The 57,429-nt window shown below is 62.9% G+C and carries 49 protein-coding genes and 1 tRNA gene (2 of these 50 cut by a window edge); 28 read left to right on the plus strand and 22 right to left on the minus strand.

What is annotated here, in order from left to right; all coding sequences use genetic code 11:
- Nucleotides 1-30, plus strand: partial view of a dihydrofolate reductase family protein gene (locus M1D89_RS07835; RefSeq protein ID WP_498649561.1) — the 3' end only. Its footprint begins 528 nt before the window's first position; only the last 30 of its 558 coding nucleotides appear in the window; the start codon falls outside the window, past its left edge; it ends in the stop codon at nt 28-30.
- 35 nt (nt 31-65) lie between these two features.
- On the plus strand, nt 66-1,103 hold the full coding sequence (locus M1D89_RS07840) for an LLM class flavin-dependent oxidoreductase (protein ID WP_498649564.1): 1,038 nt from the start codon (nt 66-68) through the stop codon (nt 1,101-1,103).
- 43 nt (nt 1,104-1,146) lie between these two features.
- Here the strand turns inward: M1D89_RS07840 and M1D89_RS07845 are convergent, their stop codons facing one another.
- Both M1D89_RS07845 and M1D89_RS07850 read right to left on the minus strand, forming a co-directional pair.
- A complete protein-coding gene (locus tag M1D89_RS07845; RefSeq protein WP_498649566.1) occupies nt 1,147-3,864 on the minus strand; it encodes an aminotransferase class I/II-fold pyridoxal phosphate-dependent enzyme in 2,718 nt (905 codons plus the stop codon).
- Between the two features lie 28 nt (nt 3,865-3,892).
- Nucleotides 3,893-5,323, minus strand: coding sequence for an amino acid permease (locus tag M1D89_RS07850; RefSeq protein WP_498650919.1), 1,431 nt, complete (start codon nt 5,321-5,323; stop codon nt 3,893-3,895).
- Between the two features lie 386 nt (nt 5,324-5,709).
- Between M1D89_RS07850 and M1D89_RS07855 the strand changes: the two genes are divergently transcribed.
- From M1D89_RS07855 to M1D89_RS07880, 6 genes are all read left to right on the plus strand, one after another.
- Nucleotides 5,710-7,356 carry a PucR family transcriptional regulator gene (locus M1D89_RS07855; RefSeq protein WP_498649568.1) on the plus strand — a complete coding sequence of 549 codons (1,647 nt, stop codon included), beginning with the start codon at nt 5,710-5,712 and terminating at the stop codon, nt 7,354-7,356.
- 4 nt (nt 7,357-7,360) lie between these two features.
- Nucleotides 7,361-8,272: a glutaminase gene (locus tag M1D89_RS07860; RefSeq protein WP_498649570.1), complete on the plus strand. Its 912-nt coding sequence runs from the start codon at nt 7,361-7,363 to the stop codon at nt 8,270-8,272.
- Between the two features lie 15 nt (nt 8,273-8,287).
- Nucleotides 8,288-9,028: a DNA alkylation repair protein gene (locus tag M1D89_RS07865; RefSeq protein ID WP_498649571.1), complete on the plus strand. Its 741-nt coding sequence runs from the start codon at nt 8,288-8,290 to the stop codon at nt 9,026-9,028.
- 90 nt (nt 9,029-9,118) lie between these two features.
- Nucleotides 9,119-10,390, plus strand: coding sequence for a uroporphyrinogen-III C-methyltransferase (gene cobA / locus M1D89_RS07870; protein WP_498649573.1), 1,272 nt, complete (start codon nt 9,119-9,121; stop codon nt 10,388-10,390).
- A 101-nt stretch (nt 10,391-10,491) separates the two neighbouring features.
- Nucleotides 10,492-11,958, plus strand: a complete 1,467-nt coding sequence (locus tag M1D89_RS07875) for an FAD-dependent oxidoreductase (protein WP_498649575.1) — start codon at nt 10,492-10,494, stop codon at nt 11,956-11,958.
- A gap of 93 nt (nt 11,959-12,051) precedes the next feature.
- Nucleotides 12,052-13,428, plus strand: coding sequence for a rhodanese-like domain-containing protein (locus M1D89_RS07880; RefSeq protein ID WP_498649577.1), 1,377 nt, complete (start codon nt 12,052-12,054; stop codon nt 13,426-13,428).
- Between the two features lie 113 nt (nt 13,429-13,541).
- On the opposite strand, the gene M1D89_RS07885 is transcribed toward M1D89_RS07880, so the two are convergent.
- The 3 genes from M1D89_RS07885 to M1D89_RS07895 all read right to left on the minus strand — a co-directional run bounded on the left by M1D89_RS07885 (nt 13,542) and on the right by M1D89_RS07895 (nt 17,023).
- On the minus strand, nt 13,542-14,222 hold the full coding sequence (locus M1D89_RS07885) for a FadR/GntR family transcriptional regulator (protein WP_498649579.1): 681 nt from the start codon (nt 14,220-14,222) through the stop codon (nt 13,542-13,544).
- Nucleotides 14,219-15,505 (minus strand): MFS transporter, encoded by a 1,287-nt coding sequence (locus tag M1D89_RS07890; RefSeq protein ID WP_498649580.1) that lies wholly within the window; start codon nt 15,503-15,505, stop codon nt 14,219-14,221. Before M1D89_RS07890 ends, M1D89_RS07885 begins: the two co-directional genes overlap by 4 nt.
- Before the next feature lie 75 nt (nt 15,506-15,580).
- Nucleotides 15,581-17,023 carry a PucR family transcriptional regulator gene (locus M1D89_RS07895; protein ID WP_498649581.1) on the minus strand — a complete coding sequence of 481 codons (1,443 nt, stop codon included), beginning with the start codon at nt 17,021-17,023 and terminating at the stop codon, nt 15,581-15,583.
- Between the two features lie 144 nt (nt 17,024-17,167).
- On the opposite strand from M1D89_RS07895, the gene M1D89_RS07900 reads away from it, so the two are divergent.
- Together M1D89_RS07900 and gabT are read left to right on the plus strand one after the other, a co-directional pair.
- Nucleotides 17,168-18,598 carry a gamma-aminobutyraldehyde dehydrogenase gene (locus M1D89_RS07900; RefSeq protein ID WP_498649583.1) on the plus strand — a complete coding sequence of 477 codons (1,431 nt, stop codon included), beginning with the start codon at nt 17,168-17,170 and terminating at the stop codon, nt 18,596-18,598.
- Between the two features lie 46 nt (nt 18,599-18,644).
- On the plus strand, nt 18,645-20,015 hold the full coding sequence (gene gabT / locus M1D89_RS07905; protein ID WP_498649585.1) for a 4-aminobutyrate--2-oxoglutarate transaminase: 1,371 nt from the start codon (nt 18,645-18,647) through the stop codon (nt 20,013-20,015).
- A 206-nt stretch (nt 20,016-20,221) separates the two neighbouring features.
- Here gabT and rarD read toward each other — a convergent pair whose 3' ends face one another.
- On the minus strand, nt 20,222-21,307 hold the full coding sequence (rarD, locus tag M1D89_RS07910) for an EamA family transporter RarD (protein ID WP_498649586.1): 1,086 nt from the start codon (nt 21,305-21,307) through the stop codon (nt 20,222-20,224).
- A gap of 116 nt (nt 21,308-21,423) precedes the next feature.
- Between rarD and M1D89_RS07915 the strand changes: the two genes are divergently transcribed.
- The 6 genes from M1D89_RS07915 to M1D89_RS07940 all read left to right on the plus strand — a co-directional run bounded on the left by M1D89_RS07915 (nt 21,424) and on the right by M1D89_RS07940 (nt 29,104).
- Complete coding sequence (locus M1D89_RS07915; protein WP_498649589.1) at nt 21,424-22,857, plus strand: FAD-dependent oxidoreductase; 1,434 nt, start codon at nt 21,424-21,426, stop codon at nt 22,855-22,857.
- 89 nt (nt 22,858-22,946) lie between these two features.
- Complete coding sequence (locus M1D89_RS07920; RefSeq protein WP_498649591.1) at nt 22,947-24,290, plus strand: GAF domain-containing protein; 1,344 nt, start codon at nt 22,947-22,949, stop codon at nt 24,288-24,290.
- A gap of 96 nt (nt 24,291-24,386) precedes the next feature.
- Entirely contained in the window at nt 24,387-25,910 is a 1,524-nt protein-coding gene (exaC, locus tag M1D89_RS07925; RefSeq protein WP_498649593.1) for an acetaldehyde dehydrogenase ExaC, read from the plus strand.
- A gap of 34 nt (nt 25,911-25,944) precedes the next feature.
- Nucleotides 25,945-26,967, plus strand: a complete 1,023-nt coding sequence (gene adhP / locus M1D89_RS07930) for an alcohol dehydrogenase AdhP (protein WP_498649595.1) — start codon at nt 25,945-25,947, stop codon at nt 26,965-26,967.
- Nucleotides 26,967-27,383: a DUF779 domain-containing protein gene (locus M1D89_RS07935; RefSeq protein WP_498649597.1), complete on the plus strand. Its 417-nt coding sequence runs from the start codon at nt 26,967-26,969 to the stop codon at nt 27,381-27,383. The genes adhP and M1D89_RS07935 overlap by 1 nt, the downstream gene beginning before the upstream one ends.
- Before the next feature lie 167 nt (nt 27,384-27,550).
- Nucleotides 27,551-29,104: an amino acid permease gene (locus M1D89_RS07940; RefSeq protein ID WP_498649599.1), complete on the plus strand. Its 1,554-nt coding sequence runs from the start codon at nt 27,551-27,553 to the stop codon at nt 29,102-29,104.
- Nucleotides 29,105-29,188: 84 nt separating this feature from the next.
- On the opposite strand, the gene M1D89_RS07945 is transcribed toward M1D89_RS07940, so the two are convergent.
- From M1D89_RS07945 to M1D89_RS07960, 4 genes are all read right to left on the minus strand, one after another.
- Entirely contained in the window at nt 29,189-29,824 is a 636-nt protein-coding gene (locus M1D89_RS07945) for a DUF2461 domain-containing protein (protein WP_498649600.1), read from the minus strand.
- 131 nt (nt 29,825-29,955) lie between these two features.
- A complete protein-coding gene (locus M1D89_RS07950; protein ID WP_309074041.1) occupies nt 29,956-31,437 on the minus strand; it encodes a catalase in 1,482 nt (493 codons plus the stop codon).
- Nucleotides 31,438-31,451: 14 nt separating this feature from the next.
- On the minus strand, nt 31,452-31,928 hold the full coding sequence (locus M1D89_RS07955) for a Fur family transcriptional regulator (RefSeq protein WP_017199873.1): 477 nt from the start codon (nt 31,926-31,928) through the stop codon (nt 31,452-31,454).
- Nucleotides 31,929-31,958: 30 nt separating this feature from the next.
- Nucleotides 31,959-32,750 carry a hypothetical protein gene (locus tag M1D89_RS07960; RefSeq protein WP_498649603.1) on the minus strand — a complete coding sequence of 264 codons (792 nt, stop codon included), beginning with the start codon at nt 32,748-32,750 and terminating at the stop codon, nt 31,959-31,961.
- A 92-nt stretch (nt 32,751-32,842) separates the two neighbouring features.
- Between M1D89_RS07960 and M1D89_RS07965 the strand changes: the two genes are divergently transcribed.
- Together M1D89_RS07965 and htpX are read left to right on the plus strand one after the other, a co-directional pair.
- A complete protein-coding gene (locus M1D89_RS07965; protein WP_498649605.1) occupies nt 32,843-34,114 on the plus strand; it encodes an MFS transporter in 1,272 nt (423 codons plus the stop codon).
- Between the two features lie 145 nt (nt 34,115-34,259).
- The gene (gene htpX / locus M1D89_RS07970) at nt 34,260-35,129 is read left to right on the plus strand and encodes a zinc metalloprotease HtpX (RefSeq protein WP_498649607.1); all 870 of its coding nucleotides are present in this window, start codon (nt 34,260-34,262) and stop codon (nt 35,127-35,129) included.
- A 94-nt stretch (nt 35,130-35,223) separates the two neighbouring features.
- Here htpX and M1D89_RS07975 read toward each other — a convergent pair whose 3' ends face one another.
- Complete coding sequence (locus tag M1D89_RS07975) at nt 35,224-35,715, minus strand: YajQ family cyclic di-GMP-binding protein (protein WP_017200185.1); 492 nt, start codon at nt 35,713-35,715, stop codon at nt 35,224-35,226.
- Nucleotides 35,716-35,897: 182 nt separating this feature from the next.
- Here M1D89_RS07975 and M1D89_RS07980 point away from each other — a divergent pair, with 182 nt between their 5' ends.
- On the plus strand, nt 35,898-36,164 hold the full coding sequence (locus M1D89_RS07980) for a hypothetical protein (RefSeq protein WP_017200186.1): 267 nt from the start codon (nt 35,898-35,900) through the stop codon (nt 36,162-36,164).
- Nucleotides 36,165-36,292: 128 nt separating this feature from the next.
- Nucleotides 36,293-36,374: transfer RNA gene (locus M1D89_RS07985), tRNA-Tyr, on the plus strand.
- A 282-nt stretch (nt 36,375-36,656) separates the two neighbouring features.
- On the opposite strand, the gene M1D89_RS07990 is transcribed toward M1D89_RS07985, so the two are convergent.
- A complete protein-coding gene (locus M1D89_RS07990) occupies nt 36,657-37,415 on the minus strand; it encodes a potassium channel family protein (protein WP_498649609.1) in 759 nt (252 codons plus the stop codon).
- Between the two features lie 37 nt (nt 37,416-37,452).
- Nucleotides 37,453-37,674, minus strand: a complete 222-nt coding sequence (locus M1D89_RS07995) for a hypothetical protein (protein ID WP_498649611.1) — start codon at nt 37,672-37,674, stop codon at nt 37,453-37,455.
- 174 nt (nt 37,675-37,848) lie between these two features.
- Between M1D89_RS07995 and M1D89_RS08000 the strand changes: the two genes are divergently transcribed.
- Nucleotides 37,849-38,394 carry an acyl-CoA thioesterase gene (locus M1D89_RS08000; RefSeq protein ID WP_498649613.1) on the plus strand — a complete coding sequence of 182 codons (546 nt, stop codon included), beginning with the start codon at nt 37,849-37,851 and terminating at the stop codon, nt 38,392-38,394.
- On the opposite strand, the gene M1D89_RS08005 is transcribed toward M1D89_RS08000, so the two are convergent.
- Together M1D89_RS08005 and M1D89_RS08010 are read right to left on the minus strand one after the other, a co-directional pair.
- Nucleotides 38,391-39,191, minus strand: coding sequence for an ABC transporter permease subunit (locus tag M1D89_RS08005; protein ID WP_498649615.1), 801 nt, complete (start codon nt 39,189-39,191; stop codon nt 38,391-38,393). The two genes, M1D89_RS08000 and M1D89_RS08005, sit on opposite strands and share 4 nt — an antisense overlap.
- Nucleotides 39,184-40,236, minus strand: coding sequence for an ABC transporter ATP-binding protein (locus M1D89_RS08010; protein WP_498649617.1), 1,053 nt, complete (start codon nt 40,234-40,236; stop codon nt 39,184-39,186). The genes M1D89_RS08005 and M1D89_RS08010 overlap by 8 nt, the downstream gene beginning before the upstream one ends.
- A 229-nt stretch (nt 40,237-40,465) precedes the next feature.
- Here M1D89_RS08010 and M1D89_RS08015 point away from each other — a divergent pair, with 229 nt between their 5' ends.
- On the plus strand, nt 40,466-40,843 hold the full coding sequence (locus M1D89_RS08015; RefSeq protein ID WP_091469153.1) for a thioredoxin family protein: 378 nt from the start codon (nt 40,466-40,468) through the stop codon (nt 40,841-40,843).
- A gap of 132 nt (nt 40,844-40,975) precedes the next feature.
- Here M1D89_RS08015 and M1D89_RS08020 read toward each other — a convergent pair whose 3' ends face one another.
- Nucleotides 40,976-41,254 (minus strand): putative quinol monooxygenase, encoded by a 279-nt coding sequence (locus tag M1D89_RS08020; protein WP_214818818.1) that lies wholly within the window; start codon nt 41,252-41,254, stop codon nt 40,976-40,978.
- 83 nt (nt 41,255-41,337) lie between these two features.
- On the opposite strand from M1D89_RS08020, the gene M1D89_RS08025 reads away from it, so the two are divergent.
- Nucleotides 41,338-43,014, plus strand: coding sequence for an AMP-binding protein (locus tag M1D89_RS08025; RefSeq protein WP_498649619.1), 1,677 nt, complete (start codon nt 41,338-41,340; stop codon nt 43,012-43,014).
- Nucleotides 43,015-43,030: 16 nt separating this feature from the next.
- On the opposite strand, the gene M1D89_RS08030 is transcribed toward M1D89_RS08025, so the two are convergent.
- The 3 genes from M1D89_RS08030 to M1D89_RS08040 all read right to left on the minus strand — a co-directional run bounded on the left by M1D89_RS08030 (nt 43,031) and on the right by M1D89_RS08040 (nt 45,886).
- Nucleotides 43,031-43,843, minus strand: coding sequence for an ABC transporter permease (locus M1D89_RS08030; RefSeq protein WP_498649620.1), 813 nt, complete (start codon nt 43,841-43,843; stop codon nt 43,031-43,033).
- Nucleotides 43,843-44,811 carry an ATP-binding cassette domain-containing protein gene (locus M1D89_RS08035; protein WP_498649622.1) on the minus strand — a complete coding sequence of 323 codons (969 nt, stop codon included), beginning with the start codon at nt 44,809-44,811 and terminating at the stop codon, nt 43,843-43,845. Before M1D89_RS08035 ends, M1D89_RS08030 begins: the two co-directional genes overlap by 1 nt.
- A 103-nt stretch (nt 44,812-44,914) precedes the next feature.
- Entirely contained in the window at nt 44,915-45,886 is a 972-nt protein-coding gene (locus tag M1D89_RS08040) for a DNA-3-methyladenine glycosylase family protein (RefSeq protein ID WP_498649624.1), read from the minus strand.
- Between the two features lie 144 nt (nt 45,887-46,030).
- Here M1D89_RS08040 and M1D89_RS08045 point away from each other — a divergent pair, with 144 nt between their 5' ends.
- Genes M1D89_RS08045 through M1D89_RS08055 form a run of 3 tightly spaced genes read left to right on the plus strand, consistent with a single transcriptional unit; the run spans nt 46,031 to nt 49,063 of the window.
- Nucleotides 46,031-46,423 carry a VOC family protein gene (locus M1D89_RS08045; RefSeq protein ID WP_498649626.1) on the plus strand — a complete coding sequence of 131 codons (393 nt, stop codon included), beginning with the start codon at nt 46,031-46,033 and terminating at the stop codon, nt 46,421-46,423.
- A gap of 49 nt (nt 46,424-46,472) precedes the next feature.
- Nucleotides 46,473-47,858, plus strand: coding sequence for a cystathionine beta-synthase (locus M1D89_RS08050; RefSeq protein WP_498649627.1), 1,386 nt, complete (start codon nt 46,473-46,475; stop codon nt 47,856-47,858).
- Between the two features lie 41 nt (nt 47,859-47,899).
- Nucleotides 47,900-49,063: a cystathionine gamma-synthase gene (locus M1D89_RS08055; RefSeq protein WP_498649629.1), complete on the plus strand. Its 1,164-nt coding sequence runs from the start codon at nt 47,900-47,902 to the stop codon at nt 49,061-49,063.
- Nucleotides 49,064-49,156: 93 nt separating this feature from the next.
- Here M1D89_RS08055 and M1D89_RS08060 read toward each other — a convergent pair whose 3' ends face one another.
- Nucleotides 49,157-51,313 carry a phosphocholine-specific phospholipase C gene (locus M1D89_RS08060; RefSeq protein ID WP_498649630.1) on the minus strand — a complete coding sequence of 719 codons (2,157 nt, stop codon included), beginning with the start codon at nt 51,311-51,313 and terminating at the stop codon, nt 49,157-49,159.
- Nucleotides 51,314-51,473: 160 nt separating this feature from the next.
- Here M1D89_RS08060 and M1D89_RS08065 point away from each other — a divergent pair, with 160 nt between their 5' ends.
- Complete coding sequence (locus tag M1D89_RS08065) at nt 51,474-51,995, plus strand: winged helix-turn-helix transcriptional regulator (RefSeq protein WP_498649632.1); 522 nt, start codon at nt 51,474-51,476, stop codon at nt 51,993-51,995.
- Entirely contained in the window at nt 51,992-53,434 is a 1,443-nt protein-coding gene (locus M1D89_RS08070) for an MFS transporter (RefSeq protein WP_498649634.1), read from the plus strand. The genes M1D89_RS08065 and M1D89_RS08070 overlap by 4 nt, the downstream gene beginning before the upstream one ends.
- 163 nt (nt 53,435-53,597) lie before the next feature.
- Here M1D89_RS08070 and M1D89_RS08075 read toward each other — a convergent pair whose 3' ends face one another.
- A complete protein-coding gene (locus M1D89_RS08075; protein WP_498649636.1) occupies nt 53,598-56,681 on the minus strand; it encodes a glycoside hydrolase family 2 TIM barrel-domain containing protein in 3,084 nt (1,027 codons plus the stop codon).
- Nucleotides 56,681-57,429, minus strand: partial view of a carbohydrate ABC transporter permease gene (locus M1D89_RS08080; protein ID WP_498649638.1) — the 3' portion only. Its footprint extends 166 nt past the window's final position; 749 of the gene's 915 nt are visible here — the last part of the coding sequence; its start codon lies beyond the right edge, outside the window — the gene reads right to left on this strand; the stop codon is at nt 56,681-56,683. The genes M1D89_RS08075 and M1D89_RS08080 overlap by 1 nt, the downstream gene beginning before the upstream one ends.

A 57,429-nucleotide genomic window follows, 5' to 3' on the forward strand; every position in this document is an offset into this window, starting at 1 on the left:
GTAACTATGCACTATCGACGGGCTGATTGAGGAATTCCCGCACCCCTCGAAGTGTTGTCCCGAACATGCACAACAAACGGATCGGCTTCCTTTCCTTCGGACATTGGGCACGTGTCCCGGGCTCCCTCGTACCAACAGCTGGCGAAGCCCTGAAACAGGCAATCGAACTGGCTGTTGCATCCGAGGAACTGGGCATCGACGGCGCGTTCTTCCGCGTCCACCACTTCGCCCGGCAGCAGGCCTCGCCCTTCCCCTTGCTCGCAGCCATCGCAGCGAGGACCACCCGTATTGAAATGGGCACCGGCGTGATCGACATGCGGTACGAGAACCCGCTTTACATGGCCGAGGAAGCAGCCGCTACGGACCTCATCAGTGACGGCCGTCTGCAGCTGGGTGTGAGCCGGGGTTCACCCGAACCAGCACGGAACGGGGCAGCGAACTTCGGGTATGTCCCTGAAGACGGCGAAGACAGTGGCGACATGGCCCGTCGGCACACAGCCCAGTTCCGCAAAGCCATTGCCGGGCACGGCGTTGCCGAAGCGGATCCCCACTACGCTGGCGGAGCCACAGGCCTGCTGCCTATCCAACCTCAATCACCGGGACTTCCAGAGCGGACCTGGTGGGGCGCCGGCACACGGAAAACAGCCGTCTGGGCAGCCGAGCAAGGCATGAACCTCATGAGCTCCACGCTCCTGACCGAGGACACTGGTGTGCCCTTCGACGAACTGCAGGCAGAGCAGATCCAGATGTTCCGCGAGGCTTGGGCAGCAGCCGGACACGACTTTGAACCCAGGATTTCCGTGAGCCGCAGCGTGATCCCCATTGTGGACGACGTCGACAACCACTACTTCGGGCTCCGCGCCCAAGCTGACAGCCAGGACCAGGTGGGAATTCTCGACGGCGCGTTGTCCCGTTTTGGGAAAAGCTACATTGGCGAGCCGGACGCCTTGGCGGAGGAGCTGGCCAAGGACGCCGCAGTCCAGGCGGCGGACACGGTCCTGCTCACAGTGCCCAACCAGCTGGGCGTGGATTACAACGTCAAGCTGTTGGGCAACGTCGCCAAGCACATCGCCCCGGCCTTCGGCTGGGGACCCAAGCACTGACCAAAGCCCCAGCACTGACCAAACCCCCAGCCGGGACCAAACCCTAGGAAGCCACCGCCGCCAGCCCGGCAGCCGAAAACGATGCAGGCTCAACGAAAACCCGATACCCGCGGTCGTGATCGAACCCGTGGATTTCGCGGGTGTCCAGGGCATCCATGAATTCGAGGGTCTGCCGGGTGATCACTTGGCCCGGGACAAGGATAGGGAAACCCGGGGGATAGGGCGTGACGAAACCTGCCGAGACCACTTCCTGTCCCGTGGAAACCGCCGCAGCTACCTCAGCCGCGGAAAGGTACACAGTGGAATCGGACTTGTAGCTCTCAAAGTAGGCTGCCCGGATATCCCCGTCCTCGCAGGAATCGTCAACGCGGAAACGCGCGGCAAAGGTGCTGAAGTCGGGGAGCGGGGGAGTCCGACGGGAAGCTCCGGACTCCGAAGGAAGCGTCCGCTGACGCGCCGCAGGATGAGGGTTCTCAAAACTCTCGGCAAGCTTCACCAGAACCTCGATCAGGTAGGCCACGGAGCTGCGGGAGGTGCCGATGTTTGTCATGAACAGCACAGTGTTCCGGGACGTTTTGTTCACCTGAATGCCGTGATCGTCCATGAGGTAGCTGTGGCGGAAAGTATCGCCGTCGATCCCTGTCTTGCTGATGTCCAGTGTGAGGCGGCTGGGGTCGATAACGAATTCGTCCCGCTGCCAGGCATCTTCCAACTCAGCCAGCCCATCCCGCAGCGGCATGCTGGAGCCGGTTTCCCGATAAATCGAACCGATGAGGTCCCGCGAGGTCAGCACCCGGAAGTACTTCTTCAGCAGGGGATGCCTGGCAACGGCTTGGGCCACGGATACGGCAAGGTCGGATTGCCGTTGAACCAGGCCGAAACCCTCCAGTTCAACCTGTCGCCTTCCGATATCCAGGGACGCCAGAATCTGGTAGTTGGGTGAGGTGGACGTGTGCGTCATGTACGCCTCGCGGAACGACTCCTGGTTGGAGCCGGCGAAATCCTGGTCAAACACGTGGATCATGGAACCCTGCCGCAAGGAGGTCAGTGTCTTGTGGGTGGACTGCGTGGCGTAGACCCGGACCCGTGCCTTCGCCGGATCCGGAATAAGCCTGGTGTTGAGCCAAGCGTCGTCATCCACAGGTTCACCGGTGACCGGGTCATGCAGGGCGGCCGTCTGTTCGGCGTACCGGGCAGCGTAGGCAGGGCTGTTGAACGAGGCCTCCAAAGCGGCAGCAGCTGCCATCCCGGTTCGACGGCGGTACACGGGATGGGAACGGGCGAAGGCAAACCACGCCTCGTCCCAGAGGAAGACCAAGTCGGGTTTGATGGCCAGGCATTCCTCCATGACCCTTTCGACGTCGTAGACGACGCCGTCAAAGGTGCAGTTGGTGAGGGTCACCATTTTTACTTCATGGAGCCTGCCTGCCCGCCGGTACTCCAAGAGCCTGCCTTTCAGGCTCGCCAGGGGCACAGCGCCATAGAAGGCGTACTTGTCCAAGGGGTAGGCGTCCAGGTACGAAACGCGGGCACCGGCGAGCACGAAGGCGTAGTGGTGCGATTTGTGGCAGTTGCGGTCCACCAAGACAACATCACCGGGAGCAAGCAGCGATTGATGCACGATCTTGTTGGCGGTGGACGTGCCGTTGGTGACGAAGTAGGTTCGCTGCGCCCCGAACGCGCGGGCGGCCAGCTCTTGTGCCCGTTTGATGGATCCGTGGGGATCGAGCAGCGAGTCCAGCCCACCTGAGGTGGCGGAGGTTTCGGCCAACAGCAGGTTTGTCCCATAAAAATCGGCCATGTCCCGGATCCACGGCGAACTCCCGACGGAAGCGCCCCTGGAAATCGGCAGGGCGTGGAAGACGCTGGCCGGGCGACGGCTGTAATCCTGCAGCGCGGTGAAGAACGGTGTTTCGTACCGTTCCGCGACCCCGGATAAAAGAGACAGATGCAGGTCCAAATGATCCTGCCGGCGGAAGATCCGCCGGAACTTCCTGGTGAGTGAGCCCGCCAGTGACTCGATGGAGACTCCTGCCACCAGGTAGACGTCCAGCTCGGGCCGAAGCGCTGAGACAGCGTCGGCCAACCCAAGGATCCGCCTGATGGGCCGCGAGTCCTGCAGGTCCGCTGAGATATGCCGGACCAGGAAGCGTCGGAGGTCGCTGCCCAGCAGATGGGAACTGCGGAGCGCGAAGCCCGGGCGAAGGACAACAGCCTGGATAGCAGGGTTCAGCATGATGGCAACCAAGGCATCTTCGTAACTGGGAACCACGTTGACGGTGTAAGTGAAAGCATCAGAAGGACGCCGCTGCGCAGCCATGGTGTTCTTTAGTGCTTCGGCTTCGTCGGGGTCAACGGTGTCAACCACCACTACCTCAAAGCGCGGCCGCTCAGCCGGTTCAGGCTGGTCAACAACCTCCTCGTCCACCACCTCCCCGCGCGGCGCCGCAGCCGTTTCCCCCACGGAGGCGAGCGGAAGGTGGGACAAGCCGCCCAGAAGCTGGAGCGCGGCCTGGGGTTCGCCGTCGTCGATCAACTGGCGCAACTGGGCCACGGCACCGACTCCCGGTTCCGCCCAATACGGTTCCACCGACATCAGGAGGGCAAGGGTCCGGTCGATCTGGGACAGCAGACCGGACTCCTGGTGCCGGGCCGAGGCAAGCTGCCTGAGGGCGTATCCCAGGAACTCCCACGCATCGGCACGGGACCGCCAGGCCCGGCTGGGAGTGCCGATCTTGAGGGACGGGGAAGAGTTGCTCATGTGTTTCACTTTCAAACTAAAAATGGGTCTAGGACTTCAAAGCAGCGCGGATACGGCCGCGATACGCGTACCAACCGGCAACCAGCAGTGGGGCCAGGACCAGCAACGACGCCAGCACCCAGCGACCAGTCTCCGAGAACCCCATGGTGACCAGCACGAAGGCCAGGAACCCGAGCGTCAGGTAGGAGGTGAACGGCGCTCCGAACAGCCTGAACGCCGGCCGGACAACTTTGCCGCGGCGCACCCATGATTGGAGCTTGATGTGGCAGAGCATGATGGTGGCCCAACCGCCGATGATGCCCACCGCCGAGATTTCCAGCACGATCTCAAAGACCTGGGACGGGACGATGGCATTCAGTCCAACGCCCACCAAGGTGATGACGGCCGTGAGCAGGATGCCGCCGTAGGGCACGCCGGACGCGCTGATTCGCCCCGTGAACTGCGGAGCCGAGCCATTTACCGCCATGGAGCGAAGGATGCGGCCGGTGGAGTAGAGGCCTGCATTGAGGCTGGAGAGCGCTGCGGTGAGGACCACGAAGTTCATCACGGATGCGGAGATAGCTCCGGCCTGCGGATCCCCAAGATGGGAGAAGAAGGTGACAAACGGTGATTCGCCCGATTTGTAGGACGTGAAGGGAAGCAGGAGCGAAAGCAGCAGGACCGAGCCCACGTAGAAGATTCCAATGCGGATCACCACGGTGTTCACGGCTTTGGGCATCACCTTGTGCGGGTTGGCAGTTTCGCCGGCCGCGGTTCCCACAAGTTCCACGGCAGCGTAGGCAAACACCACACCGCTGATTGCCAGAAGGGGCGCAACAGCCCCGGTGGGGAACATGCCGCCGTTCTCTGCAATGACGTTGAAACCGGGGACGCCAACATCCGTCCGGCCGCCAAAGACGATGAAGCAGATGCCGACGACGAGGAATGCCACCAGTGCGCCCACTTTGATCAAGGCGAACCAGAACTCCATCTCGCCGAAGATCTTCACGGACACCAGGTTCAAGGAGAGCACCACCACTAAAGCGATGAGGGCGATCAGCCACTGCGGGATGTCATTGATGGGTGCCCAATACTGGCCCCAGAACTTCACGTAAAGGGCCACAGCGGTGACGTCCACAATGGAGGTCATGGCCCAGTTCAGGAAGTAGAGCCAGCCGGCGGTGTATGCCATTTTCTCGCCGTAGAACTCCCGGGCGTAGGAAACGAACGAGCCCGACGTAGGACGGTACAGCACCAACTCGCCCAGTGCCCGGAGGATCAGGAAGGCAAAGAATCCGCAGACGGCGTAGACCAGGATCAGGGCGGGCCCGGACCCGTTGAGGCGACCGCCGGCGCCCATGAAGAGCCCGGTACCGATCGCGCCGCCAATGGCGATCATCTGGATTTGCCGGGGCTTGAGGGTTTTCCGGTAACCGGCTTCCTCTTGGGCGAAAGCGCTGGACGTCGTTTCGGCGGCCAGGTCTGCTGGGGACGGAAGGGTTTTTGTAGACGCAGGGGTGGGTATCACTTCGGGGGTCTCCTTTGACTCCGGTGCCACCTCAGGTGGCTCAATACTCCAAAACGGCTGACTGTTCGGGCAGTTGGGCCTGAAATTGGCCGCGCTGCAGGCAGTCTTTGTGGTGTTTGGGACAGTCACCAACTCTAGGTGGACACCGTCGCCAACAAATTGGCTGGCGAACCAAATTCAGGGCCCGGCTCTTGTGCCGCGGGGACAACACTGGTGTTCTGAAGGGCCGGTAAAGTTTCTCGCTGTGCGTGCCCGCGTACATCTACCGGCGGAGCCCCTCAATGGCGAGGGAGCGTACTGCTGAAGTGAACTGATGAGGAGAGGAAGCGATAGCTTCGTTGAAAGCCCTGGAAATTGACGACGACGGCGTCGTCACCTTATTGAGCGATGTCCTTGAAGACCTGGGCGTCCACAACGCACGGTTGCTGCTGGCCCCGGCAGAGGACAACAGAAATGTTCGTGAAACCGTCATTGTTGACGCTGAAGACGACGATGCGATCCGCCCAGGGGCATTGGTCATGCTCATCGGAGCCCGGGGACGCGCAGCGCTCCCGGCCCTTCGCAGGATTGTTGCCGACCGTCCTACGGCAGTCGCGGTGAAGGGCAACGAACGCGAGTTGGAAGCCGCAGCAGAGTTACTTCGACCCACGGGCATCGGACTGGTGGCGGTCGCTCCGGGCTTGCGGTGGGACAAATTCGAAAGCATTGCCGTGGACAGAGTCCGCGAAAACGATGTCCTTGAAAACGACGGCCGCTTCAGCGATGTGCCCGGCGAAAGCGCCACGTCAGTGCATCGGGACCTGTTCGCGATAGCCCAAACAACCGCCACGCTGACCAACGGCCATGTGGTCATCGAAGATCCAGGCAATAAGGTGCTCGCCTACTCGCCGGCGTCCAATGATGTTGATGAACTCCGCAGGCTGTCCATCCTGGCGCGGCGGGGACCTGAGAAATACCAAAAGCTGCTCAAGGAATCAGGGGTTTACAAGCATCTGCAGGCTACTGAAGCGCCTGTTCATGTGGAAGCCAACGTGGACGCGGGTCTTCGGGAACGCGTAGCAATCGGTATTCATGCCGGCAGCCGTGTGATGGGGTACATCTGGTTGCAGGAAGGTGCTGAACCTTTGGCGGCCAACACGGACCGCATCATGGTGGGAGCAGCCCGCCACGCAGCGATCGAACTGGTCCGGCATCGTAACGAACAGTCCCAATCCATGCGCGAGGACCGGGTCTCAAGCCTCTTGAGCGGCACGGCACAAGTGCATTCCCAGGCCCAGTCCGCAGGGATTGATCCGTCAAAACCAGCAGCCCTGATCCTGATCTCCGCGGGCGGGTTGAGTCAGAGCGCCGCAGGCCTCCAGCTCCGGAGGGGAGAGCTCTCCAAAGTGGCATCAATTCACGCAGCCGCGTACAGGCCTGGTGCAGTGGTGGGGGCACTCGGGATGGAAACGGCCATCATCCTTCCCGACCTGGACCCGCTGAAATCCCTTCCTGCCATCAACAGGCTGGTCAACACGATCGTTCGTGACGCCACCACCCACCTTCACTTTCAAGTGCAGGCAGCCGTGGGTCCCATCGTTCCGCGTCTGGACGCCTTGCACGCCACTCTTGATCACGTGCGCAGCGTCCTCAAGGTCATGGAAGCGACGCCGACAGTACGTGTGGCCTCGTACAGCGACGTGGAAACAACGGTCCTCACCAGGGAGCTGCTGGAGCTGCTGGAATCACGGACCACCCTGCGTCATGCAGGAATCACCCGGCTGTGCAGCCGCTACCCGGAATTCGCGCTGACCCTCCTGACCTACCTGGAGTTCTTTGGCGACGTGAACCGTTGCGCCGAGGAACTGGCCGTCCACCGCAACACGATCCACTACAGGCTCCGCCGCGCCTGCGAAGTGGCGGGACTGGACTTGCAATCCGCCGATGAACGCCTGCTTGCCCACCTTCAGATCAGGCTCTGGACCTACGCCGGGACCAAGGGCTAGAAGCGTGGACATCCAAAATCTCCTCGACGACATCGTCGGGGCAGTGCAGCCGCATGTCGGCCAGGGCAACGTGGCTGACTACATCCCGCAGCTCGGAGCCGTGGATCCCCAACAATTCGGGATTTCCGTGGCAACCCGGGACGGCGAGGTCTATTCAGCCGGCGACGCCCACGTGGACTTCTCCATCCAAAGCATCTCCAAGGTTTTTGCGCTCGCCTTGGTGTTGGCTTTCGACGGCGACGGGATCTGGAAGCGCGTCTTCCGGGAGCCCTCGGGCAACCCGTTCAACTCATTGATCCAGCTGGAAAGCGAGGAAGGGATCCCCAGGAACCCCTTCATCAACGCCGGCGCGATCGTGGTGACAGACAGGCTGCTCAGCATCACGGGCAATGCCGCGCATGCCGTGAGGGATCTGATGCGGCAAGAGACCACCAAGGAAAGCATCGATACCGATCACCATGTTGCCGGTTCTGAACTGGCCAACAGTCACCGCAATGCCTCGTTGGCCCATTTCCTGGCGAGCTGCGGAAACCTGGAGAACCCGGTGGACGAAGTGCTGGACTCCTACGCGAAGCAATGTGCGCTGGCCATGACGTGTGAAGACCTGGCGCTCGCGACCCGTTTCCTTGCCGCCAACGGATTGGGAACGGACGGGACTCTTTTGCTGTCGCCGGCACAGACCAAGAGGATCAACGCAGTCATGCTTACCTGCGGAACGTACGACGCCGCGGGCGAATTCGCGTATCGCGTGGGCCTTCCCGGCAAGAGCGGCGTGGGCGGAGGGATCGTGGCAGTGGTTCCGAACAAGTGCTCCATCAGTGTGTGGAGCCCCGGCCTGGGACGGTCCGGGAATTCCGTGGCCGGCGTGGCCGCGCTGGACGAATTCACCACGCGTACTGGCTGGTCGGTCTTTTAGGCGCATTATTGAGGGATGACAGGTACCCAGCCCACCGCCGTCGAGTTCCTGGCACGGCTCCAAGCGAGGCAATCCGACGTGGAGCAGGTCAAATACCAGCGGTACTTCAAGACCGGCAAGGGCGACTACGCCGAGGGTGATTTCTTCATGGGCGTCCGCATGGGCGAGGTCTTCACGCTTGGCAAGGAATTCGCGGACATGCCCCCGGCTGAGATCGAGAAGCTCCTGGAAGAGGACATCCACGAGGCCCGCGCCGGAGCTGTGAAGATCATGGCGCTGCAAACGCAGAAAAAGAAGACCACGGAAGAGCGGCGCAAGGAACTCTACGAGCTGTACCTGCGCAGGCATGACCGCATCAACAACTGGGACCTGGTGGACTTGGGAGCCGGGCGGGTGGTGGGCGGTTGGCTCATGGATAAGCCGAGGGATCCGCTGTATGAATTGGCTCGTTCGGAGAACATGTGGGAGCGCCGGACGGCCATCGTCGCCACGTCGGCGTTCATCCGGGAAGGCCAATTGGATGACACGTTCGCCATCGCCGAGATCCTCCTTCATGACAAGGAAGACCTCATCCACAAGGCCGTAGGCGGTTGGGTCCGCGATGCCGGGCGCAGCAGTCGCGAGCGTCTGTTGGCATTCCTCGACGAACACGCAGCCACCATGCCGCGGACGGCGCTTCGTTACGCGATCGAGCACCTGGGCAAGGAACAGCGCGCCTATTACCTGACGCTTAAAGACCGTGTTTCCCCGAACTAAGCGGGGAATTATGTGACGTTGGATTACTCAGCGTTACCGGGTGTTTCCGAGCCTTTGAAGCATGTTACGGCGCCGCCCTACAGTTTTTTCATGGCAATACAGGACATTTACCCCACCGCGCTGCGGCTGCTCGGCCGCCCGGTGCTGGTGGTTGGCGGCGGCCCCGTTGCGGAGCGCCGCGCCAAGGGACTGCTCGACGCCGGTGCGAAAGTCACCGTGGTCGCTCCCGTTGCCACCGACACACTTCGGGGTCTCGCCACTTCCGGTCTCCTCACCTGGGAGCAGCGCGAGTACCGCACATCCGACCTTGACGGCGTCTGGTTCGCTCAGACCGCCACTGGCACAGCCGTTGTGGACACCCAAGTAGCTGCCGACGCCGAGGCGCAGCGCATCTGGTGCGTCAACGCCTCGGACCACGAAGCATCAGCCGCGTGGACACCCGCCGTTGCCGTGGTGGACGACGTCAAGATTGCCATCAACGCCGGGGGAGATCCGCGCCGTGCCATGGCACTTCGCAACGCTGTGGCCACTGCCCTCGAAACCGGGGACCTGCCGCTCCGCCGTCATCGCAAGCCGGGAACCGATGGCTCGCTTGGCTCTGTTGCTTTGGTAGGCGGCGGTCCTGGCGACTCGGGACTCATCACAGTCCGTGGTCGTCGCCTGCTGGGACAGGCCGACGTCGTAGTTGCTGACCGTCTTGGCCCGCGCGAGCTGCTCAAGGAGCTTGCCCCGGATGTCCGGGTGATCGAGGTCGGCAAGACGCCCGGCCACCATCCCGTGCCGCAGCTCCAGATCAACAGGATCCTTGTGGAGGAGGCCCTCAAGGGCAACCGGGTGGTCCGCCTCAAAGGCGGCGACCCGTACGTTCTTGGCCGCGGCGGCGAAGAAGCAGAGTTCTGCCGCCAGAACGGCGTCGAGGTTGAAGTGGTGTCCGGTGTGACGTCTGCGATTTCCGTTCCGGCGGCCGCGGGTATCCCCGTGACGCACCGTGGCCTGGCCAAGGGCTTCAGCGTAGTTACCGGCCACGAAGAGCTGTCCGAAGTCCCGGCACGGCCCGATCACACTGTGGTGTTGCTCATGGGGGTGGCGCAATTGCGCGATTCCGCGGCTGAGCTGGCGGGCTCGGGTCTGCCTTTGGACACACCAGTAGGTATCGTAGAGAACGGGTATTTGCCGGACCAGCGCGTCACCATCGGCACTCTGGGAACCATCGCGGACCAGGCGGAAGCCGTCGGCGTGGCCAACCCGGCGGTCATTGTGATCGGCGATGTAGTCCGTGTCAGCCCCTTTGCACCGCAGCACTTCAAGACCGCTGACTACAGCACTATTACCCCAAATCGTCCCCGCGTCCGCAGTAACTAGCCCCCGGCCCAACTAGGTAGCAGATAAGGTCGTTTTGAGCCCTCAAAACGACGTGAACTGCGACCTAGTTGGGATGACTGAACAGAAGAAGGAACACAGCCGTGTCAATTAGCACTCCCGTAGGTTCTGCGGACCGTCCGCTTCGCGTCGCCGTCATCGGCTCCGGCCCGGCCGGCGTTTACGCAGCGGACATCCTGACCAAGAGCGAGGCCGTCAAGAGCGGCGAACTCAACGTCAGCATCGACCTCTTCGACCGCTACCCGGCACCGTACGGCCTGATCCGCTACGGCGTCGCGCCGGACCACCCCCGCATCAAGGGCATCGTCAACGCCCTGCACAAGGTCCTGGACCGCGGCGACATCCGCTTCTTCGGCAACGTGGATTACGGTACGGACATCTCAATCGAAGACCTCCGTAAGCACTACGACGCTGTCATCTTCGCTACCGGCGCCATCAAGGACGCAGACCTGAACATCCCGGGCATCGAGCTCGAAGGTTCCTTCGGCGGCGCCGACTTCGTGTCCTGGTACGACGGACACCCTGACGTTCCCCGCGAATGGCCGCTGGACGCCAAGGAAATCGCTGTCCTCGGCAACGGCAACGTGGCCTTGGACGTGGCCCGCGTCCTCTCCAAGCACGCCGATGACCTCCTGGTCACCGAAATCCCGGACAACGTTTACGCCGGCCTGAAGAACTCCCCGGTCACCGATGTTCACGTCTTTGGCCGCCGTGGTCCGGCCCAGGTGAAGTTCACCCCGCTGGAACTCCGCGAACTTTCGCACTCCAAGGACGTAGACATCATCCTCTACGCCGAGGACTTCGAATTCGACGAAGAGTCCGATCGCCAGGTCCAGACGAACAACCAGACCAAGACCATGGTTGGCACGCTCACCAACTGGATCGCCGAGCAGCCCGAGGACCTCACCGAGCTCACGGCTTCCCGCCGCCTGCACCTGCACTTCCTGCACAGCCCGGTGGAAATCGTCGACTCCCCGGAAACCCCGGGCAAGGTTGCCGGCATCAAGTTCGAGCGCACCGAGCTGGACGGCACGGGAAACGCCCGCGGCACCGGCGAATTCATCGACTACCCGGTCCAGGCCGTGTACCGTTCCATCGGCTACTTCGGTTCGGCGCTGCCGGACGTCGAGTTCGACCACAAGAAGGGCGTCGTCACCAACGACGGCGGTCGTGTCCTGGACGCCGACGGCCAGCACGTGCCCGGCCTCTATGCAACGGGCTGGATCAAGCGCGGTCCCGTTGGCCTCATCGGCCACACCAAGGGCGATGCCCTCGAAACCGTCACCTACCTGTTGGAGGACCGCGAGAACCTTCCGGTCGCCGAGGTTCCCGCGGCCGACGCCGTGGTGGACCTGCTCGATGCCCGCGGCGTGAAGTTCACCAGCTGGGAAGGCTGGCTGGCCCTTGACGCACACGAGCTCGCTCTCGGCGCAGCAGCCACCGAGGCCGGCACCTCCCACGGTGTTGAGGTCAAGCGTGAGCGCATCAAGGTTGTGCCGCGCGAGGACATGGTCAACATTTCCCGTGATGGCGTGGCCGCACAGGTCTAGTACTTCCGGTTCTTTGCTGGCGGGGTCACTCAGTTCGAGTGGCCCCGCAGTGCTTTAAAGCTCGCTGACCGGCGCCCGGCGGTACCCTGAGTCATGGACGTCGTCGTCATTGAAACTCCGCAGCTGGGCGACCGCAGCTACTTGGTGCACGACGGCTCAGTTGCGTTAGTGATCGACCCCCAGCGGGACATCGACCGGGTGGAAGCTGCCGCTCGTGACGCTGGCGTCCGGATCACCCATGTTGCCGAGACACACCTTCACAACGACTACGTCACGGGCGGGCTCGTCCTGGCGGAGAAGCATGGCGCTGAATACTTGGTGAACGCCGCTGATGAAGTCTCCTTCACGCGTGTCCCTGTCAGGGACGGCCAGGTTCATCGTGTTGGCCGGCTTTCCGTTTCTATTGTTGCGACACCTGGCCACACGCACACGCATCTTTCCTATGTGGTGCGGGATGACACGCACGACGGCGGCACGGAGGCTGTGTTTTCCGGCGGCAGCTTGCTTTACGGTTCAGTTGGGAGGACGGACCTGGTCTCGCCGGGGGACACCGCGAAGCTGGCCCATGACCAGTACTCCTCGGTCCGGCGCCTGGTGGATTCGGCGAGACCCGAAGCGGCGCTCTACCCGACGCATGGCTTCGGCTCGTTCTGTTCCATCGGTCCCGCGAGCCATCAAGACACCTCGACAATCAATGAGCAAACCGCGTCAAACCACGCCCTGACAGATCCGGACGAGGACCACTTTGTCTCGCAGCTGCTAGAGAACATCACGGCCTACCCCGCGTACTACGCCCACATGAGCCCGCTGAATGCCGCTGGCCCGGACCCAGCAATCTTTGACGTCCCGGACTCCGTGGACGCCGGAGAGCTGAGCCGGCGCCTGGGAGCGGGGGAGTGGGTGGTGGATCTGCGGCATCGCGTGGCGTTCGCGGATAGCCACCTCCAGGGCAGCGTGAGTTTCGAGTACGGCCGAGGGGACAATTTCACCAGCTACCTCGGATGGGTGATCCCGTGGAACCAGCCGCTTACCTTGCTGGGCCCACTCAGCGAGGTTGAAAAGGCGATCCGTGACCTGGCGAGGATCGGTATCGACAGCCCGGATGCCGCCGTCGGGCCTGAAGCCGCGGTGCTGAACGTTGGCGCGTTGGCACCTGACCATCCGCGGGCGAGCTACCGGCACAGGGACTGGGCTGCACTTCTCACAGACAGGGAGCCTGAGGACGTGATCCTGGACGTTCGCCGCCCGGAGGAATATAAGGCCTCCCACGTGAAGGGAGCGCTCAACATTCCGGTCTACGAACTGCTCGGCAGGATCACTGAGCTGCCGGACACTAGGATCTGGGTGCACTGTGCCACGGGATATCGGGCAAGTGTGGCAGCGAGTCTCCTGGACCGGGCAGGGCGCGAGGTGGTGCTGATCAATGCGAGGTTCAGGGACGCGGTCGGGGTAGGAATCGAAACCACCTGAGGCGAGCCATCCTAAGCACGTCCCGGGCCCGCTGTCCCGTTGTTGGGCAACAACGGAACAGTGGGGCAACAACGGATAAGCGGGGCCACAACGGACTAGGGGGTGGCAACGGACTAACGAGGGGTTTTGTCTGCGCAGAAATCCAGGTTCCGGTAGACGCTCTGGACGGCGGCGTCCGGATCGTGTGCTTCCAGCGCGTCCACCAGTTCGTCATGCCCTTCGCGGGGGATGCCGTTGAAGCCTTCCTTGCGTTGCTGCCGGAGGAGGTCGTTGTGGAACACGCCGCCGAACGAAACGTACAACTGGTGGAGTAAGGGATTCCCTGAAGCCAAGGCAACGCGCTCGTGGAATTCCCAGTCGGCGCTGGCCCACGTGGGGTAGTCCTCGGCCTGCCAGGCATCGTGGCGGAGCGCGAGGAGGCGGCGCATTTCGGCCAAGTCCGCGGCGGTGGCGTGCTTCGTAGCCAGACGGGCTGCCTGAGTGTCCAGGCCGAGCCGGACCTCAACGATGTGTTCCTGAGTGTGCTCCAGGTACATGCGCTGCGCCGCGCCTGACATCTCACTATTGGCCCGCACATAGGTGCCATCCCCTCGCCGGACTTCCAGCATGCCGGAGTGGGCCAGCGCCTTGATGGCCTCGCGCAGGGTTCCCCGCGAAACACCCAAGGTGGACATGAGCTCTGGCTCGGCTGGGATTCGCTCCTGGAGCGGCCATTCACCGGACTTGATCATGTCCCGCAGCTTGGCGGTGATCTCCTCGGCAAGGGCCGGGCGATGCGAAGGGGTCAGGGTCATGCTGTCCTCGGTCCGGTCTTGGTAGCAGTGCGCTTGCTCGTCAGCAGATGGCAGGTAACCATGAGCGCTACGGCCACGATGGACAGCAGGCTCAGCGGCAGCACCCAGCCGCCGGTGGCGCTGTGGAGCAGGCCCATGCCAAACGGGCCGATTGCCGCAATCAAGTATCCCAGCGATTGGGCGATGGTGGAGAGCGCTGTGGTTTCCGCCGTCGAACGTCCGCTGCGGCTAATGATCACCAGGACCAGCGGGAAGATGCCCAAGCCGAAGCCGAACAGCACGGCGGGTACAACTGCCAACGACGTCGGCAACCAGACCATTGCGGCGATGGCCAGCAAAGTGGAGCTGCTGGCGAGATACAGTGCGGGGCGGAGCATGCGGGGACGGGAGCCGAAGGCGAGCAGGATCATGCCGGCAGCGACCGAGACCAACTGCATCACGCCAAACTGCAGCCCGCTCTCGGAGGCGCTGAGCCCTTGCGAGGTCAGGATGTAGGCGAACCAGCTCATCACGGCGTAGGCCAGGAACGCCTGGAAGGTGAAGATCGCGGTGATCAGGATGCCAAGGCGGGTACGGAGCAACGGCCACATGGACACCCGCGGCCGGTCGGTCTTGGTGGAGTTGCGGTGGGTGTGGAGGACAACCGGCAGGAATCCCAGCAGGGCCGCAACCCCAAGGATTCCCCAAGCGGCCAGTCCCATGGACGGCGAGCCGAGTTCTTGAGCCAACGGCACGCTCACGGCTGCAGCGAAGGTAGCGCCGCCGGACATGGTGAAGGTGTAAAGACCCGTCATCATGGAGGTGCGCTCCGAGTAGTGCTCGCGGATGAACGACGGCATGGCCACGTTGCACACGGCCAGGCCGGACATCGCCAGGACGGTGCCTCCGAGGAGCGCGCCCGTCACCGGAACGCCACGGACCAGCAAACCGCCTGCCAGCAGGGCCAAGGCGATGGCGATGGCCTTCTCGACGCCGACCCGGCGCGTCAGCCACGACGTTCCCATTCCCGCGACCGCAAAGCACAGCAGCGGGATGGAAGGCAGAATGGACGCGACCAAAGCGCCGTAACCCAACACCTGCTGCAGGTCGTGGAACAGGGCAGCTGCGCTGGTGATGCCCGCGCGCAGGTTCAGGCCGATGAGCACTACGGCAATAATGCCGACGACGGCGACGACGCGCGTCTTGGGGACTGCAGAGTTCGCCGCAAGCTCAGGGGAGGCCTGGGCAGGGCTCACAGTAGGGATGTTTCCGGTGCTGGGGGTCAAAGGAGTCGTCGCGGCCATATCTAAAGGTTAGACGTTTGACGTCTAATGTCTAGGGTTTTGTGGCGAAGCTCTCCGCACCAGCTTGCGGAGGCCCTAGCGGGGGTTGCGCGAGCCCAGGCGCTGGACCGCCAACGCTAACCACAGCTGTACGCGGTCCTGCGTCTGGGAAGGGTCGTAGCCCGTCAATTCGGTGATTTGAGCCAGCCGGTAGCGCACTGTATTGCGGTGCAAGGTGAGGGCCTCGGCCACGGCCGCCACTGAGCCGTTGTGGTTGAGGTAGCTCTCCAAGGTGGCCACCAGTTCGGCCCCGTGGGCTGCGTCGAATTTCCGCAACGGGGTGAGGGACTCACTGGCCATATCCGCCAACGGAACATCCTCGCTGGCAAGCAGCAGGGATGTCAGGCTCAGGCGCTCCGGCTCGTTGACCGGCAAGCCGTGCGCCACGGCGTCGCGCGCTTCAAAGTAGCTCCAGCGCAGGCCGTTCGGCTTGGTGTAGGCGCCGCCGATTCCTATGACGGCGTGGATTCCGGCTTCCTGTAAGTGATCGCTGAGGCTCTTGGCCAAAGCGGTGGCCGAGCTGCCGTCGTCGCTGATGACGGTGATCAGGTCCTTCCCGACGACGGCGCTGACGCCGGCTTCCAGCGCTTGGGGCAGCGAAATGCTGATCAGTTGTTTGTGGTGTGCAGTGGACTCTGCCACGAGCACAACGTTCTTCCGCGTGCTGTTGATGCCCACCCCCGCCAGGCGCCGCGCGGCCTCGATGCTCTCAAGGGTGCCGTGGATGACGTCGTCCAGCACCTGACCTGCCATGGCGCGCTGGGCCTGGCGCTGCTTGACCATGTTGTTGAGTTCAACGCTGATGAGGTTTTGCGCGTAACTGACGATTCCGGAGTCAACGAACGGCTGCCGCAGCCACAGCGTGCAGGCATCCCTGCGGCCGGTGGGAATCGGATACGAAGCCCAGCCATCCGCCGTCGGAGCCGGTTTCCCCGCCACGCTGTTGTAGAGCTGCGCGCTGAACTGGGTGAGCACCACATCAGTGCGGAGCATGCTCCCCAGTTGCTTGAGAAGTTCGTTCAAGCCTCCACCCGTGAGGAGCGAGCGTGCCAGGATCTGGTGTCCGGCGAGGAGTCGTTCCAAGTTGGAGTAATGATCTGCAGAATGTGATTCCGCCACGAGCTTGCCGATTGCAATGAAGGGGATCTCGTAGGGTACTTCCACCAGGGGCAAGCCCCAGCGGTTGGCTTCCGCGATGAGGGCTTCCGGAACGGACTCGTGGGTGAGGCCGATGCCAAAACCGATCCCCACGGCACCTGCGCGTTGGGCCTGGCGGACGAAGCGCCGCTGGTCGGCGGCGCTCTTGAGGCGCAGGCCGGTGGTGAGGACCAACTCTCCGCCGCTAAGGAAGCGCTGGGGATCCTCCAGTTCCGTCACGGCAACCCAGCTGATGTCCTGGTTCCATGTGGTTTCGGCGAGGCCGGCTTGGCGGAGTTTCAGGGAGGGGACAGCGACGAGCGAAGCGAGGGACATGGCCATGCTTTAAAGCGTAACCCGCCACTGGTCAAGCGCACTAAGCGGGGGGTTGTTATGTGTGCAGCTGGCTATTCCTTGGGCCCCCTCCCTGGCATAGGCTCTGATCAGCTAAACCCATGCCCAGACTCCGAAAGAGGGTTGCACACCGTGGTTCAAACCTTGCAGAACTTCATCAACGGCGAATTCGTTACGCCGGCAGGTACGGGTCTTCTGGACATCGTGAACCCCGCCAGCGGGGAAATCGTTGCCAAGTCGCCCATTTCGGTTCAGGCCGATGTGGACGCCGCCATGAGCGCGGCCAACCAGGCCTTCAAGTCTTGGAAGAAGGCCACCCCCGGCCAGCGCCAGCTGATGCTGCTCAAGCTCGCCGACGCCGTCGAGGCCAACAGCGACGAACTCGTGGAAGCCCAGCACCGCAACACCGGGCAGGTCCGTTCCCTGATCGCCTCGGAGGAAGTTGCCGCAGGTGCTGACCAGCTCCGCTTCTTCGCCGGTGCAGCACGCATCATGGAAGGCAAGTCAGCAGGCGAGTACTTCGAGGGCCACACCTCCTACGTGCGTCGCGAACCGATCGGCGTCGTAGCCCAGGTTGCTCCGTGGAACTACCCGTTCCTCATGGCCATCTGGAAGATCGGCCCCGCCCTGGCAGCAGGCAACACAATTGTCCTGAAGCCTTCGGACACCACCCCTGAGTCCACCCTTGTGTTGGCACGCCTGGCCGGCGAGATCTTCCCGGCCGGTGTCCTCAACGTTGTCCTGGGCACCGGCGAAACCGGCGCCATGATGGTTGACCACAAGGTCCCCGGCCTGGTGTCCATCACGGGCTCCGTCCGCGCGGGCATCGCCGTGGCAAGCGGCGCAGCCAAGGGCCTCAAGCGTGCCCACCTGGAACTTGGCGGCAAGGCTCCCGCGATCGTCTTCAAGGATGCCGACATCAAGAAGAGCGCCGCGGCTATCGCCGAGTTCGCCTTCTTCAACGCAGGCCAGGACTGCACGGCCATCACCCGCGTGTTGGTGGAGGACTCCGTCCACGACGACGTCGTGGCAGCAATGGTGGAGCACACCAAGACCCTGCACACGGGTTCACAGAACGACGAAGACAACTACTTCGGCCCGCTCAACAACGTGAACCACTTCAACGCCGTCACCTCCGTGGTGGAGAACCTCCCGGCGAACTGCACGATCGAAACCGGTGGCCACCGCGCAGGGGAGAAGGGCTTCTTCTTCGAGCCCACCATCATCTCCGGCGCCAAGCAGACTGACGACATCGTGCAGAAGGAAACCTTCGGCCCGGTCATCACCGTCCAGAAATTCAGCACCGAAGAAGAAGCGCTCGAGCTGGCCAACGACGTCGAATACGCCCTGGCTTCCAGCGTCTGGACCACCGACCACGGCACGGCCATGCGAATGAGCCGCGACCTGGACTTCGGTGCGGTCTGGATCAACACCCACATCCTCCTGACGGCTGAAATGCCGCACGGTGGCTTCAAGCAGTCCGGCTACGGCAAGGACCTCTCCATGTACGGCGTTGAGGACTACACGCGCATCAAGCACGTGATGTCCGCACTTGACGCGTAACGCGTTCGCGTAACCCGTACGAATATCCAAGAAAGGCAACCACCTCATGACCACCACCGCGAACGAACTCTCGTACCGCATCGAGCAGAAGCGCAACATCAACGGCGCCTTCCCCGGCCCCAAGTCGCAGGCACTGGCTGAGCGCCGCTCCGCCGTCGTTGCTGCCGGCGTCGCCTCGGGCGTTCCCGTTTACGTTGAAGACGCCGACGGCGGCATCATCCGCGACGTCGACGGCAACTCCTTCATCGACCTCGGCTCCGGCATCGCCGTGACCAGCGTCGGCGCGTCCGATCCCGCCGTCGTCGCCGCTGTCCAGGAAGCTGCTGCACACTTCACGCACACCTGCTTCATGGTGACCCCTTACGAGGGCTACGTTGCAGTTGCCGAGCAGCTCAACCGACTCACCCCGGGCGACCACGCCAAGCGCACGGTCCTGTTCAACTCCGGTGCTGAAGCCGTGGAGAACGCCGTCAAGGTTGCACGTCTCGCAACCGGCCGCGACGCCGTAGTAGCTTTCGACCACGCCTACCACGGCCGCACCAACCTGACCATGGCGCTGACTGCCAAGGCCATGCCGTACAAGACCAACTTCGGCCCGTTTGCGCCCGAGGTCTACCGCATGCCCATGAGCTACCCGTTCCGTGAAGAGAACCCGGAGATCACTGGTGCCGAGGCCGCCAAGCGCGCCATCACCATGATCGAGAAGCAGATCGGTGGCGACCAGGTTGCCGCGATCATCATCGAACCCATTCAGGGTGAAGGTGGCTTCATCGTCCCGGCCGAAGGCTTCCTCCCGGCTCTGTCCGCTTGGGCCAAGGAAAAGGGCATCGTCTTCATCGCTGACGAGGTCCAGTCCGGTTTCTGCCGCACGGGCGAATGGTTCGCCGTTGACCACGAGGGTGTTGTCCCGGACATCATCACCATGGCCAAGGGCATCGCCGGCGGCCTCCCGCTGTCCGCCATCACCGGCCGCGCAGACCTGCTCGACGCCGTCCACCCGGGCGGCCTCGGCGGCACCTACGGTGGCAACCCGGTTGCTTGCGCCGCAGCACTCGCAGCCATCGACACCATGGAACAGCACGATCTCAACGGCCGCGCACGCCACATCGAAGAGCTCGCCCTGGGCAAGCTCCGCGAACTGGCATCCGAGCTTTCCGCACGCGGGGGTTCCGTGGTTGGCGACATCCGCGGACGCGGCGCCATGCTGGCCATCGAGCTCGTACAGCCCGGTTCCAAGGAGCCTAACGCTGATCTCACCAAGGCCGTGGCTGCCGCTTGCCTCAAGGAAGGCGTCATCATCCTGACGTGTGGCACCTACGGCAACGTGATCCGCCTGCTCCCGCCGCTGGTCATCAGCGACGAACTGCTCATCGACGGCCTCGAGGTCCTCGCAGCAGCCATCAAGGCTCACGCGTAAGACTTTCTCGCTTGTTTTTGGAGGAGGGCCGGGTTTGTACCCGGCCCTCCTCCTGCGTTTAAGTGGTGCGGGGCCGAGTTCGTGGGAATGCGTCGAGTTCGCTGGAGCGTTCCGGGCGAACTCGCACCCTTCGCCGAGCCTCGCTGTTGTTCGCCAACCCCGGCTTACAACGCAGGGAGTACCGAACAACGGCAGGAATGACGGGCCTACGAGCCAGCGGCCGCCAGCCGGGCCCTCTTCTTCAGCACCGAGTTCTTCCGGGTGGTGCGAAGCATGTCGATTGTCAGCAGCACCAGCGCCAACCACACCACGCAGAAACCGATCCAGCGGGCAGTGGTCATGGTCTCGTTGAACACGGTCAGCGCCACAACGAACTGGAGCACCGGCGCGAAGTACTGCAGCAGGCCGATGGTGGTCATGGGAAGTCGGCGCGCTGAGGCGCCGAAGAACAGAAGGGGCACGGCCGTGATGACACCGGAAGCCACCAGCAGCCAGAAGTGGCCCGCGCCCAGCGTGGTAAGAGTTTCTACTCCGGTTACAGCGAGAACAACCATAGTGATGGCTGCGAACGGAGCCAGCACAACCGTCTCCACGCTGAGGCTGGTGAGTGCATCCACCTTGGGCCCGACGCGCTTCTTCACGAAGCCGTACAGCCCGAAGCTGAAGGCCAGGATCAGGGCAATCCACGGAAGCTGTCCGTAGGAGAACGTCAGGACGCCCACCGCAACGAAACCAATGCCCACAGCTGCCCACTGCAGTGGACGCAATTTTTCTTTGAGGACGAAAACGCCGAGCAAAACCGAGACCAACGGGTTGATGAAGTAGCCCAAGGACGTCTCAACGGCATGGCCCGTGGTGACCCCGAAAGTGTAGGTGAGCCAGTTGATGGCAATGAGAATTGCCGCCAGCGCCAGAGGCCCGAAAACGCTGCGATCTTTCACGGCCGCCCAGAATGTCTTCCAAGCCCTCGTGATGGTGATGAGCAGTGCACAGAAGAGCAAGGACCAAACGATCCGGTTGGCCACGATCTCGAGTGCACTGGCCGGCATCAGGACGAAGAAGTACAGCGGAAGCAGGCCCCACAGGCCGTAAGCGCCGATGCCGAACAGGATTCCCGCCGTCGACTCGCTCCGCACAGGCTTGCTGCCGGGTTTAGCGGAACCGCCGGTACCTCCACCGCCGCCCCCGACTGTCGTCGTCGTTGGCTGGTTTGAAGAGGGAGAGTTGGCAGCTATCTGTTCCGGAGTCGACACATTGTCGCCAACACCACCTGCACGCGCAATATTCCGCAATCTTCAGCAATTTCTGTGACTCCTGCCATATAGGCCGTCCGGCGTAGGGTCGACATCTAGAATTGGAATCTGCGCGCCCCAACAACGGCGTGGCTCACTGCTTCGGAAGGGTAACGGTGTCCAACTCAGCCGCAACAACCCCCAATCGTCCGCTTCGCGTCGCGATCGTTGGTGCAGGACCCGCCGGCGTGTACGCCGCGGACATCCTGACGAAATCGAACGAGGTCAAAGACGGGCATGTGGAGGTCAGCATCGATCTCTTCGAGGCATATCCGGCACCGTACGGCCTGATCCGCTACGGCGTGGCGCCGGATCACCCGCGGATCAAGGGCATCGTGAATGCGCTGCATAAGGTGTTGGACCGCGGCGATATCCGCTTCCTCGGCAACGTGACTTACGGCAAGGACCTTACTCTCCACGACTTCCGGGCGTTTTACGACGCCGTGATCTTCTCCACGGGTGCCATTAAAGACGCCGACTTGAGGATCCCCGGCGTCGAGCTGGAGGGCTCCTTCGGTGGGGCAGACTTCGTTTCCTGGTATGACGGACACCCCGACGTTCCCCGGGACTGGCCCTTGGATGCCAAGGAAATCGCCGTGATCGGCAACGGCAACGTGGCACTGGATGTGGCCCGCATGCTGGTCAAGCATCCCGAGGAACTCCTGGTCACGGAGATCCCGGACAACGTCTACGCGGGGCTCAAGAAGTCGCCGGTCACCGACGTTCACGTCTTCGGCCGCCGTGGCCCCGCCCAGGTGAAGTTCACGCCGTTGGAGTTGCGGGAGTTGTCCCACTGCAAGGACGTGGACATCGTCCTGTACCCGGAGGACTTCGAGTTCGATGAAGCTTCGGATGAAGCCATCAAGACGAACAACCAGATCAAGACCATGGTCAACACCATGACCAACTGGCTGGTGGAGGAGCATGCAGAATCGGAGCAGCCATCGTCGCGACGCCTGCATCTGCACTTCCTGCACAGCCCGGTGGAGATCCTCGACTCGCCCGAAACGCCCGGCAAGGTCTCAGGCATCAAGTTCGAGCGCATGCAGTTGGACGGAACCGGCAACGTCAAGGGCACCGGCGAGTTCATCGAATACCCCGTTCAGTCCGTCTACCGCGCCATCGGCTACCACGGTTCCCCCTTGGAGGAACTTGAGTACGATGCCCGCCGCGGCGTCATACCGAACGACGGCGGTCGCGTCCTCGACGCCGACGGCGAGCCCGTCCCGGGCATCTACGCCACAGGCTGGATCAAACGCGGACCAGTGGGATTGATCGGGCACACAAAAGGTGATGCCTTGGAGACCATCGGCTTCCTCCTCGAGGACAGGCTCAACCTCCCCCCGGCAGAAAACCCGGATCCCCAAGCCATCATCGACCTCCTTGAGGAACGCGGCGTCGAATACACCACGTGGGAGGGCTGGAACAGGCTTGATGCCCACGAAGCCGCCCTGGGTGCTGAGTGGTCCGCCGGCGAAGGTAACGGTGTGGTCCGCGAGCGCATCAAGGTTGTGCCACGCGAGGAAATGATCCGGATCTCCCGCGGCTGACATTCTCCCGTCCCCGAACTAGACTTCTCGGTACCGTCCCGCCCACCACATGTGCAGCGCACTGTCAGTGCGGACTACCAGGGAGTTCGATGAGGAATCCAGTCCATCCGCCGGTTCCAGGCAGCGATGCCGCGGAGCTGTTGCAGAAGCGTGCCCTGACGGGCCACGAGCGTCTGGACTCTTTGCGTCTCGGGATGCCTGAGGACATCGTGGGATTGCGCCGTCTGGTGCGTGAGTCCTGGCAACGTTCGGCGAGCTTGCAGGCCAACCCGGACGTCGCCGAGGCGCCGCTCGCAATGGACCGCGATGAGCTTGAGGAGTACCGCAGGCAGCACCCCTTGGCGACGATCATGCCCGTGATCAAGAAGCTTTTGGTTCAGCCCAGCCATGACAGCGGGCTGCTGGTGGCAGTGGGCGACGACGTCGGCCGGCTCTTGTGGGTGGAGGGGGATCCGGTGATGCAGCGCCGGGCCGAGGGCATGATGTTCGTGGCCGGCGCGGACTGGTCCGAGGCCTCCGTGGGGACCAGTGCGCCCGGAACTGCGCTTGCCTTGGACCGCAGCATCCAGATTTCGGGGGCGGAACACTTCAAGCGATCGGTCCATCCTTGGAGCTGTACGGCGGTTCCCTTTCACGACCCCGACTCCGGCGCTGTACTGGGTGTGGTGGATATCACGGGCACGGAAACAGCAGTCGCCGCGCATACCCTTTCGTTGGTTGAGGCTACCGTTGCCGCCGCTCAGGCGCAGCTCCGCATTGAACGACTGACGCTCGCCGCCGCCGTCAAGGACAAACCTCGACGCCGAAGCGCGTCTACCGCCCCGGGCCACGCGCTCTACCGCAACAGCCTCCAGCTGTTGGGCCGTGACCAAGCGCTGCTCAGCATCGACGGACGGACGGTTTCCCTGTCTGCCCGGCACAGCGAGATCCTTGCAATCCTGAGCAGCCACCCCGGCGGACTCAGTGCTGAAGACCTGTGCACCCAGCTGTATCCCGGGGATGGCTCTGGCGTGACGCTTCGGGCGGAGATGGTGCGGCTCCGCAAAGTCATCCAGGAACTCAGCCCGGAGGCAGTCCCCGAATCCCGCCCTTACCGTTTGCCGGTTGAATTGCTTCCCGACTCCGGCCAGGTCCTCAGTTGCCTGCAGCGAGGCGCCCACCGCATCGCCCTGGAAATCTACAAAGGTGGGCTCTTGCCACGCTCGGAGGCACCCGGCGTCGTGCAGTTGCGCGAACGGGTCTCGCACCTGTTGCGCGAGGCGCTGCTTAGCGACGGGAGCGTCGATTCGCTCCTGAAGTACGCTGAGCTGCCCGAGGCGAAGTACGACGTCGACCTCCGCCTTGCCGTCCTGAAGCTGCTGCCGCCGCGCTCACCCAAGCGGGCCGCCGTGGTGGCTGACCTTGAGCGGATCGAAAGGGAACTCAAAGAGTGAGCTGACTCACATGGTTGCAACGTAGCTGCAACCTCCCCGCTCCTAGGCTCGGATCAACGGCGACAGCCACCGTGATTCGCAGCAAAGGAGCTAGCAATGACCGTTTATGCACAGCCAGGTGCCGAGGGTTCGAAGGTCACTTTCAAGGACCGCTACGAAAACTGGATCGGCGGCGAATGGGTTGCCCCGGTCAAGGGCGCCTACTTCGAGAACATCACCCCCGTCACGGGCAAGGCCTTCTGCGAAGTTGCCCGCGGCACCTCCGAGGACATCGAGCTGGCGTTGGACGCCGCCCACAAGGTCGCACCCTCCTGGGGCAAGACGTCCGCCACGGAACGCGCAGCCATCCTGAACAATATTGCCGACCGCATCGACGAGAACGTGGAGCTCCTCGCGGTGGCGGAAACCTGGGACAACGGCAAGCCCGTCCGCGAAACCCTGAACGCCGACATCCCGTTGGCAGCGGACCACTTCCGCTACTTCGCCTCCGCCGTCCGTGCGCAGGAAGGCCACCTCTCCCAGCTGGATGAGGACACCACCGCCTACCACTTCAAAGAGCCGCTGGGCGTTGTCGGCCAAATCATCCCCTGGAACTTCCCCATCCTCATGGCAGTGTGGAAACTGGCACCGGCACTCGCAGCAGGCAACGCCGTGGTGCTCAAGCCCGCAGAGCAGACCCCCACGTCCATCCTGGTCCTCATGGAACTCATCGGCGACCTCCTGCCGGCAGGTGTGGTGAACGTCGTCAACGGCTTCGGTGTTGAGGCTGGAAAGCCTCTGGCTTCAAGCTCCCGGATCCGTAAGATCGCCTTCACGGGTGAAACCACCACCGGCCGCCTTATCAGCCAGTACGCGTCCAACAACCTCATTCCCGTCACCCTGGAACTGGGTGGCAAGAGCCCGAACATCTTCTTCGATGACGTCGCCGCGCAGAACGATGCTTTCTACGACAAGGCCCAGGAAGGCTTCACGCTCTTTGCCTTCAACCAGGGCGAGGTCTGCACCTGCCCGTCCCGCGCACTGGTCCAGGAGGGCATCTACGACTCCTTCATGACGGACGTCGTTGCCCGGACCAACAAGATCATCCAAGGCAACCCGCTGGATACCGACACCCAAGTTGGCGCCCAGGCCTCGAACGACCAGCTCGAGAAGATCCTGTCCTACATCGACATTGGAAAGCAGGAGGGCGCCAAGCTGCTCACCGGCGGCGCCAGGGCAGAGCTGTCCGGCGAGCTGGCCGGCGGCTACTACGTCCAGCCCACCATTTTCGAAGGCCACAACCGGATGCGGATCTTCCAGGAAGAGATCTTCGGCCCGGTAGTGTCCGTCACCAAGTTCAGCGACTACAACGACGCCATCGGAATCGCCAACGACACCCTCTACGGGCTGGGCGCCGGTGTCTGGTCACGCAACGGAAATGTCGCCTACCGCGCAGGCCGGGAAATCCAGGCTGGCCGCGTGTGGGTCAACAACTACCACGCCTACCCGGCAGGGGCCGCCTTCGGTGGCTACAAGTCCTCAGGTATTGGCCGTGAGAACCACGCCATGATGCTGGACCACTACCAGCAGACCAAGAACCTCCTGGTCAGCTACAACGAGAACAAGCTCGGCTTCTTCTAAACCCGTCCTGTTCATCGATCAAAGGAGATCGTCAATGTCCACAACCATGCAAGCTGCAGTAGTTACGGAATTCGGAACCGACCTTACGGTCAAGGAGGTGGAACGCCCGACGCCGGGTCCCGGCCAGGCGCTGGTCCGCCTCATCACCTCGGGAGTTTGCCATACCGACCTCCACGCCGCCGAAGGCGACTGGCCGGTCAAGCCGACACCACCCTTTATCCCAGGCCATGAAGGCGTGGGTGAAGTGGTGGCCCTGGGCGAGGGCGTCACGGACGTTGCCGTCGGCGAACTCGTAGGAAACGCGTGGCTGTGGTCGGCCTGCGGGGACTGCCAGTACTGCCGCACCGGATGGGAAACCCTGTGCGAGTCCCAACAGAACGGTGGTTATAGCGTGGACGGCTCGTTCGGCGAGTACATGCTGGTGGACACGCGCTTTGCTGCCCGCATCCCGGAAGGCTCGGACCCGGTGGAAGTCGCGCCGGTTCTGTGTGCCGGGGTCACGGTCTACAAGGGCCTGAAGATGACCGAGGCCAAGCCCGGTCAATGGGTCACCATCTCCGGCATCGGGGGACTGGGGCACATCGCCGTCCAGTATGCGGTGGCTATGGGGCTCCGCGTCGCGGCAGTAGATATTGCCGATGACAAGTTGGCGCTGGCCCGGGAGCACGGCGCCGAGCTAACGGTCAACGCACTGCATGAAGATCCGGCGGAGGTCATCCAGCGTGAAACGGGCGGCTGCCACGGTGTCTTGGTGACCGCGGTCCACCCCTCGGCTTTCGGCCAGGCGATCGGCATGGCACGTCGAGGCGGAACCATCGTGTTCAATGGTTTGCCGCCGGGAGATTTCCCGGCGCCGATCTTCGAGATCGTCCTCAAGGGCCTCACGGTCCGCGGCTCGATCGTGGGAACACGGCAGGACCTCGAGGAAGCACTGGAGTTCTACGCCCAAGGGAAGATCAAGCCAACGGTCTCCACCCGGGAACTCTCCGAAGTCAACGCGGTCCTTGACGAAATGAAACACGCAAAGATCGACGGCCGAGTGGTCCTGAAGTTCTGATGCACAACGCCAGCTTGGAAGCCGCGGTGACGCTGCCCGGGGAGGATTTCTCCCGGGTGGCGCTCACCGCGGCGTCCGTGGAACTCCTCCGCAAACTCTGGGACCAGCACGGGCCACTCATGTTCCATCAGTCGGGTGGTTGCTGCGACGGTTCTGCACCCATGTGCTATCCCGCGGGGGAGTTCCTGACCGGCGACTCCGATGTCCTACTGGGCCGCTTCGATATCGGGGGCGGAGGAGAGCCGCAGCCCTTGGAGTTTTGGATGTCCAAAGAGCAGTTCAACTACTGGTCCCATACCCACCTCACAGTCGATGTGGTCCCTGGCCGTGGCAGTGGATTCTCAGTGGAATCACCCGAGGGCAAACGTTTCCTGATCCGTTCCACGCTCATGGACTGGGATGTTCCAAGCGTTTAGGGACCCTTAGCTGGTGTGACGGGGGCTACGTGCCTCCGTCACACCAGCCACATCCGTCACTGGGTTTCGTGGTTCGTCTCACTATCTGGGATAAATATGGTCGTCCAAGGGCCGGACACTATTCTTGATGAGTCCTATACCACTCCCATCCAGAATGTGGCATTTTCATGAACATTTTCAGGACCAAGTCGATCGAGCAGTCGATCGCCGATGCCGACGAGCCCGGGCGAAAGCTGAAGCGAAGCCTCAGCACCTGGGACTTGATGATCATGGGCGTCGCCGTTGCTGTCGGCGCCGGGATCTTCTCAGTGGGCGCCAAGGCTGCCGCAAACTTTGCCGGCCCTGCCGTCACCATCTCCTTCGCCATCGCCGCTGTCACATGTGCTTTGGCCATCATGTGCTACGCCGAGTTCGCCACAGCGATCCCCGTGGCAGGCTCCGCCTACGTGTTCACGTACGCCACCATGGGCGAAGTCCTCGCGTGGATCATTGGCTGGAACCTCATCCTTGAACTCTTCACCGCCGCAGCCGTGATCGCAAAGTACTGGGGCATTTATCTCAGTACGGTCTTCGGCCTGATGGGCGTGGAAATGCCCCCGTCAATCCAGGTGGCTGGCGTTGATCTCTACTGGGGTGCCTTCCTCATCGTCGCAATCTTCACCGTCCTGCTGGTGCTGGGGACAAAGCTGTCCGCCCGCGTTGGCAACGTCTTCACGCTCATCAAGATCGCCGTGGTGCTGTTCGTGATCGTTGTTGGCTTCAGCTACGTGAAGTTCTCCAACTACACACCCTTCGTTCCCGCCTCTGAGCCCACCGATTCCGGTGTTGCCGACGTCATGAAGCAGTCCTTCTTCGGCTTCCTCACTGGCGCTGCTCCGGCCCAGTACGGAACACTCGGCGTCTTCGCCGGCGCAGCCCTGGTGTTCTTCGCCTTCATCGGCTTTGACGTGGTGGCAACCTCCGCAGAAGAGGTCAAGAACCCGCAGAAGACCCTGCCCCGCGGTATCTTCGGTGGCCTTGCAGTGGTCACGCTGCTCTACATCCTGGTCTCCCTCGCACTGACCGGCATGGTGTCCTACACGCAGTTGGCCGAGGTGAAGAACCCCACGTTGACCACAGCTTTCGAGGCCGTGGGCAACACTGACGCTGCCAAGATCATCGCATTCGGTTCCCTGGTGGGCCTGACCACGGTGATCATGGTGCTGCTCATGGGCCTGTCCCGCGTGGTCCTGGCCATGAGCCGCGATGGCCTCCTGCCCCGCTCGCTGTCCAAGACCAGCGAAAAGCGCTCGACGCCGGCCCGGCTCCAGATCATCTGTGGTGCGGCCGTAGCCCTGGTTGCTGGCGTAACCAAGGTGGACCTGCTCGAGGAAATGATCAACATTGGAACGCTGTCCGCGTTCGTGATGGTGAGCTTGGGCATCCTGGTGTTGCGCAAGAAGCGCCCGGACCTCAAACCCGCTTTCCGGGTCCCGTTCGGCAAGGTCCTTCCGTGGGTATCCGCAGTGCTCTGCTTCTACCTCATGACCAACCTGGCCGTGGAAACCTGGATCTTCTTCGCGATCTGGCTGGTCATCGGCATGATCATTTACTTCGCCTACGGCCAGCGGCACTCACGGCTTAACGAGAAGTTCGCCGCAGCCAAGGCCTCCGTGAACGGTGCTCCCGAAAACCCCAAGGCCAAGGGTGACGAGGACGAAGATACCTTCACCAAGGTTTAGACCAATGTGAGCAGCTTGTCAGACAGCTGAGCGATATTGAAGTATGGAACGCCCGGAGACCATCGGTTTCCGGGCGTTCCTGCGTTACGGCGCCGCATGCTCACCGACCCAATCCACCAGTGGCCTCAGCTCTTCCCAGCGGGCGGCGATCTCTTCCTGGGCTGTGGGAGTGCGTAACCAGTCCGGCTGACCCACCTCAACGCTCGCTGACAAGGACTTGTGCTTGAGCAACTCAGCGCGTGGATGGTCTTTGTCGAAACCCCGTGGAACGGTCTTGAGTTTTTCGCCCTCAATCGCGAAGCCTGCCGCTGCCACCGCATCGACGATTTCCGCTAGCTCCAATCCACTGTCGGGAGCATCCACTGCTGCCCGGAAACGCGCCAGTTGGGCAGGCGTGTGGGAGTGGTACCCGCCGCCGATCAGCAGACCATCGGCACTGATCTGCAGGTAGTAGCCGACACCCTCCTGGCTGGCAGCGAAGGCGCCTTGGGCTGTCTTATACGGTGACTTGTCCTGCGAGAACCTGATGTCCCGGTTTGGCCGGAAGATCTTAGCCGGCCCGAACTGCGGCTCCAGCTCCGAAAGGAGAGCTGTCAGCGGTCCCTTCACCTCGGCGTCGTACGTTGCCTTATGCTCCAGCCACCATTCTCGGTTGTTGTTCTCTTCAAGCTCGGCGTAGAAACGGAATGCGGCAGTAGGGATGGCTTCGAATGTGCTCATAGAAGGATCCTAGGGACGCTGATGCCGGCCCAGCCATAGCCAACGAATGCTATGTGGAAAACAAAAGGAACACCCCGCCGCGGAGAAGATCCGCAACGGGGTGTTCCTGAAATGCAGTAGAGCAGAAACGCTTAGAGCTTGTTGGCTGCTTCGGCGTCGGACTCGGTCTGGCCTGCACCGAGGTTGGCGCGGAGCTTGGCGCCGAGCTCGGAGTCAACGTTGGTCCAGTACTGGATGGCGCGTTCCTTGATGTCGGCGTGCTTCACGCCGCCGACGGCACCGGTGATGGTGTCCAGGAGGCGGGCCTTTGCGGCGTCATCGTAGACCTCGCGGTACAAGGTACCGGCCTGGCCGAAGTCGTCGTCCTCAGCGTGCAGGGTGTGGGCGGAGAGGGTGAGCTCGCCGTCGTTCTCCCAGCCACCGGCAGGGGAAGTGGGCTCAACAGCAGCCGGGCCACCCACCGAGTTCGGCGCGTATACCGGGGTGGAGGGGGAGTTGAACAGGAAACGACCCTGTCCGTCCTGGCTGTAGTTGTTGACCTGGTTCTTGGGCTGGTTCACCGGGATCTGTGCGTGGTTGGTGCCCACGCGGTAGCGGTGTGCGTCTGCGTAGGAGAAGATGCGGGCCTGCAGCATCTTGTCCGGGGAAGCGGCAATGCCCGGTACGAAGTTCGACGGCGCGAAGGTGGCCTGCTCGATCTGCGCGAAGTAGTTCTCCGGGTTCTTGTTCAGCTCCATGGTGCCCACGTGGATCAGCGGGTAGTCAGAGTGCGGCCAAACCTTGGTGAGGTCGAACGGGTTGAAGCGGTACGTCTTGGCATCCTCGTAAGGCATGACCTGGACGTGCAGTTCCCAGGAGGGGAAGTTGCCGTCGGCAATGTTCTCCTGGAGGTCGCGGATGTAGAAGTCCGCGTCCGAACCGGCAAGCTGTTCAGCCTGGTCGCCGGTGATGGTCTTGACGCCCTGGTTGGACTTGAAGTGGTACTTGACCCAGAAACGCTCGCCGGCGGCGTTGATCCACTGGTAGGTGTGCGAGCCGTAGCCCTGCATTTCACGCCAGGAAGCCGGGAGGCCACGATCGCCCATGAGCCAGGTGACCTGGTGTGCGGACTCGGGGGAGAGGGTCCAGAAGTCCCACTGCATGTCAGCGTCGCGCAGGTGGCTGCCCGGGAGGCGCTTCTGGGAGTGGATGAAGTCCGGGAACTTGATGCCGTCGCGGATGAAGAAGACGGGAGTGTTGTTGCCAACGAGGTCGTAGTTGCCCTCGGAGGTGTAGAACTTCACGGCGAAACCGCGGGGGTCGCGCCAGGTGTCGGGAGAACCGTTCTCGCCTGCAACGGAGGAGAAACGGATCAGCATGTCCGTCTCGACGCCCGGCTGCAGGAAGGCTGCCTTGGTGTAAGCCGAAACGTCCGAGGTGGTCTTGAACGTACCGAATGCACCGCCACCCTTGGCGTGCACTACACGCTCCGGGACCCGCTCGCGGTTGAACTGTGCAAGCTTTTCCACCAGGTAGTGGTCGGTGAGGATGATGGCACCGTCAGCGCCGACGGACTTCGAGTGCGCGTCGGAGGTAACGGGGGCACCTGACTGAGTTGTTGAAATGGCAGTCATTGTTCTCCTTTTTCTTATTTCTGAGTTACGGAAGTTACGGGAAGCTGTTGTTTGGACTGGCAGTCCTGGCAGATGCCTTGATAAAGGACGTCTGCGATCTGGATGGTCATGGGCTTGGAATTCTCATCCCAGTGCGGGGTGAGGCACGGTGCGTGTCCCACAGCGCAATCCACGTCCTCCACCTTGCCGCAGCTGATACAGACGGCGTGATGGTGGTTGTCACCCACGCGGGTTTCGTACAGCGCCGGGGAGTGCGGGGGTTCAAAGCGGCGCAGCATCTGCAGGTCCGTGAGGTCGCTGAGCACTACGTAAACGGACTGCGCCGTCAGTTCAGGAAGCTCTTTGCGGGCAGCGGCAAGAATGCCTTCTGCCGGAGAATGCGGATGGTGCTGGACTGCGGCAAGCACGGCCAGCCGCTGTTTGGTCACACGCCGGCCGTGGGCATGCAGGGCGGCGGCCCATTCTGCTTGCTCGGCTGTGTGATCTGTCATGCATTCATTGAAGCACTTATTTTGATCAGTTCACAATAAGGCAAGGCTAACTTCTGGTGAACGGAGCAGATCCACCATGGGATTCACGTCTTCAGCGGCGGATCGACCCAGCGCATGGACCCGCAGTGGGCTGCCTGGTCTCTCGGATTCCAAGGCCAGGCAACTGAATCCGCTGAGGCCTCCGGTTAGGGGAAGAGCGCTCAAGGTCGCAGCCATCGCCAGCAATTCCGCCGGCTGGATGTCGCGAACGTTCGCCACAGCCCGGACAGGCTCGATCACCGTATGGCGAGGTCCCGTTTCCACTGCCCGCACCAGCGATCCAGGGTCAGAAAAGGGCTCCACTTCAAAAGAGCGCTCGACGGCGGCGCCCGACTCGGGTCCGGAACTCACGGAGTTAGGTCGGCTCAGCCGCAGCGCCTCACGAACCGCCGCGTCGGTAGTTGCCAGGTTGTGCTCAGGCTCCCCGACCCGATGGTGGGCGGGCAACGAAAGCTGAGCACCCGGCGTCGTGGCTTCTCCGTCCCAACGCCCGAAGAGGTGGAAGGTGGGGGTTGAAGACTCGGCCACGGGCTCGCCTATGGCGGACCCGAGCGGGTGCCAGCGGTGGGCGAACATCACCGCGAAGCGGGTTGCCCCCAGTACGTCATGGAGTGCGGCGCGTACCAGGTTGTGGCAGAACAGCCAGTCGGACGCTGAAGCCTGCGCGAATTCGGTGGACGGATCGGACAGCCTGATTAAGATGTGCCCGGCCGTGAGGGGATGGCGCGGCCGGGCGATTTCCCAAAACCCCGAACGGTACAGCAATCGTCGTTCCAAACCCATCTCAACTCCTTCCCCGGGGTGAGCCTACCAAGCACCTCCTGCAGCCGGGGAGGGTTGCGGGAGGTTGCTGTGATGCTCGTTAGGGTAGAACGGTGGCGAAACTACTGGCAGACATCACTCCCCTGAAGGAGAGTCCCGCTTTTCGGCGGCTCTGGCTGGGGGCCTCAGTAGCTGCCATCGGCACCCAGTTGACCTTGGTGGCTGTCAGCCTGGAGGTCTATCGGCTCACGCAGGAGAGCTTCTACGTGGGCCTCCTGGGAATCTTTGCGCTGGTTCCGTTGGTCATCGCCGGGCTCTACGGCGGCTCAGTTTCGGACGCCTACGATCGCCGCAAAGTTGCCCTCATTGCCTCCCTTGTCCTCTGGGCAACCACGGCCGGATTGGCTCTGCAGGCGTGGCTGGAGATGGGCAACATCTGGCTCCTTTATGCACTGGTGGCCATCCAAAGCGGCGCCCAAGGGATCAATGGTCCCGCCCGCAGCGCGATCATCCCGCTCCTGGTCCGCAAGGATCTGCTTCCGGCTGCCAACGCCCTGAGCATGCTGACGTTCGGCCTGTCCATGACCGCCGGGCCACTCCTGGCAGGCGTGCTCGTGGCCACCATCGGCTTCGGTTGGACCTACACCATCGATGTCATCAGCTTCACTTTCGCACTGTGGGGGCTCTTTAAACTCCCGCCCCTCCCGCCGTCCAAGGATGCCGTACGGCCCGGGCTGCGCTCCGTAGTGGAGGGCTTCCGGTTCCTCGGCACGCGACCCAACGTCCGTATGACCTTCATCATCGACCTCATTGCCATGATCTGCGCCCAGCCCCGCGCACTGATGCCGGCCATTGGTGCGGTGATGATCGGCGGAGGCGAAACCACGGTTGGCGTGCTGCTTGCCTCGACGGCCGTGGGCGCTTTCCTGGCCGGGTTGTTCTCCGGGCCCTTGGGGCGGGTACGCAAGCAGGGCAGCGCCGTGGTGTGGTCGGTGATTGGTTGGGGTGCGTCCATTGCCGGCTTCGGTCTGGTGGTGCTGCTGGCCGGGGACGCCGGCCGCGACGGTGTCACGCTCTGGCTGATCCCGGCAGCCTTCTGTTGCGCCCTTGCCGGAATCTCGGACTCGGTCAGCGCCGTTTTCCGCACTACCATCCTCCAAGCAGCCACCCCGGACCATATGCGGGGGCGACTCCAGGGTGTGTTCATCGTGGTGGTGGCCGGAGGTCCCCGGGTAGGGGACATGCTGGCCGGCGGTGTCACGCAGTTCCTGAGCGAAGGCGGAGTGTTGCTGCTGGGCGGGCTCCTCTGCATCCTTGTTGCATGGTTCGCTTCGCGCATGCAACCGGGATTCGTCGCGTACGACGCCAAGCATCCGGTGCCCTGACGATGCCGGTCAACGTGGCCTGCCACCCTGCCAGCCACCCTGCCGGGCACGTGCCAACGTAGGCTGACAACGGAACACGACGAGCGGCGTCGGCGTTAATCCGTACAGAACCCGTGCAAAGCCGAGGAAAGCGATAAGAACAACCGTGCATAAACACAACAATGGACTCAAGACCGCGGCGCTCTTCGGTGTGCTGTGGGCGGTGTTGTTGGGTTTGGGCGCCATCATCGCGGCCGGGACGCGCAGCACCACGCCCATCTGGATCATGGCAGTGATTGGTGTGGCCACCACGGCCTACGGGTATTGGAACAGCGACAAGATCGCCATCCGTTCCATGGCCGCCTACCCCGTCACCGAGGCTCAAGCGCCGCAGCTCTACCAGATTGTTCGAGAGCTGTCCGCTCGTGCCAACAAGCCCATGCCGCGGATCTACCTCTCGCCCACCATGACGCCCAACGCCTTCGCCACCGGACGGAATCCCAAGAATGCTGCCGTGTGCTGCACCGAAGGGATCCTCCACCTGCTCGACGCCCGCGAGCTCAGGGGAGTACTGGGGCATGAGCTGATGCACGTGTACAACCGCGACATCCTCACCTCGTCGGTTGCTGCTGCCGTGGCCGGAGTCATTACCTCCGTGGGCCAGATGTTGCTGATCTTCGGCAGCGGGGACCGGCGCAACGCCAACCCGCTGGCAACCATTGCGATGGCCCTCTTGGCGCCCTTCGCGGCGTCGCTGATTCAGATGGCTATCTCCCGTACCCGTGAGTTCGACGCCGATGAGGACGGTGCGGAACTGACGGGCGATCCCTTGGCGCTTGCCTCAGCCCTGCGAAAGATCGAGTCCGGCGTCAGCCAATTGCCGCTCCCGCAGGACCAACGATTGGTCAATGCCTCACACCTGATGATCGCCAACCCGTTCCGTGGCGGCGGCATGCGGCGCATGTTCTCCACGCACCCGCCAATGAAGGAACGGATCAGCCGACTGGAGCGGATGGCCGGGCGCCCGCTCTCCTAGGCACTTCAGGCACCCCGGGCTTAGCACGTTGGGTGCCCGCTGTTCCGTGGTTGCTCAACAACGGAACAGCGGGCCAGCAACGTGTCAGCGGATGCTAGCTGCGGAAGTTTACGAACTGCAGGTCAGCCTCTTCGAACTTCTTGAGGATGTTCATGGTCTCCTGCAGGTCATCACGGGACTTGGAGGTGACGCGGAGTTCGTCGCCCTGGATCTGGGACTTCACCGACTTCGGGGCTTCATCGCGGATGATCTTGTTGATCTTCTTGGCGATGTCCTGGGCAATGCCCTCCTTGATGGTGCACTCCAGGCGGAATTCCTTACCGGAGGGGAAAGGCTCACCCTGATCCAGGGACTTCAGGGAAATGCCGCGCTTGATGAGCTTGGACTGGAAGACGTCCAGAACAGCCAGGACGCGGTCCTCGGAATTGGCCTTCATGAGGATCTTTTCGCCACTGAAATCAATCTCAGCGCCGACGCCCTTGAAGTCGTATCGCTGTGCGATTTCCTTTTGGGACTGGTTGAGCGCGTTGGCGACCTCTTGCTTGTCTACCTTGCTTACGACGTCGAATGTGGATTCGCCTGCCATGACTCTCCTTAGGTTGGGGGCCCTGTGAGGGCGGGTTGGTCTGGCATCCAGCCTAGTACGGAAGGCGTGGGTTGGGGCCGTGGAGTTGTTTCACAGTTCGCTCACAGCACATGCAGGGTTGGAACAGAGGCTCCTGGTTGAGAGTTGTACCTGTTGGAAGAACGCATCCACGGAGGATCAGCATGAGCAGCAAGGCCGTCCAGTCCATCAGCAAATCCGCATCTGCAGCAGCAGGCTCCATTGGCACGGCTGCAGTCGCCGCGGCGAGTGCCGTAGCTGCCGCGGCCGTGGCAGCGTCGATCGTCCTGAGCCCCGTTCCCGACGCGGCTTCCCGGATGGACGGAGTCCACGCTGATTTGCTGCGCGCCGTGCAGCTCAACCAGATCACCGCCGAGCAGGCCGAAAAGTTCGAGGCCAAACTGGCCGGCCGGATCCTCGGGGAAGCCTGAAATCCCGCGAAATCCCGGGTGTCTGCGCCCGATTAGATTCTTCGCAGAAAGTTCTGTAAGGTTGTCTCTGCCTTCGGTTACCGGATCTAAAAGAAACGGTCTCCGGAAGTGATCTTCTTTTGAAGTTCGGCAGATTACCCGAGCGGCCAAAGGGGGCTGACTGTAAATCAGCTGGCAACGCCTACGGGGGTTCGAATCCCTCATCTGCCACCCAAGGAAAATCCCCGGAACCACTGGTTCCGGGGATTTTTCGTTTCCCGGAAAACTTTCCTGCCGGGCGAATCCCTCTTGCCGGGGGATCCCGCAGTTGTTTGCACGGCTCACCGTTGCGCGGCGGGGGATTCGAACCAGCGCGGGACTCGGGGAGCCGCGGGCTCGGCCGTGCCGCTACCACCCAGTTTGAACAGGCAAGCCGAGGGGCACGCGCAAACAAGGGCTTGTCACGTCATCTGTGTACGCAAAGTGGGTGGCGACAGCACTTGCCGGGGTCGGTCAGCGGCGCTCACTCGCTTGCCGGAGCTCCGCGATCTCCATCCGCAGGGCCGCGATTTCCGTCACCAGATCGGCCATCTCGGCGCGGACGGGTTCCTCGGCCGCGGTGGCCTTGGCTTCCGCTGCCGCTGCTACACCCTCGGCGTTCTCCTCGATTCGTTGCAGGAGCCAGGAAGCGATGGAAGCTGTCACGATACCCAGAACGGCGATTCCGCTCATCATGAGGGCTGCAGCGACGATCCTGCCGATGGTCGTCACCGGGTAGAGGTCGCCGTAGCCCACGGTGGTGATGGTGGTGATGGCCCACCACGCAGCATCCCCGAAGGTGACGATCTTGGCATCCGGGGCGTTCTGTTCAACATCCAGCACGGCCAGTGCTCCGATGAGGATAAGCATCGCGGCTGCTCCTGCTACGTACGTGGCGACGCGTCCGCGCAAGGTTTCACCGACGGTGCGTTGCAGGACGGAGAGCAACGTGACCAGCCGCAGCAACCGGAGTGGCCGGAAGAACGGGAGTACCACGATCAGGAGTTCGTGCAGGTTCCACAGGAACCAGCGCATCCGGTCTTCGGCAAGCCAAAGATTGATGAAGTAGTCCAGGGCGAAAATTCCCCACGTGATCCAGAGGACAATCTCGAAAGGTATTGCCTCGGCGCCGCTGATGCGACCGATGACCTGCCACGCGTAGGCCGTGAGGAAAATCAGTGCCGTGGCCATGAGGGGCCATTCAACGAGGTCCCTGTATCGCGCTTGAGTCATACGGGAATACTAGCCACAGCGGAAGTGCTCAACAGCTTCAAGCAGCCGGTGTCTCCAGCCAGTAGCCGTCCAAGTGGTGAATCAGTTGACGGCCCAAGCCGCCCTTGAGCTGGATCCACAGCGTGCTGCGGTCATTGGTCATGCCATCGATGGTTCCCTCGATGCGGTTGCCGCGCGCATCCTGGAGGACCACGTCCTGGTGGCGGGAGAGTTCCGGCCAAACGTCGCCTTGCGGACTGGCGGTTTGCAGCGTGCTCAAAGGTCCCCCTTATGTGTTCGGTCAATATGAGTTTCAGATATTGTGCACGTCTTTCGTGAACCGGCGGTAAACGTTAGTGCAATCGTTGTACATAAACGGGCTTTGGGCTAAGAGCCGGGTCCACAATTCGGTCCGCATATTCCTTCCGAAGTTACCGGCGGGTAACATTGAGCTATGCACCTGCTTCTTCGTACCCTCATGCTGCTGTTCACGTCGTCCAAGCGTTCGCCGCTCGGTGTCTGGGAAGAATCATCGCTGCCTTTGCGGGTTCTGCCCACTGACATAGACATCGCGATGCACGTCAATAACGGCATGTATTTCTCGCTGATGGACCTTGGCCGTTTCGACCTCATGGTCCGCAGCGGCATCTGGACAAGAATGCGCAAGCGGGGTTGGAGCCCGGTGGCGGCCGGTGAGACTATCGCCTTCCGCAAATCGTTGCAGCTCTGGCAGCAATACACCATCGAAACCCGCATCATCGGGCTGGACACCAAGGCCATCTACTTCGAACAACGCATGGTGGTGGACGGTGAAATCTATGCACGGGCACACATCGCCACCCGTCTGGTCAACAAGGGTAAGCCAGTCACGCAGGAAGAAATCATCGCCGAGTTCGGAGCGCCGCCGGCTGACCTGGAACTGCCCGAGTGGATCCACGAGTGGCGCGAAAACAATGCACTTCCCGGAGCGCGTCGTCCCGCCCCGCACGTGTGGAGCTAAACCCCCACGTCGCGTTGCTGCAGCGCCACTGCTCCGAGGATGATCAGGGCTGCGGAGATGCCATACAGTCCCGCGGCAGCTCCCCAATCGGCCCCGTTTGCCACAGGGGAGTTGCCGTACGCCCAGTGATAGGGCGAAAGGTTCAGCAACCATTCGACGTCGGGACTTTGCCGCCCCACTGCGTTGAACACATATCCGAGGACGGCCACTGCGGCGCCCGCCGCGATCCCGTACACCTTCCGGCCACTCAGCGCTCCGGCGCACAGCGCAGCTGTCCCGCTGAGCAGCGCCAGGGCGGCGAACAGCAGCACCGCCCCGGCGAGATGTCCGACGTCGATGCCCAGTTGCGAGGGTCCGTTGAGCCCCAGCACCAGCAGGAAGACGAGCATCGAGAGCAGCGCGATACGAACCACGATGGCCAGGGCGCGCTCCAGGACGACCTGCACCCGGGTGACACTGTGAGCGAGTGTGAGTTCCAGCAATCCGGATTCCTCGTCGCCGCCCACGGCCGCGGCGCCCCAGCCCACTGAAGCCATGGACATCAGCAGGAACCCGATCAGCCCGAACATGGTGGCCTGGGTGTAGCCGGGGCCTGACGCAATCTGATCGTAATTCAGGGCTTTGGTCATTTCAGGGGGAAGCGCGTTGATCAGGTCCTGCATCTGAGCACTGCCCCCGATCGAGGGATACAGCGGCAGGTAGAGCATGCACGCCGCCGACAAGCCCAGTGCCCATGCCAACGTTGAACGCCACGAGTCAGTCAGGGCCTTGGTGAACAACGGGAGAACCCTAGGCACGGCGTGCTCCTTCCCCGCGGCGGCCGGCACTATGACCATTCCCGGAAGCCGGGTCATTCCCGGAAGCCGGGCCATTCCCCGCGGCCAGGCCATTCCCCGCGGCTTGGCCCGTCCCCACAGACTGGCCCGTGTAGAGGGTCAATACGGCTTCCTCCAGATCGGGTTCCTCAAGGACCAGATCCGTCAGGTTCAGCCTGGCCAACTCCTGGACCAAGGGCTGGACGTGCCCGGAGAGCGTTGCTGTAGCCTCAACTGCTCCGGCGGCGTGACCGTCGGCCTTGAGCTCCCGTACTGCTACGTTGGCGAGGCCGGGAACCCTGGCCAGCAGCGCGCCGACGTCGTCCGGTTCCGTTCCGGTGCTACGGAACCGAAGCTGCCGGACGGCTGCCGTCCTGAGCGCCTCCACGGTGGAAACGGTGACGATTTCGCCATCGCGGAGGATAGCGACGGCGTCGGCGGCCTGCTGTACTTCGCTGAGGACGTGCGAGCTAAGGAAGACCGTGGCGCCGTCATCCACAACCTCACGAACCATTGCATGGAAGACCTGCTGAACCAAAGGATCCAGGCCGCTGGTGGGTTCGTCGAGTACCAGGAGCTCCGGTTTGTGCATGAAGGCTTGCAGCAGTCCGAGCTTCTGTTTGTTGCCTTTGGAGAGCTTCCGGGTTTGGCGATCGAGGTCAAGGTTCAGCCGCTCGGCGAGTTCGTTGACGTGCCGTTGCTCAACGGGTCCGCTGATGGCTGCGAAGTGCTCCAGCATGCGGCGGCCCGTGGTCCTGTTTTCCAAATGCAGTTCGCCGGGAAGGTATCCGATCCTGCGGCGAAGGGCAGTGCCTGCCTGTCGCGGGTCCTGTCCCAGCACCGAGATGGACCCCGCGCTGGGCCTGATGATGTCCAGAAGGCAGCGCATGGTGGTGGTCTTGCCCGCTCCGTTCGGCCCGATGACGCCGAACACCGTCCCGGGTTTTACCGTGAAGTCGAGCCCATGGAGGACTTCCCGGGCTCCGAATTTCTTGCGTAAACCCTCGACGACGATTGCCTGGGTCACAGTGCATGCTCCCTTCCGGCGCTGGCGTTGTCTTGCTGCAAGGCGTCGCGGGCCTCGAACTCATCAAATCCTCTGCATCGAACGCATGTTGCACACACTAAGTAGCTGTTCAACCAGGATCAAGAGGCTGCCAAAAACGCGTGGTTCGGCGTTTATTCCCGGTGACGCGGGAAGCGAACAGGGCCCGCCTCCACGGGACTTCGCGCGCAGGGTCGCGTACCGTGGAACCATGGCTACAGTTGACATCACTGGAGAACAGTTCGCATCGACCATCGAGGACAATGACATTGTCCTGGTGGATTTCTGGGCGGCCTGGTGCGCCCCGTGCCGTCAGTTCGCCCCCACGTACGGGGCAGCTTCAGAGAAGCACACTGACGTCGTGTTCGCGAAGGTAGACACCGAGGCTGAGCAGCAGCTCGCCGCCGAAGCCGGGATCACATCAATCCCCACGCTCATGGCATTCCGTGAAAAGGTCCTCGTCTTCTCGCAGCCGGGTGCCCTCAACGGCCCGCAGTTGGAGCAGGTCATCGAGGCCGTGAAGGGCCTGGACATGGAAGAGGTCCATGCCCACGTTGCCAAGGCGCGTGCCGAGGCTCAGGAAAACTAAGACTCTCCGGCGGCTCGAAACATCGAGCTCGCCGGAACGCATCGAGGTCGCCGGAAAATTCCGGCGACCTCGATGCGTTTAAGGCGTCCTCGCAGTCTTGCAGCGATTTCGCCGGCCTGAAGCAGGTAGAGTCTAGAGCCGTTCCAGCTTGGCCGGCTCGGCGAGCAGTGCGCTGAGGGACTCGTTCAGGTCCTGGACGGCGATGCCCTTGGAGTGCTTCTCCAGAAGCTCCTCGGATTCCCAGCGCTCAGTGAGGACAAGCTTCTCTTCGGTGGCCTCGGTCAGTTCGTAGCGGATGCAGCCGGGTTCGTTGACGACCTCATCGATCGCGATTTCCAAAGCGAGCTTCACGCGGAAGAATTCGCCTTCGTTGGGGATGAACGTGGCCTGCAGGTCAATGGGTTCACTCATGGCTCCAACCCTACCGGCAGGACACGGCGCCGCTGGAGGCGGTTACGGTTCTGTTGCGCGCCGTCCCTTGGTAGCGTTCCGTCATGTTGTCCTACACCGCCGGAGACACTGACGTCCCGCTGCTCGAAGAGACCATTGGCGCCAATTTTGAGCGCATCGCGACCCGGTTTCCGCTGCGGGACGCGCTCATCGAAGCGGCTGCGGTGCCGGGCGGTGACGCCCGCCGCTGGAGCTACCAAAAGCTTAACGACGACGTCGATCGCCTCGCCCGCGCCCTGCTCGCCATGGGCCTGGCAAAGGGCGAGCGGATCGGTATCTGGAGTCCCAACTGCGCCGAGTGGACCATTCTTCAGTACGCCACCGCCAAGATCGGTGCGGTCCTGGTCAACGTCAACCCGGCTTACCGGAGCCACGAGCTGGAGTTCGTGGTGAAGCAGAATGGCATGCGAATGCTGGTGGCTGCGCCAACGGATAAGAACAGCGACTACGTGGGCATGGCCAGGGATGCGGCCCGCAACTGTCCTGATCTCCGGGAGGTCGTCTTCCTTCCGGGAGAGCAGGAACTGGGACTCACTGTGGGCGTCCCGGAAGCCAACCACGAACTCACATACGCTCAACTCCTGACCCGGGCAGACGGCGTCGGGCTTTCAGCGCTTCGGGATCGCATGGACAACCTTGACCCACACGATCCCATCAACCTGCAATACACCTCGGGCACCACGGGATTCCCCAAGGGTGCCACCTTGACGCACCACAACATCCTCAACAACGGGCACTCGATCGGCCGGCTCCTGAACTACACCGAGCACGATCGCGTGGTGATCCCCGTGCCGTTCTACCACTGCTTCGGCATGGTGATCGGGAACTTGAATGCGCTGAGCTTTGGGGCTGCAACCATCATTCCGGGCCGTGGTTTCAACCCATCGGCGGCGTTGGAAGCAGTTCAGGACTTCGGCGGGACGTCCCTCTACGGTGTGCCCACAATGTTTATTGCCGAGCTCGCATTGGAGGATTTCAACTCCTATGACCTCTCCACGCTGCGTACCGGAGTCATGGCCGGTTCCCTGTGTCCCATAGAGGTGATGCGCCGGGTCATTGATGAGATGCACATGGTAGATGTTGCCATCTGCTACGGCATGACCGAGACCTCGCCAGTGTCCACCATGACCCGGGCGGGGGACACCTTGGAGCAGCGGACCAGCACGGTGGGCAGGACCATGCCGCACCTTGAAAGCCGCATTGTCGATCCGGGATCGGGTGAAGTGGTGGAGCGCGGGGTCATCGGTGAACTCTGCACGCGAGGTTACTCGGTGATGCAGGGCTACTGGGGCCAACCCGAAAAAACGACGGAAGCAATCGACGCTGAGGGCTGGATACACACCGGCGACCTCGCCCGCATGGATGAGAACGGTTACGTGGTGATCGAGGGCCGCATCAAGGACATGGTGATCCGCGGTGGAGAGAACATCTACCCGCGCGAGATCGAGGAATTCCTCTACCTCCACCCGTCCATTCAGGACGTGCAGGTCATCGGAGTTCCCGACCAAAAGTACGGAGAAGAGCTCATGGCTTGCATCATCCTCAAGCCCGGGGCTGAGGCGCTGACCGCCGAGGACATGGCCGAGTACTGTCGCGGGAAGCTGGCCCACTACAAAATCCCGCGCTACATAGACGTCCGCGAGTCCTTCCCCATGACGGTTTCCGGCAAGGTTCGGAAGGTGGACATGCGGCAGGAAGCAGTCTCCCGCCTGCACCTGTAGGTGACAGGGCCGGCAGCTAGTTGGTATTCCGGCTGATCGTCCGGATTCCCACTACAAGTCCGACGGCGGCCGTCACCACAGCGGCCACGAGACCCCACATCGTGTCCATGCCAATGCGTCCGGCAAACAACTCCCGTTCGGCATTGACCAGGTAAGTCAGGGGATTGAACAGGCTGGCCACTTTCATCCACCCAGGTCCGGCCTCGATGGGCAACATGATGCCGGAGAGGATCATGAGGGGGAACAGCAGGGTTTGCTGCACGCCCCAGAAGATCCATTCCTTGTTCTGCGACACCAAGGCAAGTGCATAGGACAACGCGCCGAGCCCGATCCCGAAGATGCCCAGGATGACCAAGCCCAGCACCACATGCAAAGGATAGAAAACGAAACCAAAGGGAATGCAGACCACTGAGATCAGCAGACCCTGCAACACCAGGGGAGCCCACTCCTTCAACGCCCGGCCAATCATGAGCGAAGACCGGGAGAGCGGCGTGGCCAAGATCCGTTCGTAGGAGCCGGTCATGAGTTCGTACTGCAGGTTTGACCCTGTCATGGAGGTGCCGAACAATGCGATCATCACCACGACTCCGGGAAGGAACCATTGCAGTGTGGACTGGCCGCCGAAGGCCGGGGCACCAACAGCTGAGCCGAGTAGGGGCCCGAACAACCCCAGGAAAACCAGGGGTTGGATGAGGGAGAAAATCAGCGAGAACGGATCCCGCAGAGGCAGCAGCATTTCCCGCCAGAAAACGAACCACGTGTCGGTGACTACGCTTCGCGGACCGCGTTTTTGGAGAGTCATACCCGGGGCGACGGCTTGTTCAATCATCAGACTTCAGCTCCTTCCCGCAGGCTGCGGCCGGTCAGTTCCAGGAAAACGTCGTCCAGCGTCGGAGGTTTCAGTTCGAGTGACTGGGCGGGAGCGCCGGCGTCGTGCATTTCCTTCAGCAACCCCGGTGCCAGTTGGGCACCCTGTGCCAGCCGAAGGCGGAAGCGGACCACGCCGTCGTAGGCGTTTTCCTCCATGTCGCCTTCGGCGGCGGCGCGGCCCAGCAGACCCCGCACCTCGGATGCGGAACCGGCGGCAACTTCTACGGCGAGGAGGTCCCCGGCGAGATTCGCTTTGAGCCGTGAAGCGGTGTCGTCGGCGATGATGGTCCCGTGGTCGATCACGATGACGCGCTCGGACATGGAATCGGCCTCATCCATGTAATGGGTGGTCAGCACAATGGTGGTCCCGTGCTCCTCGCGCATCCTCATGATGTGCTCCCAGAGGTTGGCGCGGTTCTGGGGGTCCATTCCGGTGGACGGCTCATCGAGGAACAGCAGGCCAGGGGAGTGCATCAACCCGAGAGCCACGTCCATGCGGCGGCGTTGCCCGCCGGAAAGTTTGATCACGTTGCGCTTGGCGAGGTCGCTGAGGTCCAGGGATGCCATGAGGGTTTCGGCACGGGCTTTCGCGTCTGTGGTGTTCATGCCGTAGAAGCGGCCTTGCATGATCAGCTCGTCGATCACGCGGTAGCTGTGCCCGCCGCCATTGCCTTGGCCGATGTAGCCAATCCGGGCACGCACCCCCGCCGGGTCCTTGGCCACATCAACGCCCGCCACCGTTGCCGACCCGGACGTGGGTTTCAACAGGGTGGTGAGCATCCGCAGGGTTGTGGACTTGCCAGCGCCGTTCGGGCCAAGGAAGGCGACAAGTTCGCCGGGGGCGACGTCGATGTCTACCCCCTTCACGGCCTCGACCGTCTCCTTCTTCACGGTGAAGGTCTTAGTGAGCTTGTTGGTGTGGATCACGGTCACTCCAGGGATGGCAGGTGATGGCTCCTAGGCGCCACGCTATACCCGTGTATGAAGGCCGTCCATGCTCTTGCGGACAGCTCCCGTCCGCAATCCAAACTCAGTGCCCGCGGTGGTCCTGCACCGTCATCCGCGGCCCGAAAGCGGGCTTGCGAAAGCCACTCAAATACAGCATCCGCACCAGTCGCTGCCGTTGTCCGCGCCAGGGTTCCAGCAGCTCGAGCATGCCGGCGTCGTCGGTCTTTCGACCTGTCAGGGCGTACCCCACGTAAGCGGCCAGATGGTAGTCGCCCACGGAAATCGAGTCCGGGCAGCCGTGGGTGCGTTGAACCACTTCGGCTGCCGTCCAGATGCCGATGCCCGGAATAGTCTGCAGCTTGGCGGCGGCCCGCGTTGAGCTCAGGTCCGCCAACCGTTCAAGCGCGACGGCGGACTGCAGCGCCCGCATCACGGTGGCCGAGCGCTGTGGTCCAACTCCGGCCTTGTGCCACTCCCACGAGGGGATGGCCAGCCACTGCCTGGCGGTAGGCGGGACCAGGAGTCCAGCGGGGGCCTTGCCGGGCGCGGGTGTTCCGTAGCGATACATCAGGTACCGGTAGCCGTGCCTTGCCTCCAAAGTAGTGACCTTTTGCTCCAGGATGCTGGGCACCAGGGAGTCAACCATCCGCCCGGTGGAGGGCAGCCGCAGGGCCAGGTTCCGGCGTCGTGATTCCGTGACCAACCGCGGGAGCGTGGCATGGAAGGCGGGCTCATCGAATGCAGACCAATCGTCATCGGCGCCGAGCAACCGCGGCACTCCTGCGATGGCGTCGTCCGCTCCGGGTCCCCAGGCTTGGGCATCCACGAAGGAATCGACTCCGAAGGCACCCCCCGAAAGCCTCAAGGTGACCGGCCCCGAAGCAGTGGTGAAGGCCATCCAAAAACCGTTGGAGTGAGCTGCGAAAGATGGATCCGCGTTGCCCCGCATGAGCGGAAACATGGTCTGGTCCAAGCGGAAGGAACCGCCTGGATGCCACCGGCCGGCCGCATCTGCCGCGGCCGCAACAACGGGCGGGGCTTCTGCGATGGTCATGTTTTCATGGTCCCACGCCCGGCTGACAATCTGCATCCGGGGGCCCCTTACGGTGGCAACCGCCCGCCGCTAGACTCCCTGATGTGGCGTGGGTGGGCCGCGCCATATCCGAGGAACAAATCCCAGGAACAAGGAGCGCGAACCATGGTTGGAGTGGTGCATTTCGAGATCCCCGCGGACAACAATGAGCGGGCCAACAGTTTTTACCAGAGTGCGTTCGGCTGGAACCTGAGTCCCATGCAGGGGATGGACTACACGATCGCCATCACAGCGCCTTCCGACGAACAGACCGGCACGCCAACGGAGCCGGGAGCCATCAACGGAGCCCTGTTCCCGCGCACGGATAATCTGAAGACCCCCATCCTCACCATCGATGTGGACGATATTGATGCCGCACTGGGACAGATTGAGTCGGCAGGTGGCAGTGTGGTCCAAGCCAAGGACGCCGTACCCACCATGGGCTGGTACGCCTACTTCAAGGACACTGAGGGCAACGTCCTGGGCGTCTGGCAGAACGACACCTCTGCCGGCACCTAGCGAACGGGCTGGGTCAATCCCATAGCGACCAGGCGGTAACTTTGTACCTATGAAGTACGCCCAGTCCGTGTTGGACCTCATCGGCAATACGCCCCTCATCAAGCTCAACCACGTCACCGAGGGCATCAAAGCCACCATCCTGGTGAAGCTCGAATACATCAATCCCGGCGGATCCATCAAGGACCGGATCGCCGTGAAGATGATCGAAGATGCGGAAAAGGACGGCCGGCTCAAGCCGGGCGGAACCATCGTTGAACCGACGTCGGGCAACACCGGAGTGGGGCTGGCGCTTGTGGCCCAGCAAAAGGGCTACAAGTGCATTTTCGTGGTGCCGGACAAAGTGGGCGAGGACAAGCGCGCCGTGCTTCAGGCGTACGGCGCCGAAGTTGTGGTGACGCCTACCGCCGTCGCACCTGACAGCCCCCAGAGCTACTACGGCGTCTCGGACCGCCTGGTCAAGGAGATCCCGGGCGCCTTCAAGCCGGACCAGTTCTCCAACCCCGCCGCTCCCGGCAGCCACTTCGAGTCCACGGGCCCGGAAATCTGGCAGGACACAGACGGGCGGGTCACGCACGTAGTCATCGGCGCCGGAACCGGCGGCACCATCACCGGCACAGGTCGCTACCTCAAGCAAGTCTCGGCGGACCGTGCCGAGTCCGACGGCGGCCCGGTCAAGGTCATCGGCGCGGATCCGGAAGGCTCGGTCTACTCAGGCGGAACCGGCCGGCCCTACTTCGTGGAAGGCGTGGGCGAGGACATGTGGCCCGGCAACTACGATCCCGCCGTCCCGGACCACGTCATCGCTGTATCCGACGCCGACTCCTTCTCCATGACCCGCCGCCTTGCCCGGGAAGAGGGCCTCTTGGTGGGCGGCTCGTCCGGCATGGCCGTGGTCGCGGCGCTCCAGGCTGCCAAGGACCTGGACGAGTCCGCCGTTGTAGTGGTGATCCTCCCGGATTCCGGCCGCGGCTACCTTGCCAAGATTTTCAACGACCAATGGATGCGTTCCTACGGCTTCCTCTCCGGCGGCGAAGAAGCTTCCGTGGGCGAGGTGCTCAAGTCCAAGACGGGCGAGATGCCGGACCTGGTCCACATCCACCCGAATGAAACCGTCCGCGACGTCATCAACATCATGAACGAGTTCGGCGTCTCCCACATCCCGGTGCTCTCGCAGGAACCACCGGTGGTGATGGGCGAGGTCATGGGTGCCGTGGACGAGCGCAGCCTCACCAGCAAGTTGTTCCGTGGGGAAGCGAAGCTGACGGACATGATCTCCGAACACATGGGGGAACGGCTCCCCGTGATTGGCTCGCTGGAAACCATTTCCGCCGCGCGTGAGCTGCTGTCGGACGTCGATACCGTGATGGTGACATTCGTTGGCGCCCCGGTGGGCATCCTGACGCGCCATGACCTTTTGGCGTACCTCAGCAATTAAGCGCCGCCCTGATCCAACCCTTCAAACCCAGAGGAGCTTCCATGTCTGCCAGCAACAACGCCGGGTTCAACACACGCGCCGTCCACGCCGGACAGGCCTTCGAACCGGTGACCGGTGCTGTGGTGCCCCCGCTGCACTTCAGCTCCACGTACGCCCAAGACGGCATCGGCAACCTGCGCTCAGGTTATGAATACGGCCGCGGCGGCAACCCCACCCGCGACGCACTCCAGGAGCAGCTTGCCGCGCTTGAAGGTGGAACCGCTGCGTTTTCCTTCGGCTCCGGCCTTGCAGCCGAGGACTCCCTGATCCGCGCGCTCGCCCGGCCAGGCGATCACATTGTCCTGGGCAACGACGCCTACGGTGGAACCTACCGCCTGATTAACCGCGTGCTGGGTGATTGGGGCATCGGCAACACGCCCGTGGACATGTCCGACCTCGACGCCGTAGCCGCTGCGGTTGCGGCCAACAAGACGCGCATGGTGTGGGTGGAGACGCCGTCCAACCCGATGATGAAGATCACGGACATCGAGGCACTCGCCGCCGTAGCTCACGACGCCGGGGCCCTCCTGGTGGTGGACAACACCTTCGCGTCCCCCTACTTGCAGACCCCGCTGGCCTTGGGTGCCGATGTGGTGGTCCACTCCACCACCAAGTACATCGGCGGCCACTCCGACGTTGTGGGCGGTGCCATTGTGGTCAAGGACGCTGAGCTTGCCGAGAAGATCGGTTTCATCCAGTTCGCCGTTGGTGCAGTGTCCGGCCCGATGGACGCCTTCCTGACCACCCGCGGCTTGAAGACCCTTGGCGTTCGCATGGACCGCCACAGCGAGAACGGCCAAGCCGTGGCTGAATGGCTGCTCCAACGTCCCGAGGTGGAGGCCGTGCTCTACCCGGGCCTCCCGGACCACCCCGGACACGAGCTCGCTGCCAAGCAGATGAAGAAGTTCGGCGGCATGGTCTCCGTACAGTTCAAGGGTGGCGAAGCGGCTGCACGCACGGTTGCCGAATCCACTTCGGTGTTCACCCTTGCGGAATCCCTGGGCGGCATCGAGTCCCTCATGAACTACCCGTCGGAAATGACCCACGCCTCCGTGAAGGGCACCGAGTTGGCTGTCCCCGTCAATCTCCTGCGCCTCTCGTGCGGCATCGAAGAAGCCGAGGACCTGATCGCCGACCTTGAGCAGGCCTTCGCCAAAATCAGTTAGGCCCCCAAATCCGGCTCTTGTTCGCACTCCTCACCGTTCTACGGTGGGGGTTGACGAACAAGAGCCGGATTAGTTGTTGCTGGTGCTATTCGTCTAGCCGGAGATTCCCTCGCGGCCGTCTTCCTCACGGCCCGTCAGGCGGCGGTGGAACGTGGTGTCTTCGGCAGAAGTGACTTCAAGGTCGTACCAGCCGTTCAGGGTCTCCCAACCGATCTTCTTAATGTGTCCCGGCTTGAGCTTCACGGTTTCGACGCCGTCCGCATACTGCACCGACTTCAACCCCAGGGTTACCGTTGCGGTGCCATTGTTGCGCAGCTCCAATTCAACGTCCTTCTTGCCGCGGCGACCGGTGACGGTGACATCGACGCCGGACGCCGCGCCCGCCGTCGTGCCCTTCAGTTCGTACTGGTACCGGTTGGGCCCGGTGACGACGACGTCGAAGGTGCCGGAAGCGACAGGGAGGTCCACGTTCTGCTGACCGAGGACGTCCACATGCCGGGGTTCGGTGACTTCGCCTGCTGAGCCGGACCCTACATAGTCGTACACTGCGAAGTGGGTTGAACTGGTGCCTGCGTTAGCTAGCGTCAGGGCGAGCCTTCCGGGCTGCACCGCTGCCGAAACACGCGGCCTGTAGGGGAGCGGACGGGCCGGCCGACTGCCCGTTTCCTGGATGGGCGCTACTTGGACGGCCGGGGGATTCGGGCGCCAGCGGCTGATTTTGGCAGGAACAGCGTCAGGGTGCTCAAGTTTAGGCGGCGTGCCGGGGGAGGCGAAGTTGAAGACGCCTGTCAGGTCACCGCAGACTTCACGGCGCCACGGGGAGATGTTCGGTTCCTCTACACCGGTCCAGCGCTCCAAGAAGCGGAGCACCGAGGTGTGGTCGAAGACTTCCGAGCTGACGTAACCGCCCACAGTCCACGGTGAAACAACGGTCATGGGCACCCGGGGGCCAAGACCGATGGGCCGTGCTGTGGTCCACTCAGTGGACTCGCCTGATGCTGGTCGCGGCTGTACCGGCGGCGGGACGTGGTCGAAGTAGCCATCGTTCTCGTCAAAGTTGAGGAAGATGGCAGTGCTGTCCCAGGTGTCAGGGTTGCTGGCCACAGTGTCCAGGAGGCGGTAGACGAAGTTGGCACTGCCCACCGGCGTGGAAGCGCCAGGGTGCTCGGAGTCGGCGGCGGACGGTACCAACCAGCTGACCTTCGGCAGCGTGCCGGCGGAGATGTCTGCGCCGAGGCGGTCCAGGAGAGTGTCGGGACGTCCTCGCCACATGGCTTTGTCGAACAGGGACCGCTCAGCGTCGGTGAGGGCAGCGCGGCCCTGCTCAAGTTGGGCGAGGAGGCGGTCCTGCTCGGCTGCGGACTTCCCGGCGAGGTGGTCGTAGAACTCTTCGGTGGTCCTGAGGTTTCCCTCCACGGATGCCAGCATTTTGCGGCCGATTGCCTTGAACGTTTGGAAGTACTCCACAGCGTTGTCGGTGAAGTTATCCCAGTCCTGGTAGATCTGCCACGACACACCAGAGTTCTCCAGGCGCTCGGGGTAGGTGGTCCAGTCATAACCGCCGTGATCGTAGCCGTAGGCCGCATTGGTTACGGCACGCTTGGTGCTGCCGGGCTCATTGCCCGTGGTGCCGCTCCAGAGGTAGTTGCGGTTGGGATTGGTGGAACCGTTGACGGAGCAGTGGTAGGCATCGCAGATGGTGAAAGTGTCCGCGAGTTCGTATTGCAGCGGGATGTCCTGGCGCTCGTAGAAGGTCATGGTGGAGGCACTCTTGGCGGGAATCCATTTGTCACACCAGCCGTTGTTCCACGCCGTCGTGGTCCCGTTGAATGAGTGGTCCAGATCGCCCAGGTACTGGATGTCGGAACCCGGCCGGCCAGCTAATTCCGCGGCCTTGCGTAGGGAGAACGGCAGGACAGTTTCGCCGGTGGCCCGGGGCTGCTCGAACATGGATTTGCCATTGGGCAAGCGGGTCACGGACTTGTCGCTGTATCCGCGGACGCCCCGCAGCGAGCCGAAGTAGTGATCGAAAGATCGGTTCTCCTGCATCAGGACAATCACGTGCTTGATGGACTGCAAGTTTCCGGGGAGGACCGGCCTGGCCATGGCAGCCTGCACGGACGGAGGCAGTAGGGAGCCCGCAGCAGCAAGCGCCGTCGCTGCAGCTGCCGTGCCGAGGAAGCCGCGACGGGAAAGTCCGCCGGTTCCGTTGGTTGAACGATTCACCGTATCAGGGGTTTTCGAGGACATTCAGGGGTGCCTTTCGTGGTCGGAGTCGACTGGGCCAGCGTAGGCATGGAGTGTGAACCGATGATGAAACTGCGGCAAACCGGCGGGGTGTGTCGTGCGTAGCGGCTCGCATCCGTTGGCAACCTAGCTTTCTTTAGGGAAGTCAGCTAGTTTTGTGCGCATGCCTCTTCGTTCCGACTGGTCTGCACGCACGTGCAGCCTCGCCCGTGGCCTCGATGTCCTGGGCGATCCTTGGGGGAGCCTGGTCCTCCGCGAAATCTTCTTCGGCAACGGACGTTTCGACGCCATCAAGCAACGCCTCGAGGTAGCAGACAATGTCCTCAGCAAACGCCTGGGATGGCTCCTCGACGCCGGGCTGCTCACCCAGCGCCCCTACCAAGACGGCGCGCGCACACGGCAGGAATACGTCCTCACCCCCAAAGGCGAGGACGCACTTCCAGTGCTTAACGCCATCATCATCTGGGCGGAGAAGCACCTGGACGCTCCCAACGAGGTGTCCCATATGAAGGTCATCCACACTGACTGCGGGCAAGCCACGTTGTCAGCGGACACGTGCACCAACTGCGGGGCCCGGCTGACCGCAGCTAACACCAGCTGGCATAGCCTCAAACGCAGTGACCACCCTCTGCCACTCGCCACCGCTCCCACCACAGCTTCCCCTGAAACGGAGATCCCCGCATGACCGCTCCCGACGTCACAGGGGCCCCGCCCGAAAATTCCGGGACACCTGCCGGCAAGACCGGCAACGGCAAGACTCCTGCCGGCAAGCCCCGCCGTCTCCACCCCGCCTGGATCGTGGCCGCAGTTGCCTTCCTGGCGCTGGTTGGAGCCGCAGGCTTCCGTGCGGCGCCCGGGGTGCTCATGGTCCCGTTGCAGGATGAGTTCGGCTGGTCCACCACGGTCCTCTCCTTGGCCGTCAGCATCAACCTGGTCTTGTTCGGCTTGACGGCCCCGTTCGCTGCGGCCCTCATGGAACGCTTCGGCATCCGGAAGGTCACCTCGCTGGCGCTGTGCCTCATCGGGCTCGGCTCAGCATTGACCGTCTTCGTGAACCAGTCCTGGCAGATCCTGCTCACGTGGGGACTGCTGATTGGCTTGGGCACCGGTTCCATGGCCCTGGTTTTCGCTGCGACCATCGCCAACACCTGGTTCGCCAAGAGCCGTGGCCTGGTCATTGGCATCCTGACCGCAGGAAGTGCCGCCGGACAGTTGGTGTTCCTGCCGTTCATCGCCGCGCTGGCCCAGAACCCGGGCTGGCGTGGCGCATCCTTGCTCATCGCTGCGGGTGCGCTCGCAGTCGTCCCGCTGGTCCTGCGCTGGCTGCGGAACTCGCCCGCCGACGTCGGGGTCTTGCCGTACGGCGCAGAGGAGCCTGACGCCGGCAAACCGGGGGCTGAGGAGCCTGACGCTCAAGCCGCCGACGCCGGGTCAGCCGCAACGCTCCCGAGCAAGCCCGCCGCCGTGGTCGCGTCGCCGGGCGCGGGGGATTCCCCCAATGCGGCGATCCGTGCCCTGCAGGTCCTCAAGCGTGCAGCTAAAGTCCGCACGTTCTGGGCCCTGGCTGCGGGTTTCGCGATTTGTGGTGCCACCACCAATGGCCTTATCGGCACGCACTTCATTCCATCGGCCCACGATCACGGGATGCCCGAAACCACGGCGGCAGGTTTGTTGGCCGTCGTCGGAATCTTCGACATCGTTGGGACCATCGCGTCCGGTTGGCTGACGGATCGCTTCAACCCCAAAGTGCTGCTGGCCGTGTACTACCAGTTCAGGGGGATCGGGCTGCTGGTGCTGCCGCTGTTGCTGGGCTCGTCCGTGGAGCCGAGCATGATCATCTTCGTGGTGGTCTACGGGCTCGACTGGGTTGCCACCGTGCCTCCCACTGCAGCTATTTGCCGCTCGGTATTCGGTGCCGATGGTTCTGTGGTCTTCGGCTGGGTCTTCGCAGCCCACCAGCTCGGGGCAGCCGTGGCCGCTCTCCTGGCCGGCTTCATCCGCGATGCTACCGGGCACTACAACTACGCCTGGCTCGGCGCAGCTGCCATGTGCACGGTGGCCGCAGTCATCAGCGCCACCATCCGCAAGGACGCCGTGAAGAAGGAACCCGTGGCAGTGGCCTGACAGTACGACCTCCTAGATCCGTTGTGAGGCCCGCTCTGCACGCTATGTGTGCCGGGAAGCATGCAGAGTAGGCCTCACAACGGGTGTTCCTGCGGGTTGTGGGGCCCGCTCTGCACGCTATGTGTGCCCGGAAGCATGCAGAGCAGGCCTCACAACGGGTGTACTAGCCCGCTTCGTTGATCCGGAACGTCAACGTCCGCGCTTCCGGGCGCAACGCGTACTCCGGCCACACGTCGGGTCCACAGGCCCTTGACCCCAGCCCGTGCTGGGCAGCGTCGAGGTACAAGTAGCTGCGCTTGCTTGCCGGCAACTCGTGAGGATGCGCTGCCGCGGAGATCTCTTGGGCTGTGTGCCGTGAAAGCGTGAAACCGGGGAGGCGGCCGCGGGAGTCCTTGATGGCATTGAACTGCAGCCAGGAAGTGCCATCGTTCTGGAGATCCAGAGTCCGGACAGCACTGCGGTGTCCCGTTTCCTGGGGCTTGGCGTACTTCACCGAAAGCTCGTCGATACCCGCCGAGTAGCGGCCCACCAGCGCCGCGTGCATGCTGTCCGGATAGGACTCGCGTGGGCCCGCGCCGAACCACGAGGCACCGTCCACCGAGCGGGGCAGATCAAAGCGCACCCCCACCCGCGGCCAGATGATGTCCCATCCTGCGCTGGGAACAATGTCCAAGCGAAGCCACAGCTCGCCGTCGGACAGTTGCCAGTTTTCCTCCACAGACACCCAATGCGCGGCGTCGGCTGCTGCATATCGGGTCCGGGTCACCACGCTACGTTCGCTGGCTGAGACCTTTTCCACCCGGGCCGTGAGCCTGTCCAAACCAGCATCGCGCCACACTTTTTCCATGGAAGGCGCAGCAACGCCGTCACCGTTGTTGAGCCAAGGATCGGCGAGGTCGTAACTGCCGCGGCCGGCACCGGCGTCGTTATCCGTGGGAGCACGCCACAACTCAAGCCACGGCCCGGACACCGGCAGCCCTGCGAGCGAGACCAACCGACCATCTTCAAAGACGCCAGGTCCCAGTGAGACGGTCCCGGAAGCCGGTGAAGCTGACCGTCCAGCCGATGCCAAGGGGCGAGGGGGCGTCACGCGCGGACGTGCTGTGGTCAGTTCCAGTTGCGCGGCAGAGATAACGTGCCCTGCTTCGGCCCAAGCCGTGTCTTTGCGAAGCGCCACCTCCACGGTCAGCCAACGCTCAGCGCCGGCCTCCACGCCCTCAAAATCAGGCAACCCGATAAGCGCCGACTCTCCAGCGGCGAGGGAGGCGCCCGCTGCAGTGACGACGTCGATTTCGCCGGAAGCTGTCACCCCGCCGTCCACTTCTGTGCGCCAGCGTAGTACGACGTCGGACGCATCAGCCGTGTGCCGCAGGTTGGCGACCGAGACGAATCGCAACGGGCCGCCGTCGTGGGTTTCCGTTGAGAATCCCAGCCGCAGGGGAGCGACGATCTGCTTGTACTCGAAAAGCCCCGGGCTGGGCGTGGAGTCGGAGAGGACCATGCCGTCCATGACGAAGTTGCCGTCGTGGACAACCTCGCCGAAGTCGCCGCCGTAGGCGAAGAACTCTGTGCCGTCGGCCGTGGTGGTGCGGATGCCGTGGTCCCGCCACTCCCAGACGAATCCGCCATGGAGCCGCGGGTAGCGGTCCACCAGGTCCTCGTACTGGTCGATTGCGCCGGGCCCGTTGCCCATGGCGTGGACGTACTCGCACAGGATGAACGGTTTGGTGCGCTGCCGCGCGGACTCCGCAGCGGAACAGCCCAGCAGCAGCGAGCCGGAGTCGTCGCGGCCAATGGCCTCAGTCTCAGGAACCGACGAGTACATCCGCGAGTAAACGTCCGTGTACGCACCGCTGTAGTCGCCCTCGTAGTGGACGGGCCGCCCGGTATCGCGGGCGTGAGTCCACGCGGACATCGCGGCGAGGTTGGCGCCCGTTCCGGACTCGTTGCCCAAGGACCACATGACGATTGAAGGGTGGTTCTTGTCCCGCTCCACCGTTCGCTCCATGCGGTCCACGTACGCCTCCCGCCACTCGGGGTTGTCGCTGGGGTTGCCAACCCAGCCGTGCCGTTCAAAGCCGTGCGTTTCAAGGTCGCACTCCAGGATCACCCAGAAGCCCATCTCGTCCGCGATGTCCAGCAAACGAGGATGCGGAGGGTAGTGGCTGGTGCGGATCGCGTTGACGTTGAACTGCTTCATCAAGGCGAGGTCGGCGCGGGCAAAGTCTTCGTCGAACACGCGGCCGCGGTCAGGATGCGTTTCATGCCTGTTCACGCCGTGGAACACCACGCGGCGGCCGTTCACCAGGAACTGATCGCCCTTGATCTCCACCGTCCGGAAACCCAGGCGCAGTGAAAGGGTCTCGCCCGCGCTTTCCACCGTTGCGTTGTAGAGGCGCGGAACCTCTGCGGACCAAGGTTCGACGCCGGTGATCGCCACCGGGGCGACGTCGGCAGGGGAGTTCCAGACGACGTCGACGTCCAGTTCCGGAACTGACAGCCGAACCGGGTAGGCGGACTGGTCCGCTGTGATCTCAGGATCAATGGTGCCTGAGCCCGCGGTGTAGGACATACGCAGCCAGACGTCGTCGATGCCCTTCTTGGGGCGGGCTTGGAGAGTGACGTCACGGAAGATGCCCGGCATCCACCATTGATCCTGATCCTCCACGTAGCTCGAAGCCGACCATTGATGGACCCGGACGGCCAGTATGTTGTGTCCCGGGCGGGCGGCATCAGTGACGTCGAATTCCTGGGCCAGCCGGCTGCCTGTCCCTACGCCGATCTCGCTGCCGTTGAGCCATACCTTGTAACGGGATTCGACGCCGTCGAACCTTAACACGATGCGCTCGGATTCGCTCCAGTCCGTGGGCAAATCGAAGGCTCGGCGGTAATCGCCCGTCGGGTTCTCGTCGGGGACGTGGGGGGCATCAGTGGGGAAGGGGAACTGAACGTTGGTGTAGATGGGGCGACCGTAGCGGCCGTCACCCTCCAAGACCCAGTGCGCCGGGACCGGGATCTGGTCCCAGCTGGAGTCGTCCAACCCTTCCTCTGCGAGGCCTTCGATTGCCTCGCCAGCGGGAAGGACACCCCGTCCGCCGGGAGTTCCGGGTGCACCGGCCAAGAGGCGAAAGCGCCACTGGCCGTTGAGGGACAGTGTGGGCGCGTCTGTGTGCAGCCAAGAGCGGGCCGGAAGTCTCTTGCCGGTGCCGGGACCGGTATCAGTGATGTAGTTGGCGGTGTTGGTCATTACTTAACGGCTCCTTCTGTCAGCCCGCCGCGCCAGAAGCGCTGCAGGACAACCATGGCGATGCTGAGCGGAATGATGGAAAGCAGCACCCCGCCGGTGGTCAGTTCATAAAATTCGGGCAAACGGTCAACCTGGCTCAGCCAGTTGTTCAGGCCAAGCGTGATGGGGTAGAGCTCGGAGTCGGACAGCATGACCAGCGGCAGGAAGTAGTTGTTCCAGATGCCCACCAGCTGGAACAGGAACACGGTGACCAGGGCCGGCGTCAGGACCTTGAGCCCAATGGTGTGGAAGATGCGGAGTTCGCCGGCGCCGTCGATCCTGGCGGCCTCGATCAGCGAGGTATCGACAGTGGCCTGGGCGTAGATGCGGCACAGAAACAGCCCGAAAGGCGAGACCAGCGACGGCAACAGGACACTCCAGTAGGTGTTTGCCAGGCCCATCTGGCTAAACAGCAGGAACAGCGGCAGGGCAGTCGCGGTGCCGGGAACCAGCACGCCGCCAAGGATGGTGCCGAATACCAGGTTGCGGCCCCGGAACTGGTACTTGGCCAGCGCGTAGCCTCCAGCCGCAGCGAAGTACGTGGCCAGGAGTGCGCCGACACCGGCATAGATCGCCGAGTTCAGGAACCAGCGACCAAAAATCCCGTTGTCATAGCTGACCACGCGGCCGATGTTTTCCCACAGGGAGAACGTGGGGGCGAACCAGAAACCGTTGGTGGAGAAGAGATCGGCGGTGGACTTTGTGGAGG

The organism is Arthrobacter sp. D3-18 (assembly GCF_054408525.1).

What these genes read in the sequence shown, in the direction of transcription:
- M1D89_RS07840 (WP_498649564.1), top strand. Translation starts at nt 66, where the DNA reads ATGCACAACAAACGGATCGGCTTCCTTTCCTTCGGACATTGGGCACGT.
- M1D89_RS07845 (WP_498649566.1), bottom strand. Translation starts at nt 3,864, where the DNA reads ATGAGCAACTCTTCCCCGTCCCTCAAGATCGGCACTCCCAGCCGGGCC.
- M1D89_RS07865 (WP_498649571.1), top strand. Translation starts at nt 8,288, where the DNA reads ATGACAGGTACCCAGCCCACCGCCGTCGAGTTCCTGGCACGGCTCCAA.
- cobA (WP_498649573.1), top strand. Translation starts at nt 9,119, where the DNA reads ATGGCAATACAGGACATTTACCCCACCGCGCTGCGGCTGCTCGGCCGC.
- M1D89_RS07880 (WP_498649577.1), top strand. Translation starts at nt 12,052, where the DNA reads ATGGACGTCGTCGTCATTGAAACTCCGCAGCTGGGCGACCGCAGCTAC.
- M1D89_RS07885 (WP_498649579.1), bottom strand. Translation starts at nt 14,222, where the DNA reads ATGACCCTGACCCCTTCGCATCGCCCGGCCCTTGCCGAGGAGATCACC.
- M1D89_RS07890 (WP_498649580.1), bottom strand. Translation starts at nt 15,505, where the DNA reads ATGGCCGCGACGACTCCTTTGACCCCCAGCACCGGAAACATCCCTACT.
- M1D89_RS07895 (WP_498649581.1), bottom strand. Translation starts at nt 17,023, where the DNA reads ATGGCCATGTCCCTCGCTTCGCTCGTCGCTGTCCCCTCCCTGAAACTC.
- gabT (WP_498649585.1), top strand. Translation starts at nt 18,645, where the DNA reads ATGACCACCACCGCGAACGAACTCTCGTACCGCATCGAGCAGAAGCGC.
- M1D89_RS07920 (WP_498649591.1), top strand. Translation starts at nt 22,947, where the DNA reads ATGAGGAATCCAGTCCATCCGCCGGTTCCAGGCAGCGATGCCGCGGAG.
- exaC (WP_498649593.1), top strand. Translation starts at nt 24,387, where the DNA reads ATGACCGTTTATGCACAGCCAGGTGCCGAGGGTTCGAAGGTCACTTTC.
- adhP (WP_498649595.1), top strand. Translation starts at nt 25,945, where the DNA reads ATGTCCACAACCATGCAAGCTGCAGTAGTTACGGAATTCGGAACCGAC.
- M1D89_RS07935 (WP_498649597.1), top strand. Translation starts at nt 26,967, where the DNA reads ATGCACAACGCCAGCTTGGAAGCCGCGGTGACGCTGCCCGGGGAGGAT.
- M1D89_RS07940 (WP_498649599.1), top strand. Translation starts at nt 27,551, where the DNA reads ATGAACATTTTCAGGACCAAGTCGATCGAGCAGTCGATCGCCGATGCC.
- M1D89_RS07945 (WP_498649600.1), bottom strand. Translation starts at nt 29,824, where the DNA reads ATGAGCACATTCGAAGCCATCCCTACTGCCGCATTCCGTTTCTACGCC.
- M1D89_RS07950 (WP_309074041.1), bottom strand. Translation starts at nt 31,437, where the DNA reads ATGACTGCCATTTCAACAACTCAGTCAGGTGCCCCCGTTACCTCCGAC.
- M1D89_RS07955 (WP_017199873.1), bottom strand. Translation starts at nt 31,928, where the DNA reads ATGACAGATCACACAGCCGAGCAAGCAGAATGGGCCGCCGCCCTGCAT.
- M1D89_RS07960 (WP_498649603.1), bottom strand. Translation starts at nt 32,750, where the DNA reads ATGGGTTTGGAACGACGATTGCTGTACCGTTCGGGGTTTTGGGAAATC.
- M1D89_RS07975 (WP_017200185.1), bottom strand. Translation starts at nt 35,715, where the DNA reads ATGGCAGGCGAATCCACATTCGACGTCGTAAGCAAGGTAGACAAGCAA.
- M1D89_RS07980 (WP_017200186.1), top strand. Translation starts at nt 35,898, where the DNA reads ATGAGCAGCAAGGCCGTCCAGTCCATCAGCAAATCCGCATCTGCAGCA.
- M1D89_RS07990 (WP_498649609.1), bottom strand. Translation starts at nt 37,415, where the DNA reads ATGACTCAAGCGCGATACAGGGACCTCGTTGAATGGCCCCTCATGGCC.
- M1D89_RS08000 (WP_498649613.1), top strand. Translation starts at nt 37,849, where the DNA reads ATGCACCTGCTTCTTCGTACCCTCATGCTGCTGTTCACGTCGTCCAAG.
- M1D89_RS08015 (WP_091469153.1), top strand. Translation starts at nt 40,466, where the DNA reads ATGGCTACAGTTGACATCACTGGAGAACAGTTCGCATCGACCATCGAG.
- M1D89_RS08020 (WP_214818818.1), bottom strand. Translation starts at nt 41,254, where the DNA reads ATGAGTGAACCCATTGACCTGCAGGCCACGTTCATCCCCAACGAAGGC.
- M1D89_RS08025 (WP_498649619.1), top strand. Translation starts at nt 41,338, where the DNA reads ATGTTGTCCTACACCGCCGGAGACACTGACGTCCCGCTGCTCGAAGAG.
- M1D89_RS08030 (WP_498649620.1), bottom strand. Translation starts at nt 43,843, where the DNA reads ATGATTGAACAAGCCGTCGCCCCGGGTATGACTCTCCAAAAACGCGGT.
- M1D89_RS08040 (WP_498649624.1), bottom strand. Translation starts at nt 45,886, where the DNA reads ATGACCATCGCAGAAGCCCCGCCCGTTGTTGCGGCCGCGGCAGATGCG.
- M1D89_RS08045 (WP_498649626.1), top strand. Translation starts at nt 46,031, where the DNA reads ATGGTTGGAGTGGTGCATTTCGAGATCCCCGCGGACAACAATGAGCGG.
- M1D89_RS08050 (WP_498649627.1), top strand. Translation starts at nt 46,473, where the DNA reads ATGAAGTACGCCCAGTCCGTGTTGGACCTCATCGGCAATACGCCCCTC.
- M1D89_RS08055 (WP_498649629.1), top strand. Translation starts at nt 47,900, where the DNA reads ATGTCTGCCAGCAACAACGCCGGGTTCAACACACGCGCCGTCCACGCC.
- M1D89_RS08060 (WP_498649630.1), bottom strand. Translation starts at nt 51,313, where the DNA reads ATGTCCTCGAAAACCCCTGATACGGTGAATCGTTCAACCAACGGAACC.
- M1D89_RS08065 (WP_498649632.1), top strand. Translation starts at nt 51,474, where the DNA reads ATGCCTCTTCGTTCCGACTGGTCTGCACGCACGTGCAGCCTCGCCCGT.
- M1D89_RS08070 (WP_498649634.1), top strand. Translation starts at nt 51,992, where the DNA reads ATGACCGCTCCCGACGTCACAGGGGCCCCGCCCGAAAATTCCGGGACA.
- M1D89_RS08075 (WP_498649636.1), bottom strand. Translation starts at nt 56,681, where the DNA reads ATGACCAACACCGCCAACTACATCACTGATACCGGTCCCGGCACCGGC.